This is a genomic window from Agromyces sp. NBRC 114283, from assembly GCF_030268405.1.
In the GTDB taxonomy this organism is placed as follows: domain Bacteria; phylum Actinomycetota; class Actinomycetes; order Actinomycetales; family Microbacteriaceae; genus Agromyces; species Agromyces mediolanus.
In genome coordinates, this window is the sequence record NZ_BSQP01000001.1 from 447785 (window position 1) to 501778 (window position 53994).

A 53994-nucleotide genomic window follows, 5' to 3' on the forward strand; every position below is an offset into this window, starting at 1 on the left:
TCGAGGCATCCGCCATCATCCCGCCGTTCACGGGCCTCGCCTCGATCGTGCTGATCGTGTCGAACGTGCTCGCCTACGCGGGCATGGAGGTCAACGCGGTGCACGTGAACCAGATGAAGGACCCGGGTCGCGGCTACCCGCGCTCGGTGCTGCTCGCCTCGGTGCTGATCCTCGCCGTGTTCATCCTGCCGACGCTCGCGATCTCGGTCGCGGTGCCGCAGAAGGAGCTCGGCCTCACGAACGGGATCATGCTCGCCTTCGGCGAGTACTTCCAGCACTGGGGGATGGGGGAGTGGGCCACCGCGATCGTGTCGGCGCTGATCGCGGCGGGCGCGCTCGCCTCGGTCATCACCTGGGTCGCCGGGCCGTCGAAGGGCGTGCTCGCCGCCGCCGAGACGGGGCTGCTGCCGCCGCTGCTGCAGAAGCGCAACGCGGAGGGCGTGCAGTCCGGCATCCTCATGCTGCAGGGCACGATCGTGACCGTGCTCGCGGCGATCTTCATCATCGTGCCCGACGTGAGCTCGGCGTTCGTCGCGCTCATCGACATGGCCGCGGCGCTCTACCTGATCATGTACATGATGATGTTCGCCTCCGCGATCGTGCTGCGGCGCACGCAGCCGAACGTGAAGCGGGCGTACCGGGTGCCGGCGCTCGACTTCGTCGCCGGGGTGGGCTTCCTCGCCTGCCTCGCGGCGTTCCTGCTGGCGTTCATCCCGCCCGACGGGTTCAGCGCGTTCTCGCCCGCCGCGTACCCGTGGATCGTCGGCGTCGTCATCGTCGTGCTCGGCGTGCCGCCGCTCATCTTCTACGCCGTCAGACGGCCGAGCTGGGACCGCCGCAGCGACGCGGACAAGCAGAAGCACGGCACGCACGAAGAGGACGGCTGAGCGCGCCGCCGCAGATCCCCCGATTCGGCCCGGACCGGGGGATCTGCTAGGCTGGCTCGTTGGCTGGGTACATCCACTGCCCAGTTCGTAGGCGAATCCCTCGTATCTTCCGCGCAAGCGGTGGGCGTCGCCTGCAGACAAGAGACCTTGGGAGGGGCGATCCGCCCCTCGGTATTGGAGGAAACCAATGGCAGCAGTGTGCCAGGTGACCGGCGCCGTTCCCGGCTTCGGTCACAACATCTCGCACTCGCACCGTCGGACGAAGCGCCGCTTCGACCCGAACGTGCAGAAGAAGACGTACTACGTGCCCTCGCTTCGTCGCAGCGTGACGCTGAACGTGTCCGCCAAGGGCATCAAGGTGATCGACGCCCGTGGCATCGACGCCGTCGTCCGTGACATCCAGGCTCGTGGGGTGAAGCTCTAATGGCGAAGCAGCAGGACATCCGTCCCATCATCAAGCTCCGTTCGACGGCCGGCACCGGGTACACCTACGTGACCCGCAAGAACCGTCGCAACAACCCCGACCGTCTCGTGCTCAAGAAGTACGACCCCGTGGTGCGCAAGCACGTCGACTTCCGAGAGGAGCGCTAAGACATGGCGAAGAAGAGCAAGATCGCGCGCAACAAGCAGCGCCAGGAGGTCGTGGACCGCTACGCCGCCAAGCGCGCCGAGCTGAAGAAGGCGCTCGTCGACCCGAACGGCACCGACGAGTCGCGCGAGGCCGCCCGCGTCGGCCTGCAGAAGCTCCCCCGCAACGCCTCGCCGGTTCGCCTGCGCTCGCGTGACGCCATCGACGGCCGCCCCCGTGGTGTGCTCTCGAAGTTCGGCATCTCGCGTGTCCGCTTCCGCGACATGGCGCACAAGGGCGAGCTGCCCGGCATCACCAAGTCGAGCTGGTAAGCCAGCCCGCACCCGCTTCACGACGAGGGGCGTCCCGGTTCTCCGGGGCGCCCCTTCTCGCGTCCGGACTCCCTCGGGGCACGGCGGCGTTCGCCATGGGCGCACGACACGCCGGTGCGAGAATGCTGGAATGACCCGGAAATCCGCGTGATTCCGGGGAATTCTGTTACATTCGAGGCGGCCTGAACGGCCCCGGGGGTGGTTGGACGATCGTTCCCGAGTTCTTCAACAAGTGCTGTTCCGACAGCGAACGTCCGAGGAGGACACTCAATGGCTGACAAGTCGCTGAACAAGACCGAGCTCGTCGCGAAGATCGCTGCCTCGACCGGTCAGAGCCAGGCCACCGTCGACTCCGTGCTCGGCGGTCTCTTCGACGCCCTCGCCGAGTCGGTCGGCTCGGGCACCAAGGTCTCCATCCCGGGCTGGCTCGCCGTCGAGCGCTCGCACCGCGCCGCTCGCACCGGCCGCAACCCGCAGACCGGCGCCACCATCGAGATCCCGGCCGGCTACTCGGTCAAGGTCACCGCGGGCTCGAAGCTCAAGGCTGCCGCCAAGTAAGTCTTCGCGACGCTCGAAGGGCGATCGGCTCCGGCCGGTCGCCCTTCGTCGTTCCGCGACGCCGGTGGCGGACCGGCCGGCGGCCGCGGCGGAGGAGGCCCCCAGGTGCAGCGCCTAGGCTGGTGCGGTGCCCCGTTCCGTTCGTGTGCTCGGCCCTGCCGTGCTCGTCGCCGCTGCGCTCATCGCGGTCCTCGTGGGCCTCGCCTTCGGCGGGGGCGCCGACCCGGTCCTGATCCAGGACCCCGGTCCCATCGTGCGCTGGAGCCTGCCGGTCGCGAAGCTCCTCGTGAACCTCGGCGCCGCGGGCATGATCGGCTCGCTCGTGCTGGCGCTCTGGGCGCTCAGCCCGGAGCGCGAGGAGTTCAACGCGGCCCTCGACGTGGCGGCCGCCTCCGCCGCGGTGATGACCGTCGCGAGCGCCGCGGCCGGCCTCATCACCTTCCTCGACGTGACGGGCGTGCCCTTCGACCTGGGCGAGCGCTTCGGCATGCAGCTCGGGCAGTTCGTGACGAGCATCGGGCTCGGCCAGGCCTGGCTGACGACCACCCTCGTCGCCGCCGCGGTGACCGTGCTCTGCTTCGCCGTGCGCAACCACACCGCCCTCGTCTTCGTCGCCGTGCTCGCGGTGTTCTCGCTCGTGCCGCTCGCCCAGCAGGGGCACGCCGCCGGCGCCTCCGGGCACAACCAGGCGATCACCGCGCTCGGCCTGCACCTCGTGTTCGCCGCGGTCTGGCTGGGCGGGCTGATCACGATCGTGCTGCTGCAGCGCCGGCTCGGCGGGGAGCGGCTCGTCGTCGTACTCGCCCGCTACTCGACGGTCGCACTCATCTGCTTCATCGTCGTGGCGATCTCGGGCTACGCCAGCGCGGCGCTGCGCATCGGCAGCTGGGACGCACTCGGCACGCCCTACGGCATCCTCGTCATCGCGAAGGTGGGCGCCCTCATCGCGCTCGGCTGCTTCGGCGCGCTGCAGCGCACCTGGCTGATCGGGCGGATGCAGCGCAAGCAGCTCGCCGCCGAGGCATCCGCCGGCGGCGCGAAGGCGGATGCCTCGGCGCGCAAGCCCCTCGCGGAGTTCTGGTGGTTCGTGGTCGCCGAGCTCGCCTTCATGGGCCTCGCCTCGGGCGTCGCGGCGGCGCTCGCCCGCACCGCGACGCCGGTCTCCGAGGAGGTCGCCGGGGACCTCGCCCGCACGCCGGCCGAGATCCTCACGGGCGAGCTGCTGCCGCCCTGGCCCGACTGGTACCGCTTCGTCACCGAGTGGAAGCCCGACCTGATCTGGCTGCTCGCCTGCGGCTTCGGCATCTTCTTCTACCTCGCGGGCGTGCGCCGGCTGCGCCGCCGCGGCGACAAGTGGCCGATCTACCGCGCCGTGCTCTGGGTGTCGGGCCTGCTGCTGCTCGCGTACCTCACGAGCGGCGGCGTGAACGCCTACCAGGAGTACCTCTTCTCGGCGCACATGCTCGGCCACATGGGCCTCACGATGGCCGTGCCGGTGCTGCTCGTGCCCGGGGCGCCGGTGACGCTCATCGCGCGCGCGGTGCAGGCGCGCAAGGACGGCTCCCGCGGCGGCCGCGAGTGGGTGCTGCTCGCGGTGCACTCGAAGTTCGCCGGGATCATCGCGAACCCCTTCGTCGCCGCGGCGCTCTTCGTCGGCTCGCTCTGGGTGTTCTACTACTCGCCGCTGTTCCGCTGGTCGATGGTCGACCACATCGGGCACGAGTGGATGATCACGCACTTCCTCATCACGGGGTACCTCTTCGTGCAGTCGCTCGTGGGCATCGACCCGGTGCCGTACCGCTTGCCGTACGCGTTCCGGCTGCTGCTGCTGCTCGGCACGATGGCGTTCCACGCCTTCTTCGGCCTCGCGATCATGATGTCGACGGGGCTCATGCTCGCCGACTGGTACGGCGCGATGGGCTGGGGCACGGACGCGCTCGCAGATCAGCAGCTCGGCGGCGGCATCGCCTGGTCGATCGGCGAGATCCCGACCCTGGCGCTCGCGGTGACGGTCGCGATCCAGTGGGCGCGCAGCGACGAGAAGGAGTCCCGCCGCCGCGACCGGCACGCGGACCGCACGGGGGACGCCGAACTCGAGGCGTACAACGCGCAGCTCGCCGCGATCGCGGAGCACGACAAGGCGCCACGCGACTGAAGCGGGGCGGGCGCGGGCGCGTTCGGACTACTTCAGCTGCACCGCGATCGAGCCGTCGGGCTTGATGCGTGCGTCGAGCGCGACGGTGAAGCCGCGGTCCTCCTCGAGCGTGGAGACCTCGCCGTCGAACAGCGACTGCACCTCGACCGAGATGTGGGCGGTGCCCGCCGTGGCCGGCATCTCGAAGGCGGACTCGCCTGCGGTGAGCGTGACGGTCGGGCTCGCGACCATCGACCACACCGGCGCGCTCAGGATGCGGTCGTCGATGTCGATGCCGAACGGGCAGTCGGTCGGATTCAGGACCTGCTGCTCGACGCAGCCCTGCAGATAGAGGTCGAGCTGCGCCTGCACGCGGTCGACGAACGCCTGCGTCGGCTGGGCGTCGACCGTGACGGCGCCGCGCTTGCCGGGCTCCGCGACGGCGGTGACGTGCGGGGCCTGCAGCAGCTGCGAGTCGTACTCGAACTCGTAGGCGGCGGGGGCGATCGCGAGGTACGGCGTCGTCTGCGTGAAGTTCGCCAGCTCGTCCTCGGGCTTCGTGGCCCGGGTGTCGAGGGTGAGGTCGCCGACCGTGAACTGGGGCGAGTGCGCCGCGGTCACGTCGATGATCGCGAGCGGGCTCTCGGCGAAGGCCCAGCGGTGGAGCACGCCGTAGAGCGGCTCGATCGGCTTCACCTCGAACGTCGTCTCGGCGATGGAGGTGCCGATCCGGTAGCTCGCCGTGACGGAGTGCGTGCCGTCGTCGTGCTGCACGTCCTCGACGATGCGGACGTCGGCCGGACCGGAGTCCACGATGCCGGAGCGCAGCATCGCGGTCGACACATCGGTCGGCAGTCCGAGCTCGGCGAGCGCGTCGGCGTTGAGCGCCACGCCAGGAGTGGTGGCCGCCGTCGCGAGGTCGTCGTCGGCGATGGCCGAGAGGTAGCGCTGCACGAAGTTGGAGGCGCCGTACACGCTCTGGTTCAGCCCGCCGAGGGCGGCGAGGAGGGCGCCGCCGAGCAGCGCCGCCGCGCCGACCCAGCCGATGACGGCGAGCGGCGAGATGCGCCCGCGTGCTGCGTCTCGCTTCCCCACCCGGCCAGTCTATGGGCGGCCCTCCGGCGCAGACTGAGGATGTCCCGAGCCGGAGGCCGCCCGGCGTTAGGGTGGGAGCGCGCCCGGCGGGCGCGTCGCCGCGGCTCGCCGTCCGCGGCATCCGCATCCCAGCAGAGAGCAACGAGCCGAGACTCCCGTGCAGTCAGTCACCCTCACCCGCGAGCAGGCCGCGGTGTTCGAGGCGATCGAGCACACCCGCGAGCACGTGTTCGTCACCGGCCGCGCCGGCACGGGCAAGTCGACGCTGCTCAGCCACCTCAACTGGCACACGAAGAAGCAGATCGTGATCTGCGCGCCGACGGGCGTCGCCGCGCTGAACGTGGGCGGCCAGACCATCCACTCGCTGTTCCGTCTGCCGATCGGGGTCATCGCCGATCACGCGATCGACCAGAACGACCAGGTGCGCAAGATCCTGAACGCCATGGACACGCTCGTCATCGACGAGGTGTCGATGGTGAACGCCGACCTCATGGACGCCATGGACCGCGCCCTGCGGCAGGCCCGGCAGCGCCAGGCCGAGCCCTTCGGCGGCGTGCAGGTGGTGCTGTTCGGCGACCCGTACCAGCTCGCGCCGGTGCCGGGCGACCTCGAGGAGCGGCGCTACTTCGCCGACACCTACCGCTCGATGTGGTTCTTCGACGCCAAGGTGTGGGGCGAGACCTCGCTGCGCATCTTCGAGCTCGGCGAGGTGCACCGGCAGAGCGACGACCGCTTCAAGTACATGCTCAACGCCGTGCGGCACGGCATGGTCACCGCGGAGATCGCGGGCGTGCTGAACGAGACGGGGGCGCGTCGCCCGCTGCCCGAGCAGGGCGCGATCACGCTCGCGACGACGAACGACACCGTCAACCGCATCAATCGGGCGCAGCTGAAGCGACTGCCGGGCGAGCCGCTCGCGAACCCGGCCGAGGTCAACGGCGACTTCGGGGGCCGCACCTTCCCCGCCGACGAGCGGCTCGAGCTGAAGGTCGGGGCGCAGGTAATGTTCCTGCGCAACGACACCGCGATCGGACCGGACGGGCAGCGCTGGGTGAACGGCACCATCGGCACGGTCGTCTCGCTGGACGGCGAGGTGATCGTCGAGATCGACGGCGAGGAGCACGAGGTCGAGCCGGTCACGTGGGAGAAGTACCGGTACCGCTGGGATCCGGCGGCGAAGAAGCTCGAGCGCGAGATCGTGGCGGAGTTCACCCAGTTCCCGCTGCGGCTGGCGTGGGCCGTCACCATCCACAAGTCGCAGGGGGCGAGCTACGACACGGCCATCGTCGACCTGGGGTCGCGGGTGTTCAGCCCTGGGCAGACGTACGTGGCACTGAGCCGGCTGACGTCGCTCGAGGGCCTCTACCTGGCGCGCCCGCTGCGGCCGAGCGACATCATCGTGGACCGCGACGTCGAGCGGTTCATGTCGGGGGCCATGCGGCCGCAGCTCGACGGCGCGTAACCGCGCCAGGCGGTTACGCGCCGCGGGATCGGGGATGTCTCGGGGGACCCCCTGACGGGCGCCGCGCGGATGCCGGGGTAGAATCGCAGCGGACACAGGCTAGGGGGGCTGGTGGCTGAGCAACGGCATTCTTCGCGCGCGCGACGCTCTCGGCGTCGCCGTTTCGCTGTCGCCGTCGCCGTGATCGCCTCCGCCTCGCTGGTGCTGACCGCGTGCACCGGCGGCGGCCCCGACCCGGCGCGCAGCTTCGACGAGCTCGATCGCGCGCTGCCCGACTCCACCGTCGAGCAGCTGCAGGGCGTCCTCGACGAAGCCGTCCGGCAGAGCGGCTCGAGCGGCGGGATCGCCGGCGTCTGGGCTCCGTGGTCCGGCAGCTGGGAGGGCGTAACCGGTACGACCGGTTTCGAGGACCACGCCGCGAAGGTCACGCCGCAGACCAAGTTCCGCCTGACGACGGGCACCACCGAGATCACCTGCACGGTGCTGCTGCGGCTCGCCGACGCCGGCGTCGTCGGGCTCGACGACCACGTCACCGAGTACGTCGACTCCATGCCGGGCATCGAGGGCATCACGCTCCGCCAGCTCTGCCAGCAGACGTCCGGGCTCGGCGACTTCTACCCGGGCCTCCGCAGCCACTTCGCGGCGAACCCGCAGCGCATCTGGAGCGAGACCGAGCTCATCTCGGGCGGCCTCGCCGCCGGGCGCGCCTCCGCGCCGGGCGAGGGCTGGGCGCCGTCCCAGGCCGGCGTCATGCTGCTGTCCCTCGCGCTGCGCAACGCGACCGGCCGGGATTGGGACGCGCTCGCCGAGGACTACGTGTTCGACCCGCTCGGCATGGAGGACACCGCCATCCCGGCTCCCAGCGATGTCGACCATCACGGCATGCTCGGGGCGTACCTCGCGAAGCCGGGCGACGGCGGCCCCGACTGCAGCGCGCACTTCGACGATTCGAAGCAGTCCAGCTCGATGGGCGGCGCGGCCGCCGGTGCGGTCACGACGCTCGCCGACGCCCAGGCGCTCAGCGAGGCGTTCGCCACCGGCTCGCTGCTCGGCGAGCAGCTCGCCCGCGAGCAGTGGACCCTCGTGCCGATGAGCGGCGACGCCCCGGCTTGGCAGGGCTACGGGGTCGGCGGCGCCCAGTACGGCCCCATGCGCGGCACCGCCGGCGAGGGCGCCGGGGCGCTCACCGCGGCGTTCACCGACCCCAAGTCCGGCCTCACCGTGGTCGTGGCGCTGAACAACTCGACCGCGGGCGCGGACTTCGTGCGCGAGGCGGCGTTCGCGCTCGCCTCGATCGCCTCGAAGTCGAAGGCCGCGCCCGACCACGAACTCCCGATGGTCGAACTGCCCTGGTCGCTCGATCAGGCGGTCGCCAAGATGTCGGAGCTGGCGAAGTGCCCGGCCGAGGAGGCCGTCGCGGCCGCGGAGTGAGCGTCGGCCCGCCCCCGAGGCCGGAGCCGGCATCCGTCGCTCGCTCGGAGAGGAGAAGAGACCGATGTGCCGATGGCTCGCATACTCCGGCGACCCCCTGCAGATCTCACGGGTGGTGCTCGACACGAAGCACTCGCTCGTCGCGCAATCGCTGAACTCGCCGCTCGGCGCCGAGACGGTGAACGGCGACGGATTCGGCCTCGGCTGGTACGGGCCGTCCCGCGACCCGGGCGACGCCCCGGCGGTGTTCCACAGCATCGAGCCGGCCTGGCACGACGAGAACCTGCGCGAGCTCGCGCAGGCCGTCGAGAGCCAGCTGTTCTTCGCCCATGTGCGGGCCGCGGCCGGGCCGCCCATCCAGCAGACGAACTGCCATCCGTTCCGCTACGGCCGATGGCTCTTCATGCACAACGGGGCGATCGCGGGGTTCGCCGCGATGAAGCGGGAGCTCCTGCTCGAGGTCGCCCCGGAGTTCTTCCTCGGCATCCGCGGCACCACCGACTCGGAGCTCGTGTTCCACCTCGCGCTCACCCACGGGCTCATGGACGAGCCCATCGAAGCGATGGCCCGCACGCTGCGGCGCATCGAGGAGGCGGGTCGCGCCCACGGCGTGACGGCCGCCGTGCAGGGCACCTTCGCGGTGACGGACGGCGCGACGGTCTGGGCGTTCCGCTACTCGAGCGCGCATCGCAGCCGCACGCTCTTCCACTCCGAGGACATCGACGTGCTCCGCGCGATGTATCCCGACTTCGAGCGGTTGCGCGTCTTCGGCACCCGCGCGCGGCTGATCGTCAGCGAGCCGCTGAACGACCTGCCCGGCGCGTTCATCGAGGTGCCGGAGTCGACCGCGGTCGTGGTGACCCCGGACGGCGCCTACGAGCACCAGCCGTTCCTCACCCCCGCCTGACCACCCATCTACCGAGTTGCCCGACTTTCATGAAAGTCGGGCAACTCGGTGGTTCGGGGTGCGCGGTGCGGCGGGATGCCGCGGGGTCAGAGCCGCAGGTCGGGGTCGTCGCCCAGCGTGCCGTCGCGACCGAACTGCGGGGCGGCGCCCGGCGCCGCGTCGTGCACCTCGCCGCGCCACGCGCCGGTCGGCGTCTCGCGGCGCTCGATGAACTGCTTGAAGTGCTCGAGGTCTCGCTTCACCAGCAGGTCGTCGAGCTGCAGCGCGGCGCCGGCCTTCTCGACGAAGCCCTCGGGCTCCCACTCCATGGTCAGCTCGACGCGGGTGCTGCCGTCCGCCTCCGGGCGGAACGCGACCCGGCCGCGGTGCGCGACCTCGCCCACGCTGCGCCAGGCGACGTGCTCGTCGGGGACCTGATCGGAGATCTCGGCGTCGAACTCGCGGCGCACGCCGCCGAAGCTCACCACCCAGTGCGTCAGCGTGTCGTCGACCTGGGTGATCTCGTCGACGCCGCTCAGGAACTCGGGGAACGACTCGAACTGCGTCCACTGGTCGTAGGCGGTGCGGACCGGCACGTCCACGTCGATGTCGGCGGTGATCGTGGTGCTCATCTCGGCGACTCCTCTCGTCGGTGTTCGGTTCGTCAGCGACGGTACGGAAGCCGGCTGGGGATGCCGAGGGGCTTGCGGATGCCGGAGCGAGCGGGTAGCGCGCGAGGCATCCGATCCGTCCCCTGACACACCGAAACCCCGGGTCGCCCGACCTTCATGGAAGTCGGGCGACCCGGGGTTCTGATGTCAGCTGGACGGGTCGGCGGCTCAGGCGCCGCGACGACCCGCGATCGATCGGATCAGCCAGCTGATCACGGCGATCGCCAGCAGCACGAGTCCCACCCACAGCAGGAAGTTCAGCGACTGCACGAGTCCGCCGGTGATCGCCAGGATGATGGCGATGATGACGATGATGATCAGCAGGATGTTCATTGGAACCCCTTCCTCGGGACGGCGCATCCGACGTGAATGCCCGATGGCAACACCTTCACGCTAGGGGAGTTCGGCAGCGGCGCTCTGGGGGTTGACGCGGGTGCTTCAGCCGTGCAAATACGCGAGAATCCGGGGGAGCCGGCCCGTTTGTCGTGACGGGCGCCGAGTGTCAACCCCCTGCAGCGGCGCCGCCCGCGCTGCCTACCGTTGGTGCGTACACAGAGACGCGACGACGACGAAGATCGCCGAGGAGGAGACCATGGCACGCACCACGACCCTCATCGACCCCACCACGAAGCACCCACGGGGTCCATTTCCGCGGCAGGAGCAATCCGCGCCCGGGGTGACGGCCGACATGACGCCGAAACCGGATCACGGCGAAGAGAGCTATCGCGGCTCCGGCCGCCTGCAGGGCCGTCGCGCGCTCATCACGGGCGGCGACTCCGGCATCGGCCGCGCGACGGCGATCGCCTTCGCCCGCGAGGGCGCCGACGTCGCGATCGGCTACCTCGAGTCGGAGCACGCCGACGCGGAGGAGACCGCCCGCTGGATCGAGGACGCGGGCAGCCAGGCGCTGCTGCTGCCGGGGGATCTGCGTTCGGAGGCGCACTGCGAGCAGATGATCGAGCGCGTGAGCTCGACCTTCGGCGGCATCGACCTGCTCGTGCTGAACGCGGCGCATCAGCGCGACCGCGGCGGCATCGACGAGATCCCGACCGACGACTTCGAGACCGTGATGCGGGTGAACCTGTTCGCCCCGGTCTTCCTCGCGCGGGCCGCCGTGCCGAAGCTGCGCCCCGGTTCGAGCATCATCACCACCGCGTCGATCCAGGGCTTCGACCCCTCGTCGCGGCTCGTCGACTACGCCATGACGAAGGCCGCGCTCGTCGCGTTCACGAAGGCGCTCGCCGAGGAGCTCGGGCCACGGGGCATCCGCGTCAACGCCGTGGCGCCCGGCCCCATCTGGACGCCGCTGATCCCCGCGACCGGATGGCCCGACAAACTGCCGCAGTTCGGCAAGAACACGCCGCTGGGCCGCGCCGGGCAGCCGGCCGAGCTCGCCGGCGCGTACGTCTACCTGGCGTCGGAGGACGCCTCCTACGTCTCGGGCGCGATCCTGCCGGTCACCGGCGGGCGCGGCCTCTGACGGGGCCGGGGATGCCGCGGCTGCGCCGGGTGCAGCCGTACACCTCGCCCGGCTACCAGCGGCGGCGCCGCGGCTCCGGCTTCGAGTACCGGCACGCCGACGGCGGGCTCGCCGGCCGCGCCGAGCGCCGGCGCATCGAGGAGCTCGCCATCCCGCCCGCCTGGACGGAGGTCTGGATCGCGGAGGCCCCGAACGCGCACATCCTCGCGGTCGGGGTCGACGCGGCGGGGCGGCGGCAGTACCGCTACCACCCGGCCTGGCGGGAGCGGCAGGACGCCGAGAAGTTCGAGCGGATGGTGGAGCTCGCGCGCGTGCTGCCGGGCGCCCGCCGCTCGGTGCGGCGGCAGCTCGCGGCGGAGGGGCGCGGGCGGGAGCGCGCGCTCGCCGCGGCGTTCCGCACGCTCGACCTCGGGGCGCTCCGCGTCGGCGGTGAGGAGTACCTGCTCGCCGCCCGCACGCGCGGCCTCACGACGCTGCTCATGCGCAACGCGAGCGTCGAGGGGGAGCTCGTGCGACTGCGGTTCCGGGCGAAGGGCGGGGCGCTGCACCGCATCGAGCTCGCCGACGCGGGCCTCGCCGGCTTCGTCGAATCCGGGGCGGATGCGCGGCCGAGCTCGCGGCTCTTCAGCTGGCGGGCGGAGGCGGCGGCCCGAGCCGCGTTGCGGGCGATTACCGCGAGCGAGGTGAACGACGACATCCGGGAGCGCACGGGCGGCGACTTCACGGCCAAGGACTTTCGCACGCTGCGCGGCACGCTCGCCGCCGCGGAACACCTGGCCGCCGAGGGGCCCCTCGCCACGAAGCGGGCGAGGGACGCGGCCGTCCGGGGCGCGTACGTCGCGGCATCCGAGGTGCTGCACAACACCCCCACGATCGCGAAGTCGAGCTACGTCGACCCGCGCGTCGTGCGCGCCTACGAGTCCGGTTTCGTGCTCGAGACGAGCCGACGGCCCGAGGCGGCGCTCGTCGCCCTCCTCGAGGAGGAGCGCGTCGACGAGGCGGGCTGAGGCGCGACTCGCCCGCGGGTCCTGTCAACCCCGTGCGGGAACCGTGGCGGCTCGCCGACCATAGGGCCATGACCTCGATCTGGGATGCTTCCACCCTGCCGCAGCTGGATACCGCGCACGGCCCGCCGCCCGAGGAGTGCGATGTCGTCGTGGTCGGCGCCGGCGTCGTCGGACTGAGCGCCGCCGTGCGGCTCGCCCGGGCCGGCCGTCGGGTCGCGGTCGTCGCCGACGGCGAGCCCGGCGGCGGCACCACGGGGCGTTCGACCGGCAAGCTGACCCTGCTGCAGGGCACCCGGCTCAGCCAAGTGCGGCACGGCGCCTTGCTGGAGGTCGCCGGCGCCTACCTCCAGGCCGGGCGAGTCGGCCTCGACTGGCTGGCGGCGCTCGGCCTGCCGGAGGGCGAGGCGTGGCGGACCGCACCCGCGTACACGGCTGCGACCACCGAGGACGGCGCGGCGAAGGTGCAGGCCGAGTTCGAGACGGCGAGCGCACTCGGTCTGCCCGTGCAGCGCGCGGATGCCTCGGAGTCGCCCTTCCCGGCCGAGCTCGTCGTGCGGCTCGACGGGCAGCTCATGGCCGACCCCATGGTGCTCGTGGCGCGGCTCGTCGAGGAGGCGGTCGCCGCCGGCGCGATCTTCGTCACGGGGTGCCGAGCGACCCGCGTGGAGGTGGACGGTGATCTGGTGCACCTGACCACGGAGCGCGGGTCGCTGCGGGCCGGCCACGCCATCATCGCGACCGGCAGCCCCATCGTCGACCGCGGCGGCGACTTCGCCCGCCTCAAGGCCTCGCGCTCGAGGGTGGCCGTGTTCCGGGTGCCGAGCGGAACCCTGCGCGGCATGCACCTGACGGTCGACGCCGAGCCGCGTTCCCTGCGCCCCGTCACGCGCGACGGGGTCGACTACCTGCTCGCGGCGGGCTCGGCCTCGGTGGTCGGCCGGGCGCACTCGACCGCCGCGCTCGCCGAGGAGCTGCAGGCCGCCGTGCTCGAACGCTTTCCCGAGGCCGAGCCGATGGCGGCGTGGGCCGCGCAGGACTACGAATCGCTCGACGGTGCGCCATACGCAGGCCCGGTCGGCAGCTCTGGACGCATCCATGTCGCGACCGGGTTCGGCAAGTGGGGGCTCACGGTCGGCGCCGCCGCGGCGCTCGCGGTGGCCGAGGGCATCCTGGATCACCGCCCGGACTGGGCGGACCGGCTCTTCGACCGGCGTCCGACGCTCGGCGACGCGGCCACGGCGATCAGCTGGAACGCGCAGGTCGCCGGTCGGCTCGTGAGCGGGCTCGCGTCGAGCGCGGTGATCGGCGATCGCGAGTTGGAGGAGGGGGAGGGCCGGGTGGAGGTCGACGGCGTGCATCCGGTCGCGGTGAGCCGGGTCGACGGCACCGAGCGGAAGGTCTCGGCGATCTGCACCCACCTCGGCGGCGTGCTCGCCTGGAACGACGCGGAGTGCAGCTGGGACTGCCCCCTGCACGGGTCGCGGTTCGCCGCCGACGGCCGCCGTCTCGAGGGGCCGGCCGAGCGCGACCTCGAACCCCGCGACCGGCCGTGACGCGGCATCCCGCGCGCGCCTTCCACATCGTCCGGGAGCTGTCAATCCCTTGGCCGTCCGCGCGCGCTGATGCGACCGTGGAGTGGTCGGCGCCGAACGGGCGCCGAAGGGCGAACCGACATCGAGGGGAGACCGACCATGGGACTCGGAGACAAGGCCAAGCACGCCGCTGAGGAACTCGCCGGCAAGGCGAAGCAGGGCATCGGCAAGGTGACCGGCAACGAGGAGCTCGAGGCCGAGGGCCGCGCCGAAGAGGCGAAGGCCGACCTCAAGCAGGCCGGGGACAAGGCCAAGGATGCCGGCAACGACGTGAAGGACGCCTTCACGGGTCGGGACTGATCGCAACGCGCGAGGCCCGGGTGAACCGCAGGTCGCCCGGGCCTCCGGCGTCTATCGGACCGTTCAGCACGTACGCACGCACGATCAGCATGCATTCAGGGGAGGAGACGACATGCCGAAGCAGACACTCGAGAGCCCGCAGGACCTCCTGCACTTCCAGCTCCGCACGGCGATGACGATGGAGAACGACTCGCTCGCGGCGCTGCAGGAGCTCGCGGGGGCGGTGAAGAGCGCGGAGATCCGCAAGCTCTTCAAGCACCACCAGGACGAGACGAAGGAGCAGATCGCGAACCTGCAGGAGGCGTTCCGCCTGCTCGAGTTCAAGGAGTCCACGGCTCCCTCGCCGAGCACGAAGGGCATCAGCAAGCAGGCGGCGTCGCTGCTCGAGCGCAGCGCCCCGAAGCTCCGCGACCAGGTGGCGCTCGCGAGCGCCCTCGGCAACGAGCACTACGAGATCTCGGCCTATGAGGGTCTGATCATCCCCGTCGCCGCGATGGGCGCGACGGACGTCGAGCAGCTGCTGCGGGCGAACCTCGAGCAGGAGCAGCACACCAGCGAGGAGCTGCGAAAGACCCTGCAGACGCTCGTCGGCTGAGCCCGACGACCGCAGCACGACGTGCCCGACTTCCACGGAAGTCGGGCACGTCGTGTGCGGGGCGGGGCAGCTAGGCGGATGCGGCGAACAGGGTCTCCCCGATGAAGCCGCCCTCCTCGACGCCGGGCGGGATCGCGAACACCGCCGAGCCGATCGGCGTCGTCCACTCGTTGAGCAGATCGAGCTCGTCGAGCCGACGCTGCAGGGGGACGAACTGCCGGTCCACATCGGCCTGGAACGACGCGAACAGCAGCCCGGAGTCCGAGATCGCCCCGCCCGCCGGCGCCGCGTCGTAGTTGTACGCCCGCCGGTGGATCCGCTCGCGCGGGTCGTCGGAGCGCGCTCGCCGCAGGTGCGAGAACTCCGGGATGACCGGGAAGCCGATCGCCGTCTTCGCCTCGAAATCGGGTTCGTCGTGCTCCTCGGTCCCGGTGAGCGGCGCGCCGTTCCCGAGATACCGGCCCACCGACTGCTCGCGACCGCCCCGATCGAGGCGGTCCCAGCGGTCGAGATCCATCCGGATGCGCCGCAGCACGAAGCCGGAGCCGTGCTGCAGCCAGCCGCCGTCCGCGCCGACCCAGACGAGCTCGTCGAAGTCGGCGTCGCCCGGCCGCGGGTTCACGGTGCCGTCGACCTGGCCGAAGAGGTTCCGCATGGTCGTGCCGTCGGGCACCGATCCCGCCGCCCGCCGGAATCCGGACTGCACCCAGCGCACGCCGGCCGCGCTCCGGGCGTCCTTCAGCAGCATCCGCAGCGCGTGCGCGACGGTGAACGGGTCGTCCGCGGCGATCTGCAGCAGCAGATCCCCGTCGGACCAGGCGGGCTCCAGGCGATCGATGCCGAACGCCGGCAGCGGCCGCAGCCACGCCGGCGCCGCGGCCGGGGCGACGCGGCGCACGAGCTCCGGACCGAAGCCGAACGTCACCGTGAGCCGCGCGGGCACCTCCGCGAGCTCGGGTTCGGAGTCGGCGAGCGCGGGCCGGCCCTGGGTGAGCCGGGCCGCGTCGTCGCTCAGCACCGAGAGCAGCCGGCGGATGCCGTCGCGGTCGGTCTGCGGCGCCAGCTCGAGCGCGACGAAGGTGACGTGCGCCTGCGGGGTCGTCGCGATGCCGGCCTGGTGGCGGCCGTGGAACGGTACCGTCGCGGTGCCGAACGCCGGGGCGGCGGCGGGGTCGGCGTCGCCCGCCGCGGCCCCGCCGCGCTCGGCGCCGGAGCGGATGAGGGCATCCGCCCCCACCGTGGCCGCCGCGCCGAGGCCGGCGACGGCCCCTCCGAGGAGGAGCCGCCGCCGGGTCAGCCCCCCGCGGCGCGCGTCGGACTCGGAGCGCATCAGTGCCCCGAGCCGTGCCCGGCGTCGCCCATGTCCATGCCGTCCATGTCGCCGCCCTCGTAGTTCTCGTTCGCGCCCGCGTAATCCTTCGCCGGGGCGACGAAGGTGGCGCTCGAGCCGTCGGCGAAGGTCAAGGTGAACTCGTACTCCTCGCCCGCGAGGATCGGGCCGGCGAGCTCCATCAGCATGAGGTGGGAGCCGCCGGGTGCGAGGCTCAGCGAGCCGCCGGCGGGGATGACGAAGCCGCCGTCCTTCTCGCGCATGACCATCTCGCCGGTCTCGTTCTCGACGGTCTCGTGCAGTTCGACGCGGCCGGCCAGCTCGGTCTCGGCGGAGACGACGGTGATCGGCTCCGGCCCGGCGTTCTCGAGCTCGCCGAACGCGGCCGACATGGCCTCGTCGCCGGCCTTCACCCAGGCGTCGGTCACGGTGAGGTGCGACGCCTCGGTCGCCGCGGGGCCGGTGCTCGCCGCCGGAGCGGCGGCGCCGGCGCAGGCGCTCAGGAGGAGCGCGGCCGCGGCGGCGAGGGCGAGGCCGGCGGTGCGGCGGGTGCGTGCGGTGGTCGTCGGTGCGGTGTTCATTCGTGGTCGTCCTTCGTTCGTTCGTCGAGTCGGTTCGTCGCTCCGGCGCGTTTCCGGCGGGCGAGGTGCACCGCGAGCCAGATCAGCAGCGCGGCGCTCGCGCCGCCGGCGGTGAGGAGCAGGGTTCGGATGGTGGGATCGAGGCCCGGGTCGGACGCGGATGCCTCGGCGGATTCGCTGAGCGCGGGTGCGGAGGTCGGCGTGGGCGCCGCGGCGTCCGGATCGGCCGGGGGCGCGTCGCCGGGCCCGCTCCCGGCCGGGGCATCCCCGACCGTGAACGGGACGAGCCCGGTGATCGGGTGCCCGTCGGACGAGACGACGCGCCAGCGCACCTCATATCGTCCGTCGGGCATCCCGCCGCGGAGTTCGGCGCGCACCGTGTCGCCCTCGAGCGACACGGCCGAGGCCGTCCAGTCGGCGCCGTCGGCGTCGGACACGACGATCGCCGCACCGAGCGGCAGCACCTCGTCGGAGAAGCGCAGCGAGACGTCGCTCGGTGCTGCGGCGAGCGCCTCGCCCGTGGCGGGCGTGCTGCCGAGGAGCTCGTCGTGCGCCGTGGCGGGCAGGGCCTGCGCGAGGCTGAGGGACGCCGCCAGCGCCGCGCCCGCGAGGGACGCGACGAGGAAGCGGCGCCCACGGTGGGTGGGCATGGAATTCCTCCAGGGTCGCCGCCGCGCGGGCGCGCGAGGGCGCCGCGCGACGCGGTCGGGTACGGCTCGTGCCGTGCCGACGGGCGCGCGGGCGTCGACCGGCGCGCGAGGCGGCCGGTCGCTCCGGGAGCGTCGGTTACGGCGTGAGGGGCCGCGGCGGACCGCGGACCGGGGCGACCGGATCGGCCGTGCGCCGGCGCGGCACGGCCAGTGTGAAGACGCCGGCGACGAGCGGCGGCACCGGTCGCGGCGACAGCTCGGCGGAGACGCGCGGCAGGACGGCCGCCCAGACGCGGTCGCGGACGGCGACGATCGCCTGGAGCACCCGCTCGCCCTGGTACAGCGCTGCGATCGTGAGCGCCGCGGCGATGGCGTGGGCGGCCCACATGTCGGGCTGCGCGTGGGCGAGGTGCACGCTCGGCTCGGCGAGGGAGACCGCCCCGCCGTGGCCGGCGTGCGCGGCGCCGGCCGCCTCGGCGGTCGAGCGGGTGAGCGGGCCGGGCGTGCCGAGCACGAACAGGCTGTGGAAGAGGGTCTGGCTGATCGCGACCGAGAGGCTCAGCCGGACGAGCGAGAGCCGCCGCCCCGCGAGCAGGACGCAGACGAGCAGCGAGAGCGCGAACGGCACCGCGACGCCGGCGAAGCCGGGCAGCGCGCCGCCGCCGAGCAGGTGGCCGAAGAGGGCGACGAAGGTGGCGACGGACGCGGCGAGCAGTCCCCGGAGGGTGCGACCGCGCCTCGCTTCATGCACGGGACCATCCTCGCAGACGCGGTCGCCGCGCTGAGCCCGGTGGATGAGTCAGCTGTCGCTGTATAGTCATCGAATGCTGACCATTGCGACCCGTCTCGACGTGCTCAACCGGCTCGGCCGGGCGATGGCCGACCCGACTCGCTCGCGCATCCTGCTCTCCCTGTTGGACGCTCCGAGCTATCCGGCCGAGCTCGCCCGCGAGCTCGAGCTGACGCGCACGAACGTCTCGAACCACCTGGCGTGCCTGCGCGGCTGCGGCCTCGTCGTGGCCGCAGCCGAGGGCCGGCGCACCCGCTACGAGATCGCCGACCCGCACCTCGCCCGGGCCATCGGCGAGCTCGTCGAGACCGTGCTCGCCGTCGACGACGGTGCCCCCTGCCTCGACGAGCACTGCGACGTGCCGCTCTGCTGCGGGCCCGGCGCCGCATGAGCGAGGAGTGCTGCGGCGGCGTCGGCGAGTTCGCGCCTTCCGGCAGCGCCGACGACGCCGCACACGTCGCCCACGCGGAGGCGCCGCGGCCGCCGTGGTGGCGCGACCCGGCGCTGCTCCCCTCGGCGATCTCGGGTCTCGCCCTCGTCGTGGGCGCCGCGCTGGACTGGGCCGGCCTCGGCATCCCGGGCCTCGCCCTGCAGTGGCTCGCGCTGCTCGCCGGCGCCTGGACGTTCGTCCCTGGCGCGATCCGGCGGTTGCTCCGCGGCCGACTCGGCGTCGGGCTGCTGATGACGATCGCGGCGACCGGGGCCGTGCTGCTCGGCCACGTCGGCGAGGCCGCCGCGCTCGCCTTCCTCTTCTCCCTCGCCGAGACGCTCGAGGACCGCGCGATGGACCGCGCCAAAGAGGGCCTGCGCGCCCTGCTCGCCCTCGTGCCCGAGCGCGTACGGGTGCTCCGATCGGGCGGCGAGCTGCTGATCCCGGCGGCGCAGCTGCACGCCGGCGACCTCCTGCTCGTGGGCGCCGGCGAGCGCATCGGCACCGACGGCGTCGTCGTCGAGGGCCGTTCGGCGGTGGACGCCTCCGCCGTGACCGGCGAGTCGATCCCCGTCGCGGTCGGACCGGGCGACCCAGTGCCCGCCGGCGCGGTCAACGGCACCGGCACGCTCCGCATCGAGGCCACCGCCGACGGCCGCGACAACTCGCTCACGCAGATCGTCGCCCTCGTCGAGCAGGCGCACGCGCGCAAGGGGGAGCGAGCGCGGCTCGCGGACCGCATCGCGCGCCCGCTCGTGCCCGTCGTGCTCGTGGTGGCCGCGCTCGTCGCCCTGTTCGGCTTCGTCGTCGGAGACCCCGGCACGTGGGTCGAACGCGCGCTCGTGGTGCTCGTCGCGGCATCCCCGTGCGCGCTCGCGATCGCGGTGCCCGTCACCGTCATCAGTGCGATCGGCTCGGCCTCGAAGCTCGGCGTCGTCGTGAAGTCCGGGGAGGCCTTCGAGCGGCTCGGCACGATCCGCCGCGTCGCCATCGACAAGACGGGCACGCTCACCCGCAACGAGCCGCGGGTCGTCGACGTGCGGCTCGCCCGAGGTCGGGATCGCGACCGCGTGCTCGCCCTCGCGGGTGCGCTCGAGGCGGGCAGCGCGCACCCGTTCGCCGCGGCCGTCACCGCTGCGGCGCCGCGGTCGGCCGGCCGCGGCGAGTTCGGCGAACTTCGCGCGAGCGAGGTCGTCGAGGACGCGGGGCACGGCATCGCCGGCCGCGTCGACGGCGTGCGCGTGCGCGTCGGCAGCGTCCGCTGGCTCCCGCCGGCCGAGCTGCAGGCGGATGCCGAGGCGATGGCCGCGGCCGGCATGACGGTCGTCGTGGTCGAACTGGACGGCGAGGTCGCGGGCCTCCTCGGCGTGCGCGACGAGCTCCGCCCTGAAGCCGCCGAGACGATCCGGATGCTCGCCGCGCAGGGCATCGACGCGGTCATGCTCACCGGCGACGATGGACGGACGGCGCGTGCGCTGGCCGCACGGGCGGGCATCGCCGAGGTGTACGCCGAGCAACTGCCCGCCGACAAGGCCGCCGCGGTGCAGGCGATGCTCGCCGAGCGGCCCACCGCCATGGTCGGCGACGGCATCAACGACGCGCCCGCCCTCGCGACGGCGACGGTCGGCATCGCGATGGGGGCGCACGGCTCGGCGGCCGCGGTGGAGTCCGCCGACATCGCGTTCACCGGGCACGATCTGCGACTGCTTCCCCTCGCCTTCGCGCACGCGAGGCGGGGCCGGCGCATCATGACGTGGAACATCGGGCTCGCGCTCGCGATCATCGTCGTGCTGTTCCCGCTCGCGCTGCTCGGCGTGCTCGGACTCGCGGGCGTCGTGCTCGTGCACGAGGTCGCGGAGGTCGTCGTGATCCTGAACGGGGTCCGCGCTGCTCGCCGACCCCCCGCGTTCGCCCGCGCCTGAGGGGCCCCGTCCGGGCCGGTTTGCTATCTTGGCCGAAACCCCGACCCCAGGGAGCCCCGGTGCCGACGCCCTCGACCGCGCTCGTGCCGCTGCGCGCGGCACTGCTCGCGATGCTGCTCGTCGTCGGGACCTGCGCGGCGCTGCTGTTCGGGCACGCCCTCGAGGCGGGCCACGGCGGGCCTGCGGCCCAGCGCGCGAGCCTCAGTGCTGCAGCGGTCGACGGGGTCGTTGCGGTCGAGGCATCCGCGGTGTCAGCGTCGTCCGCAGTATCCGCTGCCCCGTCGGCCCCCGACGACGGCGGCGAGGGGCTGCTGGCGCTCTGCCTCGGTGTCGGTTGCGCGATCGTGCTGCTGCTCGCCGGCGTGCGCCTGCGCGCGGCACCGCTACGGCTCGCCAGGAGGCTCGTCGGTGCCCGGCGGCACCCGCGGCCCCGCCCGCTCGACGCCCCGGCCCCGGCGGTGGCCCTCGACGCGCTCGGGATCAGCCGGACCTGAGCCGCGCCCGCGCCTCCACGACCGGCGAGTCGATTCCGCTCGCCGTCCGGGCTTCCACCCACCTCGCTTCCGCACCGTCGCGCGGCGTGCAGCCGCGCTCTCTCCGAAGGACCCCATGTCATCGCACACCCCCGCACCCGCCCGCCGCAGCCGCCGGGTGCTCTGGATCAACCTCGCCCTCATCGGCGCCTTCCTCGTGGTCGTCGGCCTCGCCTTCGCCTTCCTCCGCCCGGGCGGCGCACCGCCCGCCCCCGGCGCCGCCGACTCGGAGACCCCGGGCGCGAGCGCGCCGCCCACGCTCCGCGACGACAGCCACGTGCTCGGCGAGCCCGGGTCGAGCGGGGTGACGGTGGTCGAGTTCCTCGACTTCGAGTGCGAGGCGTGCGGGGCGTTCTACCCGCTCGTCGAGTCGCTCCGCGAGCAGTACGCGGGCGAGGTGACCTTCGTCGCCCGGTACTTCCCGCTCGACGGCCACCGCAACTCGAAGACGGCGGCGGTCGCGGTCGAGGCCGCGGCGCAGCAGGGCGCGTTCGAGGCGATGTACGCGAAGCTCTTCGAGACTCAGGCGGCGTGGGGTGAGCAGGCCGACTCGAAGGCCTCGCTGTTCCGCGAGTACGCGGCGGAGCTCGGTCTCGACCTCGCGGCGTACGACGCCGCGGTCGCCGACCCGGCGACGCTCGAGCGTGTGCAGTCGGACCAGGCCGACGGCTACGCGCTGGGCGTGCAGGGCACGCCCACCTTCTTCATCGACGACCGGATGGTCCAGCTGCAGAGCTACGACGATCTCGGCCTCGCCATCGACGCCGCGCTCGAGCAGCGCGATGGAGACAAGGGTGTGGGCTGAATTCACACCCAATTAAGCTCAAGGATTGAATTCCGCCTGCGTGTGCTCGGACGGTGAGGCCGGGGTTGACCCGGGCGATGCTGGAGTGGCTCCGTCGCCAGGGGGGCCGCCTCGGAATGCGATCGAGCTGAGCAGCGAGGTCACGGCGGCGAGGGCGCCGACCGAGGCGAGCTGCACCGGGTCGACCTGCAGGATGCCGGTCACCCCGGCCCCGAACGTGCCGATCGCGGCCTGCGCGAAGGTCGCGATCGCGCGGTCGGCGGCGTCGATCCAGAACTGCCGATCGGCGTACTTCGAGGTCACGGTCGGCTCCAGGGGGCTCGGCGGCGGGGGTGCGGGGGCGGGGTACGGTCGCCCGGGTCTGCGCCGGGGTCAGCGGTCGGGCCCGAGCTCAGCTCGTCGCGGAGCTCGTCGTGCAGTTCACCGTGCAACTCCTCGTGCAGTTCGTCATGCAGCCGCTCGTGGTCGTCCTCGACCTGGCGGCGCAGCCGGCGCACCGAGGCATCCGTCCGCTCCATGAATCCCGGCAGGGTGCCGAGCGCCTCGACCAGGGCTACCACCCGACGCAGCCACGGCCAGAGCCGCACGAGCAGCCGGATCACGAGCACGAGCGCGGCGACGCCCAGGGCGAGCTGAAGCAGATCGATGCCCTCGAGCCAGTCGGCGACGGCGGCGAGCCAGTCGGGGGAGATGGGGTCGGTCATGGGGTCCTCCGTTCTTCGGGCTAGGGGGTGAGGCGGGCGGGATGGGGTGCGGCTCAGCGTCGGCGCGCGTGGCGGGGTGCGCGGTCGTGGCAGCCGCGCGGGCAGTTCAGCTCGTAGCCGCAGCGGCCGAGCATCGCCTTCGTGCCGCGGCGGCACTTCGCGCAGCACGGGGTCGGCTCGGCGGTCGCGTCGAGGTAGGCGATGATGCGCTCGAACTCGAGGTCGCGCATGGCGGTGATGGTCTTGTCGGGGATGCGGTTCATCCGTGGCTCCGTTCCGTTCGATCATGCGTTGCATGGATGCAATGCAGTTGCGTGTGATCAATATGCGGGATGGCTTGCGCGAATGCAAGCCGATTGCGGCGCGTCGTCATCCGCCGTACGCTGGAGTCCGTGGATGAGCGGATTCGGTGGAGCAGCTACCTCGACGCGACGAGCGACGGTGTGCGGAACAGTGAGATCGCACGCCGTGCCGGCGTCGACCCGGCCACGGTCGGGCGGTGGCGCAGCGGCTCGACGGATCCCAACCCCAGGCAGGTCGTGGCGTATGCGCGCGCCTTCGGGCGGCCGCCCGTCGAGGCCCTCATCGCCGCCGGGTACCTGACCGCCGAGGAGGCCGAGGTGCCGGTCGCCGTCGCGCCCGCCGATCCGCTCGCCGCCGTCTCGACGGGCCGCCTGCTCCGCGAGGCGCTGCGCCGGGTCGAGGCGGATGCCGCCGCCGGTGTCGGCGGCGACGCCGAAGATGACTACGAGTTCACGCCGGAGGCGCCGTCGCCCGACGACTACCGCCTCGCGGCACGAACGGGAACTCGCAAGTAGCACGACCGCATCGGGGGATCGGGTGAGGGCATTGGTTCGGGTGGCGGCCGCGCTCGGCGTACGCCTGCACGCCACCCATCTCGACGAGCACACGCTCGGCCTCTACTCGCCCGACGAGCAGCGCATCTACTTCGACATCCGGCTCACGCCGAACGAGCGGCGGGTGACGATCGCGCACGAGCTCGGTCACGCCTACTACGGGCACGACCACTCCAACCCGAAGCACGAGCGGCAGGCCGAGGTGTTCGCCGCGGAGCTGCTGATCGACCCCGAGGAGTACGCCGAGCTCGAGCGCGTCGACCCCGACCCGCACCGCCTCGCCGACGACCTCGGCGTGACCGTCGAGCTCATCCGCACCTACGAACGGCACTGCCTCGAACGGGTGCGCGGGGTCACCTACGCCCGTCCGCGGATGGGCGCCGGGCAATGGGAGTACCGCGGCGTGCGAGCGGACGCGGAGTCGGCGAACGGCTGAGCGACGGGTGGCGTCGCGCGGGCCCGATCGCTGGGGCTCAGGGGCGAGGCTCGAAGCGCCGCGGTGCGTGCGTGCGTGCGACGAGGTCCCGCAGGGCCTCGAGCGAACCGTCGACGAATCCGGCGGTGCGCGCCTGCACGAGGAGGTTGCCGAGCGCGGTCGCCTCGACCGGACCGGCCAGCACAGGCACCCCGGCGCGGTCGGCCGTTCGCTGGCAGAGCAGGGCGTTCTGCGCCCCGCCGCCGACGAGATGGATCGTCCGCAGCTCGATGCCGCCGAGCTCGGCGGCCGTCGCCGCGGCATCCGCGAACGCCTGGGCGAGCGACTCGACGATCGCGCGTGCGATCTCCGCACGGGTGCTGGGAGCAGCAAGCCCGTGCTCGGCGCACCACGCGCCGATCCGCGCCGGCATGTCGCCGGGCGGCAGGAAGCGCGGATCGTCGACGTCGAAGACCGGCACCGAGTCCGCGGGCACCTCGGCGGCGGCGGCGAGCAGCGCGGGCAGCTCGACCGCGTGCCCCTCGCGCTCCCAGCCCCGCACCGTCTCGCTCAGGATCCACAGGCCCATCACGTTGTGCAGCAGGCGCACGCGCCCGTCAACGCCGCCCTCGTTCGTGAAGTTCGCGGCGAGCGCCTCGGGGGTGCGCACCGGCTGCGCCACCTCGACCCCGACGAGCCCCCAGGTGCCGCAGGAGATGTAGGCCGAGGCATCCGCCCGCATCGGCACGGCGACGACGGCCGACGCCGTGTCGTGCGAGCCGACGGCGACGACATCGGCCGTGCCGCCGAGCGATGCGGCGACCGCGGGCAGCAGGGCGCCGACGCGCTCGCCGGGGGCGACCAGCGGCGGCAGCAGCTCGCGCAGCCCGGCCGGCAGCCCGACTCCGGCGATGAGGGCGTCGTCCCAGGCCTGCGCCGGCCAGTCGAGGAGGCCCGTCGTCGAGGCGTTGGTGAGCTCGGCTCTGGCCTCGCCGGTGAGCCAGAGGCCCAGCAGATCGGGCACGAGTAGCGCCCGATCGGCGAGCGCGAGCACCTCGGCGGGCTCGGCCGCGAGCTGGTAGAGCGTGTTGAACGGCAGGAACTGCAGGCCGTTCCTGGCGAACAGCTCGGCGTGCCGCATCCGCTCGTGCACCGCCGCGACGCCCCGCGCGGTGCGCTCGTCGCGGTAGTGGAACGGGATGCCGAGCAGGCGGCCCTGCCGCAGCAGCCCGTAGTCGACCGCCCAGGAGTCGATGCCGATGCTCGCGATCCCGGGCTCCAGGCGGAACGCGTCCCGAAGGCCCGCGAGCACCTCGCCGTAGAGGCCGAGCAGATCCCAGTGCAGCCCGTCGCCGGCGAACACCGGGGTGTTCGGGAAGCGCGCCACCGTCGTCGCCTCGAGCGTGTCGGGGCCGACGCGGCCGAGCACGACCCGCCCGCTCGTGGCGCCGAGATCGACCGCCGCGACCGTGCCTGCCGGCCGCGACGTGCCCCCGCGGGCGCCGGTCATCGCAGGAAGGCGGCGGCGACGCCCGAGTCGACGGGGATGTGCAGGCCGGTGGTGCGGCTGAGCTCGGGGCCGGTGAGCACGTACACGGCGTCCGCGACGTTCTCGGGCACGACCTCGCGCTTGAGGATCGTGCGGTTCGCGTAGAACTGGCCGAGGTCCTCCTCGTCGACGCCGTAGGTCGCGGCGCGGTTCGCGCCCCAGCCGGAGGCGAAGATGCCCGAGCCACGGACGACGCCGTCGGGGTTGATGCCGTTGACGCGCACGCCGTGCTCGCCGAGCTCGACCGCGAGGAGGCGCACCTGGTGCGCCTGGTCGGCCTTCGTCGCCGAGTAGGCCACGTTGTTCGGCCCGGCGAACACCGAGTTCTTCGAGGAGATGTAGACGAGGTCGCCGCCGAGCTTCTGGGCGATGAGCACGCGGGCGGCCGCCTTGGACACGAGGAAGGAGCCCTTGGCCATGACGTCGTGCTGGAGGTCCCAGTCGGCCTCGGTGGTCTCGAGCAGCGGCTTGGAGAGCGAGAGCCCCGCGTTGTTCACGACGAGGTCGACGCCGCCGAAGGCGAGCACGGCGGTGTCGATCGCGGCCCGGACGGCGTCGGCGTCGGCGACGTTCGCGGCGACGCCGATCGCGACGTCGGTGCCGCCGAGCTCCGCGGCCGCGGCGCGCGCCTTCTCGAGGTCGAGGTCGGCGACGACGACGCAGGCGCCCTCCGCGGCGAGGCGGGTGGCGATGGCCTTGCCGATGCCGCTGGCCGCGCCGGTCACGAACGCGATCCGCCCCTGGTGCGACTTCGGCTTCGGCATCCGCTGCAGCTTCGCCTCCTCGAGCGCCCAGTACTCGATGCGGAACTTCTCCGCGTCCGAGATCGGGGCGTAGCTCGACACCGACTCCGCGCCGCGCATCACGTTGATCGCGTTCACGTAGAACTCGCCCGCGACCCGGGCGGTCTGCTTGTTCGCCCCGTAGGAGAACATGCCCACGCCGGGCACGAGCACGATGAGCGGGTCGGCGCCGCGCATCGCCGGGCTGTCGGCCGTCGCGTGCGCCTCGTAGTACGCGCGGTAGTCGGCGCGGTACGCCTCGTGCAGCTCCGCGAGGCGGGCCAACTGCTCCTCGAGGCTCGCCGTGGCGGGGAGGTCGAGGATGAGCGGCTTCACCTTGGTGCGCAGGAAGTGGTCGGGGCAGCTCGTGCCGAGCGCCGCGAGCGCGGGCGCCTGCTCGGAGGCGAGGAAGTCGAGCACCGCCTCGGAGTCGGTGTAGTGCCCGATCATCGGCTTCTCGCTCGACGCGATCCCGCGGATGGCGGGGGCGAGCGCCGCGGCGCGCGCGTGCCGCTCCTCGTCGGGCAGCGCCTCGAAGCCGGGGCGCACGCCGCCGAAGGGCTGCGGATCGCCGTGCTCGGCGAGGTACGCGGCGGCGGTGTCGATGATCCACCGCGAGTTCGCCTCGGCCTCCTCGGAGGTGTCGCCCCACGCGGTGATGCCGTGCCCGCCGAGGATCGTGCCGATCGCCTGGGGGTGCTCGGCCTTGATCGCGGCGATATCGAGGCCGAGCTGGAACCCGGGGCGCCGCCACGGCACCCACACGACGCGGTCGCCGAAGATCCGCCCGGTCAGCTCGGGGCCGTCGGCGGCCGTCGCGATCGCGATCCCCGAGTCCGGGTGCAGGTGGTCGACGTGCGCGGCATCCACGAGCCCGTGCATCGCCGTGTCGATCGACGGCGCCGCACCGCCCGTGCCGTGCAGGCAGTAGTCGAACGCGGCGACCATCTCGTCCTCGTGCTCGACGCCGCGGTACACGCCCTGGAGCGCGCGCATCCGGTCGAGGCGCAGCACGGCGAGGCCCTCCGGCTTCAGGGTGCCGAGGTCGCCGCCCGAGCCCTTCACCCACAGCAGCTCGACCGGCTCGCCCGTGACCGGGTCGGCCGCGACGCCCTTGGCGGAGGTGTTGCCGCCGGCGTAGTTCGTGTTCCGCGGGTCCGCGCCGAGTCGGTTGCTGCGCGCGATCAGCTCCGCGACGGCCGGGTTCGTCATCTCGTTCGGCTTCGTCTCGTTCGGCTTCGTCATCTCAGGCCCCCCATCCGGCCTGCACGCCGCCGACGCGTTCCTCGGCGATCCGCTGCTGGTAGCCGGAGGCGAGATAGGCGGCCATCGGGTCGGCGGCGAGCCCGCGCTCCTCGCGCCAGGCGGCGAGCTGCGGGCGCACATCGGTGTAGAAGGCATCCATCACCACCGCGTTCGCGGCGAGCACGTCGTTCGCCTCCTGCGCGGCGGTGAGCGCCTCGCGGTCGATGAGCAGCGCGCGGGCCGTCATCTCCTGCACGTTCAGCACGGAGCGGATCTGGCCGGGGATCTTGTCCTCGATGTTGTGGCACTGGTCGAGCATGAACGCCACCTCGGGGTTGTTCAGGCCGCCGCCGCGGATGACCTCGGCGAGGATGCGGAACAGCTGGAACGGGTCGGCGGCGCCCACGATCAGGTCGTCGTCGGCGTAGAAGCGGCTGTTGAAGTCGAAGGAGCCGAGCTTGCCGAGGCGCAGCAGTTGCATCACGATGAACTCGATGTTCGTGCCCGGCGCGTGGTGGCCGGTGTCGAGGCAGACCATGGCCTTCTCGCCGAGGGCGCTCACCTGCGCGTAGCTCGTGCCCCAGTCCGGCACGTCGGTGTGGTAGAACGCCGGCTCGAAGAACTTGTACTCGAGCACGAGGCGCTGCTCGTCGCCGAGGCGCGCGTAGATCTGCTGCAGGGAGTCCTGGAGCCGGTCCTGGCGGTCGCGCATGTCGTTCTGCCCGGGGTAGTTCGAGCCCTCGGCGAGCCAGATCTTCAGGTCGCGCGAGCCGGTCTCGTCCATGATGTCGATGCACTCGAGGTGGTGGTCGATCGCCTTGCGGCGGATGCGCGCGTCGTGGTGGGCGAGGGCGCCGAACTTGTAGTCCTCGTCCTGGAAGGTGTTCGAGTTCACGGTGCCGAGCGTCACGCCGAGGTCCTCGGCGTGACGGCGGAGGGCGTCGTAGGAGTCGACCCGGTCCCACGGGATGTGCAGCGCGACGACGGGGGCGAGCCGCGTGTACGCGTGCACCTGCGCGGCGTCGGCGATCTTCTCGAAGGGGTCGCGCGGGGTGCCGGGCGTCGCGAACACGCGGAAGCGGGTGCCGGAGTTGCCGAACGCCCAGCTGGGCAGTTCGACCGACTGCTGGGCGAGGGCGGAGAGGTGCTCGGTGGAGAGGGCGGTCATGATGCGGGGCTTTCGTGGTCGGTGGCGGCGGAGGCCGTCAGCTGGTCGTGCAGGTTGAAGACTTCGACGAGGGGCGTCGCGGCCTGGTCGGCACGGCCCTCGAGACCGACGAAGAACTCGGCCATGGATGCCTCCCAGCGGGCGGCGACGGGGGAGTCGGCCAGGTACGCGCGGGCCGCCTCGTCGTCGTCGGTCTCGTAGTAGCCGAAGAGGGTGCAGCGCTCGCGGTCGAGGAAGATCGAGTAGTTGCGGCGGCCGGCCGCCGCGATCTCGCGCAGCAGCTCCGGCCACACCGGGGTGTGCCGCTCGACGTAGGCGTCGAGCAGTTCGGGGCGCACCTGGAGGGTGAACGCGACGCGGGGCATGGCACTCCTTCGTGGGCTCGCGGGGGGTCGAACGGCCCGGTCGACACCGAAATGAATCGATCCAGCCGTGAATCGTTTCAAACTGTAATGTGGTCCCCAAGGATCCGTCAAGCGATCCGCCATCACCGACCATCAGGGCGAGGGGCCACCTATGTCAGTGAGCGTGAAGGACGTCGCGGCCGCCGCCGCGGTGTCGGTCGGCACGGTGTCCAACGTGCTGAACCGCCCGGACAAGGTGGCGCCCGCCACCGTGGCGCGGGTGCAGGCCGCGATCGACCGGCTCGGCTTCGTCCGCAACGACGCGGCCCGGCAGCTGCGCGCCGGGCGCAGTCGCAGCATCGGCCTCGTCGTGCTCGACAGCGCCAACCCGTTCTTCGCCGAGGTCGCCCGCGGGGCGGAGGAGCGCGCCGCCCGCGAGGGCATGGCCGTGCTGCTCGGCAACAGCGATCAGACGCCGAGTCGCGAACGCGCCTACCTCGAGCTCTTCCGCGAGCAGCGGGTCAACGGCGTGCTGCTCACGCCGACCGACCTCGAGGCGAGCGCCGTGCGCCGGCTCGCGGACAGCGGCATCCCGCTCGTGATCGTCGACGGCGAGCTGCCGGGCGGCGGGGTGCCGTCGGTCGCGGTCGACGATGTGCAGGGCGGCATGCTGGCCGTCGCGCACCTGCTGGAGCGGGGGCGTCGGCGCATCGCCTACATCGGCGGGCCGCGCTCGATCCGCCAGGTGGCCGACCGGCTCGAGGGCGCCCGGCGCGCGCTCGCCGGCGTGCCGGAGGCGACGCTCGAGGTGATCGAGCTCGACGCGCTGACCGTGCTGCACGGCCGGGATGCGGGCGAGGAGATCGCCCGGCGGGATGCGGCCGATCGCCCCGACGCCGTGTTCTGCGCGAACGACCTGCTCGCGGTCGGCGTGCTGCAGGGCACCGCGATCCTCGGCGAGGTGCGCGTGCCCGAGGATCTCGCCCTCATCGGCTACGACGACATCGACTTCGCGCAGTCCGCGGTGGTCCCGCTGTCCTCGGTGCGCCAGCCGGCGCGTGCGATCGGGGCGGCGGCGGTCGAGCTGCTGCTCGAGGCGCTCGACTCCGAGGGCGCGGCCATCCGGCACGTCCGCTTCCAGCCCGAACTCGTCGTGCGGGCGTCGACCGGCCCGTGATCCAGGGCCGCCCCGCCAGTCCGGGGGTCGTGTCCGATCCGTGACTTGACCGACGGGCGACGGATGCCTACAGTTGCCCTGAATCGAAAGTGAATCGATTCACACCGATCCACTGAACCACTGATCCCCCAACACCCTCAACGAGGAGGAACCCCGTGCCGAGCACTGACGCACCCGTGGTCCTCGAGCTCTCGGAGGTCGTCAAGTCGTTCGGCGCCGTCGTGGCGCTGCGCTCCGCCAGCCTGCGGCTGCAGGCCGGCTCGATCCACGCCCTCATCGGCGAGAACGGCGCCGGCAAGTCCACGCTCGTGAAGATCGTCGCCGGCCTCTACCGCCGCGACGCCGGCGAGTTCCGGCTCGACGGCGAAGACGTCGACTTCACCTCCACCGCCCAGTCGAAGGCCGCGGGCGTCGCGGTCATCTACCAGGAGCCGACGCTCTTCCCGGACCTCTCGGTCACCGAGAACATCTTCATGGGCCGCCAGCTCACCGGCCGCTTCGGCCGGATCGACCGGAAGGCGATGCGGCACGAGGTGGAGCGGCTCTTCACCCGGCTCGGCGTCGTCATCGACCCCGATCGCCCGGCCGAGGGCCTGTCGATCGCCGACCAGCAGGTCATCGAGATCGCCAAAGCCGTCTCGCTCGACGCGAAGGTCCTGATCATGGACGAGCCCACCGCGGCGCTGTCCGGCGTCGAGGCCGAGCGCCTGTTCGCGATCGCCCGCAGCCTGCGCGACGAGGGCCGCGGACTCATCTTCATCTCGCACCGCTTCGACGAGGTCTTCGCGCTCTGCGACACCGTCACCGTCATGCGCGACGGCTCGTACATCGCCACGACCCCGATCGCCGAGACCACGCCGGGCGAACTCGTGCGCCAGATGGTCGGCCGCGAGGTCACCGAGCTGTTCCCCAAGCAGGAGACGGTCGTCGGCGAACCGCTGCTCGAGGTCGAGGGGCTCACCTCGCCCGGCGTCTTCCACGACATCAGCTTCACCGTGCGCGCCGGCGAGATCGTCGGGCTCGCGGGCCTCGTCGGCGCCGGCCGCAGCGAGGTCGCCCGCGCTGTTTTCGGCGTCGACCAGTACCGCGAGGGCAGCGTCACGCTCAAGGGCCGCCGCATCCGCCGCGGACGGCCCACCGAGGCCATGCGGGCCGGACTCGCCCTCGTGCCCGAGGATCGCCGCAAGCAGGGGCTCGTCATCGACTCCGGCGTCGGCCGCAACATCACGATGGCGATCCGCCGCGAGCTCTCCCGCTTCGGCCTCATCACCACCGGCCTCGAGAACCGCGCCGCCCGCGTCTGGGCGAGCCGGCTCGAGGTGAAGTCCTACGCCCTCGACACCGTCGCGGCGACCCTCTCCGGCGGGAACCAGCAGAAGGTCGTGCTCGCCAAGTGGCTCGCGACGAAGCCCGACGTGCTCATCGTCGATGAGCCCACGCGCGGCATCGACGTCGGCACGAAGTCCGAGGTGCACCGCCTGCTCTCGGAGCTCGCCGGCGAGGGCATGGGCATCCTCATGATCTCCTCCGAGCTGCCAGAGGTGCTCGGAATGGCCGACCGCGTGCTCGTGATGCGCGAGGGGCGCATCACGGCCGAGATCGACCGCGCAGACGCCACCAGCGAGAACGTGATGTTCGCCGCCACCCACGCATCGGAGCAGCACTCGTGACCTCCTCTCCCCCCACCACGGTGATCCCCGTCTCCGGGATCACGAAGCACATCGGCGCCCTCGGCAAAGCGCGCGAGTTCGGCATCCTGATCGCCCTCGTCCTCGTGGTGATCGCCGCGACGACGATGAACCCGAGCTTCCTCTTCTCGACGGACGGCTGGCGCGACCTGCTGCTCACTCCGTCGATCCTGGTGCTCGTCGCCGCCGGGCAGGCGATCGTCATCATCACCCGCAACGTCGACCTCTCGGTCGGCTCGGTGATGGGGCTGTCGGCCTACCTCACCGGCCGGCTCTTCATCGACGTGCCCGACCTGCCGATCCCCGTCGTCGTACTCCTGGCGGTGCTGTTCGGCGCCTTCCTCGGGCTCGTGAACGGCTCGCTCGTCGCCTTCGCCCGCGTGCCCGCGATGGTGATCACGCTCGGCACGCTCTACGCCTACCGCGGCATCAACGTGATGTGGGCCGGCTCGACCCGGGTCAACGCCTCGGACATGCCGAAGGAGTTCCTCGCGATCGGCACGGGGCAGTTCCTCACCATCCCGATCCTCGCCATCGTCGCGTTCGTCATCCTCGCCGCCGCGGCCTGGTACATGCGCAACACGCGCGGCGGCCGCGAGTACTACGCGATCGGCTCCGACCCGGCTGCGGCCGAGCTCTACGGCCTCAAGGTCACCCGCCGGGTGCTCACCGCCTTCACCCTGTCGGGCGCGCTCGCGGGCCTCGCCGGCGTCTTCTACGTCGCCCGCTACGGCACGGTCAGCTCGCAGGCCGGCGCCGGCTGGGAGCTCGACGCCGTGGGCGCGGCCGTCATCGGCGGCGTCGCGATCACGGGCGGCATCGGCACCGTGTGGGGCGCCGCGATCGGCGCCGTGCTGCTGATGACCATCAACCGGGCGCTGCCGATCCTCGGCATCCCCGACTTCTGGCAGCGCGCCGTCGTCGGCGTGCTCATCATCGGCGCCATCGTGCTCGACCGCTGGCTCGCCGTGCGGCAGAGACAGCGGCTCATCGAAGCGAGGGACGAGTCATGACCACCACGACCACCCCGGCGACCCCGCCCGCCACGACGAACCGGGTGAGCCGCGACTACGAGAAGCCGCTCTGGCGTCGGGTGCTGCTCACCCGCGAGATGGCGATCGTGGCGCTCCTCGTGCTCGTCGTCGCCTACGCGATGCTCACGGTGCGCGGCTTCGCGCAGCCGATCACGCTCAACTACCTGCTGCTCGACATCGCGCCGATCCTGCTGATCGCGCTGCCGATGACGCTCGTGATGATCACGGGCGAGATCGACCTGTCGGTCGGCAGCATGGTCGGCCTCGCGAGCGTCGTCACCGGCGCCGGGGTGCACGCCGGCCTGCCCTTCGAGCTCGCCGCCGTGCTCGCGCTGCTCGTCGGCGCCATCGGCGGCGCGTTCAACGGCTTCCTCGTGACCGTGGTCGGCCTGCCCTCGCTCGCGGTGACGATCGGCACGCTCGCGCTCTTCCGCGGTCTCGCGGTCGGCCTGCTCGGCACCACCGCCGTCACTGACTTCCCCGAGGGCTGGACGGCCCTCGCGAAGGCGAAGATCGCCGGCACGACGATCCCGTACATCATGATCCCGTTCCTGATCCTGCTCGTGATCTTCGTCGTGGTGCTGCACTTCACGCCCTTCGGTCGCGGCATCTACGCGATCGGGCAGTCGAAGGATGCCGCGCGCTTCTCGGGCGTGCACCTGGAGCGCACGAAGTTCCTGCTCTTCATGGCGGCCGGGCTCGTCGCGGCGTTCGCGGGCGTCTTCTACACCCTGCGCTTCGGCAGCGCCCGCGGCGACAACGCGACCGGGCTCGAGCTGCAGGTGATCGCCGCGGTCGTGCTCGGCGGGGTCTCCGTCTTCGGCGGCCGCGGCCAGCTCTACGGGGTCGTCGCCGCCGTGCTCCTGATCGGCGTGCTCTCGAGCGCCCTCCGCCTCGCGAACGTCACCTCCGACGTCATCAACGTCATCACCGGCACGCTGCTGGTGGTCTCGGTCGTCAGTGCGAGCCTGCTCGCCTGGCTGCAGAAGGTCCGGCGACGACGCTCGGGCCCGGTCTCCTCCGTCGCAGCACCCACAGCATCTTGACGACGCTGCGCGTCCCCCGGCCGACGGCATCCGTCTCGGTCGCCAGCACGAAAGGAATGGAAGAACAATGAAGTTTGCACACAAGCGTGCGACCGCCGTGGCTGCGGCCGCGGTGGCGGCTGCGCTCGCACTCTCCGGCTGCGCCGACACCGGCTCCTCGGGCGGAGGCGCGAGCGAGGGCGGCGGCAGCGACAACCTCTCGATCACCTTCCTGCCGAAGAGCCTCGGCAACCCCTACTTCGACACCTCGAGCAAGGGCGGCAAGGCGGCCGTCGAGGAGCTCGGCGGCACCTTCGCCGAGGTCGGCCCGGCGGAGTCCGGCCCCGACGCCCAGGTGAGCTACATCAACACCGCCACGCAGCAGGGCGTCGGCTCGCTCGTCGTCTCGGCGAACGACCCGAAGGCGATCTGCGACGCGCTCAACGAGGCCCGCGACGCCGGCGTCAAGGTCGTCACCTTCGACTCCGACACGAACCCCGACTGCCGCGACCTCTTCGTGAACCAGGCGACCGCCGACGGCATCGCCAAGGTGCAGGTCGACCTCATCGCCGAGCAGATCGGCGACGCGGGCGAGATCGCCATCGTTTCGTCGACCGCGAACGCGACGAACCAGAACACCTGGATCGACAAGATGAAGGAACTGCTCGCGGCCGACCACCCGAACATCCAGCTCGTGGACGTCGTCTACGGCGACGACGACGAGCAGATCTCGTTCGACAAGACGGCGGCCGTGCTGCAGTCGCACCCGAACCTGAAGGGCATCGTCTCGCCGACGACCATCGGCATCTCGGCGGCCGCGCGCTACCTCTCGACCTCGGACTACAAGGGCAAGGTCGCGCTGACCGGCCTCGGCACGCCGAACCAGATGCGCGAGTACATCGAGGACGGCACCGTCACCGCCTTCGCGCTGTGGAACCCGGAGGACCTCGGCTACCTGTCGGCCTACGCCGCGGCGGCGCTCATCAACGGCGACATCACCGGCAAGGAGGGCGACACCTTCACGGCCGGCAAGCTCGGCGAGTACACCGTGGGCGCGGACGCGACCGTGCTGCTCGGCGACCCGTACGTGTTCGACAAGGACAACATCGACGACTTCGACTTCTGAGTCGTCGGCGGGTCTCGTTCGACACCCACCCAGAAGCGCCCCGGCCGGGATCGGCCGGGGCGCTTCGTCGCTGAGGTGATGACCGAGTTGCCCGACTTTCATGAAAGTCGGGCAACTCGGGGTGGTGGTGACGTGGTGAAGTGGTGGCCGGCTCAGCCCGCTTCCGCGAGGCCCGCGACCCAGTCCACGAGGTGGGCGAGCAGCGGCTCGGCGTGCTCGGTGTCGAGGCGGCGGGGGTCGGCGCCGAAGACGCCGTGCAGCGGGTGGTCGGCGCGGTGCCGGTCCTGGCCGTAGGGGTCCTCGCCGTCAGGGGCCGGATGCGTCGTGGGGTCGGGCAGTGCGTCGACGTGCACGAGCTCGGGCGAGAGGGCGTGCAGCACGAGGGATTCGAAGCGGCCGGCATGGTCCGGCGCGACCGGCGGGGTCGGCGCCTGGCCGAGCGTGCGGGCGACGGCGCGCAGCGGGGCATCCGTGCCGTTCCAGCGATCCGCCACCCGCTCGACCAGCTCGCGCTGCTCCTCCGCGAAGTGACCACTCAGGATGACGACGCGGCGCACGCCCAGCTCCGAGAGCCGGGCCAGGCTCTCGCCGAGGAGCGCCTCGATCGCCTCGGGGGTGTCGCTCATGATCGTCCACGGGTAGCGCGAGTGCTCACCGCCGACCGCCTGGTAGTACGGGGGCAGCACGACGCCGCCGTGCTGCCCGGCGGCCCGCAGGCAGATGCCGTACGCGGTGAGGGCGTCGAGGCCGATCGGCAGATGCGGGCCGTGGAACTCGAGCGAGCCGAGCGGCAGGTACGCGACCGAGGCGAGCGACAGGCGCGCCTCGATCTGCTCCGGGCTCAGCCGCTCGATCGCGGGTGAGACGTCGGTGGCTGCGGTCGTGTCGCTCATACGTAGAAGTTCCTCTCCCATCCGAAGCCGGCGAGCTGCTCGCGCAGCCCCTCGGCGAGCCCGCGCCCGTCGGCGAACGACAGGTTGCGGGCGATGCGTCGCTGCGAGGTCATGCCGACGATCGCGGTCGAGACCTCGGGGCGGTCGAGCACGAAGCGCACGGCGGCCTCGTCGAGCCCGTCGTAGTGCGGCGCCGTGACCGCCTTGATCGCCTCGACCCGCTCCAGCGTCTCGCTGAAGCGCTCGCCGCGGAACATCGTCTTCAGCACCGAGTCATCCGCCCACTGCGCGTACGTCTCCGGCGTCCACGCTCCGCTCAGCGAGCCGGAATCCAGGGCGACGCGCACGATGATCGCCGTGCCGGACGCGGCGGCGGCGGGCAGCAGCGCCTCCTCGGGCCGTTGCTCGAAGAGGTTGTAGATGACCTGGATCGAGTCGACCAGCCCCGACTCGGCGAGGGCGACGCCCTCGTCGGCCCGGTAGTCGCGCAGCGAGACGCCGATGCGGTCGATCTTGCCCTCCGCGCGCAGCTCGTGCAGGGTCTCCAGCCAGCCGAGCTCCTGCATCCCGCGAGGCATCCAGCAGTGCAGCTGATACAGGTCGATCCGCTCGACGCCCAGGCGGCGCAGCGACTGCTCGGCCTGCGCGCGCAGGTACTCCGGCCGGTAGGCGGCCGCGATGTCGGGGTCGTCGACCGAGGGGTGCGGCCACTCGGGCGGCTGCACCTTCGTGGCGACGTAGACGCGCTCGCCGCCCCACTCCCGCAGCGATCGGCCGACGACCTCCTCGCTGTGGCCGGAGCCGTACATCTCGGCGGTATCGACGAAGTTGATGCCGCGCTCGTAGGCGTCGAGGAGCGCGCGGACCGAGGCGTCGTCGTCGACCGGCCCCCACTGCCCGCCGAGCTGCCAGGCGCCGAACGACACCTCGCTGATCTCCCACCCGGTGCGACCGAACGGTCGTCGATGAACGGTCATGTGCTGGTGCGCTCCTTCACGCTCGGGGCGCGCTGCTTGCGCGCGGCGGCGCGCGGGGTGCACACCGCGCCGCGCATCCGGCGCGGCCCTTCGAATCTACGAAGCGCGGATGGCCGGGCGGAGGACACCGGAACGCGGAAACATGGACTGGACGAGCAGTGCTCGCCGCCGCCTCAGGGTCGCACGGTGTCGCGCGCGAACTGGGTCGGGGAGACCCCGTACGCGCGGCGGAACGCGCGCGAGAAGTACAGCGGATCGGGGTAGCCGACGAGCTGCGCCACCTCGCTCACCCGCATGCCGGTCGTGCGCAGCAGGCTGCCGGCCTCGCGCAGGCGCACGTGCCGGATCCACGCCTGCATGGACTCGCCGGTATGCCGGGTGAACAGGCGTTGCGCGGTCGTCTCGCTGCACCTGGCCGCCTCGGCGACCCGGGCGACGGTCAGCGGCTCGGCGATGTGGTGGCGGATGAACGTCATCATCAGCTCGAGCGAGCCGGGCACGGCGGTCTGCTGCGCGTGGCTGTCGGCCCAGGCGGCGTTCTCGAAGAGGATGAGCCGCCCGAGCGCCCGGAAGTACTCCTCGTCGAAGGCGCCCTCTCCGAGTCGTTCGATGGCGATCGTGCCGAACTCGGTGATGCGCCGGGCGGCGGCGTTCCGCATCGTCGACAAGCCGGGGCGGAATGCCGCCGCATCGCCGTGCCTGGCCGGATCGTCGAGCAGCGGGTCGCCCGGCAGGTGCGCGACCCGGGGCACGACGGGCGCCGAACGGTCATAGCGGGGCACGACGTGCAGGGTGCCGATGTGGAACGGCCCGCGGCGGTTCGCGCGGTACTCGACCCGGTGGTGCCACGGCAGCCGCACGACGTGCTGCGCGTCGACGGTCCAGCTCTGCCCGCCGGCGCGGATCTCGCCGCCGCCGCTCACGATCCAGATGAACGAGACGCTCATCACGTGCGGGTTCACGATCTGCTCGCCCGAGGTGAAGCGGTACCAGTTCGCGCCGACGACGACGGGGTCGTCGTCGGGGTGCAGCAGCGTCACATCGACCATGGTAGGTCGCATGAGCGTCAGGCGGCGGCCTCCAGGCGGACCGAGACGGTGCCCGCCTCGTACACGGCGACGGGGTGTGCGAAGGGCTGCGGGGTGAGCTGCTCCGCGTCGACGAGCGCGACGCCGGGGAACGACTCCAGCAGGGCCGCGATGGCCTCGCGGATCTCGACGCGGGCGACCTGCTGGCCGATGCATCCGTGGATGCCGTAGCCGAAGCCCAGGTGGCCGAACGCGTCCCGGGTGACGTCGAACTCCTCTGGGCGCTCGCCCCAGTGCCCGGGGTCGCGGTTCGCCGCGACGGGCGAGACCGACACCGAGGTGCCGGCGGGGATGCGCGTGCCCTCGATCTCGACGTCCTCGAGCGCGGTGCGGGCGAAGAGCGTCACGAACATGGCGCCGGCGCGCATGAACTCCTCGACCGCCGGACGCAGCTGCTCGGGGTCCGCGCGCAGGATCGCCAGCTGCTCGGGGTTCGTCAGCAGTGCGACGGAGGCCGTCGCGATCAGATACGCGACGGAGTCTCGCCCCGCGCCCATCAGCAGGCGCAGCAGCGCCTCGACCTCGACCCGGTCGAGCTCGGGGTTCTGCAGCAGGTCGGTGATGACGTCCTCGCCCGGCGAGTCTGCGCGCTCCTCGAGGAGGGCGCGGATGAAGTCGTACTTCTGCTGCGCCGTCGACTCCTCGACGAAGAGCGCGACGAAGCGCTCGTAGTGGTGCTCCGGGATGCCGATGACGTGGCAGTGCGTGCGGGCCGAGATCGGCATGGCGTAGTCGCGCCAGAGGTCGACGACCGGGCCGCGCTCGCGCAGCGCCTCGATCTGCTCGGCGACCATGGCGCGGATCCACGGCTCGCGGGCCCGGGCCTGACGCACCGAGAAGCGGGCGGTCACGGCGCGCCGGAGCTTCGCGTGCTCCTCACCGTCGAGGTTCAGCAGGTTGAGCTCGTCGGAGGCCTGCCCCGAGGCATCCAGCTCGCCCGGCGCCTCCAGCGGCACGGCGGCGCTCTCGGCCTTGCCCTCCTCGCCGTGCGCGGGCGGGCCGACCGGCATCCGCGAGGGCCGCATGCTGAACCGCGGATCCTGCAGCACGGCGACCGCCGCCTCGTAGCGGGTGGCGACGAGGCCCTCGTGGCCGTCCTGGAAGTCGAGCGGCATGAACGCGCCGGCCTCGCGCCAGGCGGCGAGCTGCGGGGACGGCGTGAGCGGGGTGCCGTCGCCGGGGAGGGAGCGGGAGTGGAACGGGCATTCGGCGGGGATCGTCATCGATCTGGCTTCCTTCAGGAGTGGGCGACGAGGGGACGGGCGGAGGTGACGACGGCCGCGCGGGCCGTGCGGAAGTCGCGGGGCGGGGCGTTCCAGCCGACGACGCCGCGGAGCGCTCCGGCGTCGTCGTGGCTGCCGTAGACGGTGCCCGCGGACTCGGCGGCCGTGGGCAGTTCGGTGAGCGGCCGCTCGGGGTCGAACCAGCCGTAGGCGTGGATGCGGGTGCCGTGGATCTCCGACCAGAACAGCGGCACCGGCTGCGCGCCCTCGGCGCCGTGCGCGAGGCGCCCGGCGACGGCGATGGCCTGCTCGATGGCGTTGCTCTGGTGCTCGACGCGGCGGTGCCGCCCGGTGATCGGGTCGAACCAGGCGGCGACGTCGCCCACCGCGGAGACGCCGGGGGCGGCGATGCCGAGGCGGTCGCAGGCGATACCGTCGGCGAGCTCGAGCGTCGAGGAGGCGAGCCAGTCGGTGCGCGGGGTGCCGCCGATCATGGTGACGACGAGGTCGACGGTGCGCGTGGTGCCGTCGGCGAACTCAAGCGCGGTGGCGTCGGGTGCGGCCGTCGTGCCGGCGGGACGGGCGGCGACGAGCTCGGTGCGGAGGGCGAGCTCGACGCCGTGCGCCTCGTGCAGTCGCACGAGCTCCTCGCTCAGGAGGGTGCCGACCCCGCCGAAGCCGAGCGCGCCGGAGCGGCCGACGAGCAGCACCTCCGCGTCGCGCTTGCGCGCGGCGCTCGCGATCTCGGAGCCGAGGATGCCGGAGCCGATCACCGCGATGCGCCGGGCCTCATCCATCCGCTCGCGCAGTCGCAGCGCGTCGTCCATGGTGCGGAGCGTGGATGCCTCGGTCAGCACGGGATGCCGCCGGGGCTCCGTGCCCGTCGCGATGACGAGTTCGTCGAAGGCGATCGGGCCGTCGCCGGTGTGCAGGGTGCGCGCGCCGACGTCGAGTCCGGTCGCCCGCCGACCGGTGAGCACGCGGATGCCGAGCTCGTCGAGCTCCGCCGCCGTGCGGATGGCGGCCTGATCCGGCTGCCATTCGCCGGCGAGGATCTGCTTCGACAGCGGCGGCCGGGTGTACGGCAGGTGCGGCTCGTCGCCGAGCAGGGTGATCTCGCCGTCGAAGCCCTCGTCGCGCAACGACTCGGCGACGGTGAGCCCGCCGATCGACCCGCCGACGATGACGACGCGTGCGGAGGCGCTCATGTCGTGAGCGCGATGGCGCGGGCCGGGCAGAGCCGCACGGCGCGGGTCGCCGCCGCGAGGTCGGCGCCCTGGGGATCGGGCTCGAGCAGCAGGACGATGCCGTTGTCGTCCTGGTCGAACACGTCGGGGGCGACGAGGGCGCACTGCCCGGCGCCGACGCAGGCGTCGGTCTGGACCAGGATGCTCATCGGTACTCCTCTGTACTAGGTGCGATGGAGTCAATCCAAGCCGTGGCAACCACGGAATCCCATGCCCCGCGCACCCAGAACATGGACTGGACGATCAGGCGCCCGCACTCGAGGCGCCCCCTCCCGCTCGAAGGCGGGAGGGGGTGCCGTGGCGGGGAGCTACTGCTGGACGGGCTCCTTCGAGAGGTAGGCGGTCTTCCAGGCCTGCCAGGTGCCCCAGTCGAGGTTGACCGCGGTCCCGTGCTGCCCGGCGAGGCCGTTCGCGACGTTCACGTCGGAGATCTGCAGCCAGGCCGCGGTGCCGCGGCCGTCGCCGGCGAGGGCCCAAGTGTGCGAGCCGTCGGTGTTCTGGATGTGGAAGAGCGAAGACATGCCGTTGTTGTTCCTTACGTGAGGGGTGGTGGTCGGGATCCCGCTCAGGCGTGCGTTGATGTAGATCCATGGATCGGTGGTGACGCTGAGGTCTCCGTTGTTCCAAGTGCCGTCGTGGGTGTAGGTGATGGTCAGGTGCAGGTGGTTGCCCTGTGAGGCGGTGCCCTCGTTGCCGACGTTGCCGATGATCTGGCCGCGTGCGACGGATGCACCGACCGCGAGCGGCGACTGCCGGATCATGTGGCTGTAGCCCGAGAACACGCCGTCGGCGTGCGCGATGACGAGGACCCAGCCGAGCGCGTCGTTCCAGACGTTGTGCCTGACGGTGCCGTCCGCCACAGCCGGGATGGGCGTATCGGCGGCCTGCGGGTAGTCGAGTCCGCGGTGCGCTTGGCTGCGACCGCCGGCCCATGACCCCCAGCCGTCGGCGAGGTCCGGATTGGAGAACGGATGCTGGTACTGAACCATGTTCCTCCTTTCGTTCCGTAGCTTCCGGGCCGCCGGTCGGCGACCCGACATTCGAATGCGTGTTCGAAACTACGGATCGATGAAGGGGAATGAGAACCCGACACGCCGGCCCGATATCCGGGTGCGCGGAGACTCCGAGCGGAATATTCGAAGACATCGGGCTATCCGGAGCTGTCTGCGGCCCACATCCGGTCAGCGGTGCCGTCGCCGCCCAGAGTAGTGCTCGACGCTGCAGCAGATCCGCGCGTACACGGAGGTTGCGTTCGCGGCGGTCTGGTCGACGGCATCCCAGGGATGGGAAGCTGACGCGCCGCCGGGATGAGCGGCGCGGCAGGGGGGATCAGCGTCGCCACGGTCGACCGCTCCGCTGGCTGATACGTTCTGCGGTATGCACCAGGTCGGGGGATTCGTGATTGCGGGTGTCGTTGCACTACTGCTCGGGGGGTGTGCCGCACAGGTCTCGCCTACTCAGCCGCCGACCTCGTCGGCGGGGGCTCCGTCGGCCGCCCCGGCTTCCACGGCCCCGGTGACCGAGACGCCTCTCGCCGAGAGTCCCGAGAGCAACGGGTTGGATGCGCGCACCGCCTACGAACTGTGCATCTCGATGGTCGGCGAAGGGGTGGAGTCCCAGGGCTACGGCCCCTTCCTCGCGGTCAGCTTCGATCAAGCGGAGGTAGTCCGGCGGGAAGATGGCTATTTCTGGGTCTGGGCCGACTACAAGAACGGGGCCGGAGCGGAACAGCGTGACGACGGCGCCGCGCACTGCATCGTCGGAGGCTCGGTGGCGTCGCCCGAGTGGGTCACGATGTCGCAGGCGTCGCGGAGCTATCGGCACCAGTTCGATTCGGAAGAGCCGCTCAGCAACTACAGGGGCTAGTCGAGCGCCTTGACATACGCACCCGCCGCCGCGTCTCCGCATGCATCGACACTGAAAGGTCGCCCTCGGCGAGCGGAACCTATCGATGGCCGCGGCATGTGCGCCCGTTCGGAGTGCTCGCCGGCATGAACAGCGAATCGCCTTCGGGGAGGCTGAATTCTCGATCAGAGCCGAAGACGGGAATCGAACCCGCGCTGTCTGCTTGGGAAGCAGAAGTTCTACCATTGAACTACTTCGGCGTGCGACATCCTGCGACGTCACGGAGACCATCGTAGCAACTAGGCTGGGCGCGTGCTGCTCTCCGATCGCGACATCCGTGCCGAACTCGAACGCGAGCGCATCGGCATCGAGCCGTCCGACCCGGCGATGCTCCAGCCGTCGAGCGTCGACGTGCGCCTCGACCGGTATTTCCGGCTGTTCGACAACCATAAGTACCCCTTCATCGATCCCGCCGAGGACCAGCCCGAGCTCACCCGCCTCATCGAGGTGAAGCCCGACGAGCCGTTCATCCTGCACCCGGGCGAGTTCGTGCTCGGCTCCACCTACGAGCAGGTCACGCTGCCCGACGACATCGCTGCCCGGCTCGAGGGCAAGAGCTCGCTCGGCCGCCTCGGCCTGCTGACCCACTCCACGGCGGGCTTCATCGACCCGGGCTTCACCGGCCACGTGACCCTCGAACTCTCGAACGTCGCGACGCTGCCGATCAAGCTCTGGCCGGGCATGAAGATCGGACAGCTCTGCTTCTTCCGGCTCACCTCGCCCGCCGAGCGGCCGTACGGCTCCGCCGACTACGCGAGCCGCTACCAGGGGCAGCGCGGGCCGACCGCCTCGCGCTCGTTCCAGAACTTCCACCACACCGACGTCGGCGCGAGCGAGGCGGGCGCGCGCGGCAACTAACGGCACCCGAGCGGCGGCCGCCGCGGTGCCGATCGAAACCCGCCGAACGGCGGGGATCCAGTCGCGGATCCGCCGCGCTCGGCGGGTGCCGGCGGCGTCCACGAGCGGGGAGCATGGCGGCACGCGCCACGATGGAGTGGCCCCGGACGATGGAGTACCGATGACCGACATCCTTTCCCGACCGCCGTTCGATCCCGAGCTCGAAGCGGCGCTCACCGTGCTCGGCGACCAGCTGCCCTCGACGATCACTCCCGAGTTCATCCCCGTCATGCGGCAGGGGCAGTCCGGCCCGGTCGTCTTCGACCAGCTCGCGCCGCTCCTCGCCCAGTACGAGCTCGAGACCCGTGAAGTGATCATCCCCGGGCACGGCGGCGACGAGATCGCCGTGTCGATCGTGTCCCGCCGCGGCCGCACCGGCACCGGCCCGGGCATCTTCCACACCCACGGCGGCGGCATGATCGTCGGCGACCGCTGGGTGGGCGTCGCGAGCTTCGTCGAGTGGATCGCCCGCTACGACGCCGTGCTCGTGACCGTCGAGTACCGGCTCGCCCCCGAATTCCCCGACCCGTACCCCGTCGAGGACTGCTACGCCGGCCTCGTCTGGACTGCCGAGCACGCGGCCGAGCTCGGCATCGACCCCGACCGCATCCTCATCGCCGGCGCGAGCGCGGGCGGCGGGCTCGCGGCCGGCACCGCGCTGCTCGCGCGCGACCGCAGCGGCCCGGTGCTGCTCGGCCAGCTGCTCATCTGCCCGATGCTCGACGACCGCGACGTCACGGTGTCGACGAAGCAGATCGACGGCGTCGGCGTGTGGGACCGCGGCTCGAACGTCACCGGCTGGTCCGCGCTGCTCGGCGAGCGGCGCGGGACGGCGGATGTCTCGATCTACGCCTCGCCCGCGCGCGCCACCGACCTCTCCGGCCTGCCCCCGGCGTACATCGACTGCGGCAGCGCCGAGGTGTTCCGCGACGAGGATGTCGCGTACGCGACGAAGCTGTGGGAGGCGGGCGTCCAGGCGGAGCTGCACGTGTGGGCGGGCGGCTTCCACGGCTTCGATCTGCTCGCCCCGCAGGCCGCCGTGTCGCAGGCCTCCACGGCCGCGCGCGACAACTGGGTCTCCCGCCTGCTCGGCGACTGATCCCTGAACGCTTCCGTCGCCGCGGCCGGCACCGCCTGCCTTCCGCCGCGGCGGCGGAGCACCACCCGCACCGGGATATCGTGGTCGCCAGAGCTTGGAGCGCACCATGCAGGAACTCGTCGGGCGGCTCACCGCCCTCGACCCGGAGGCGAGTGAGACCCTCAAGGTCGTCACCTACTTCGACGCGCTCGTCGCCGCGGGCGTCGGCGCCGAGGCGCTGCTGCGCGGGGCTGCGGCGCTGAGCGGGGCGCCGGTCGGCTTCCTCGGCTCGGCGCGCCGGCTCCGCGTGGGACAGGACGGCGGGCGGCTGCCGAGCCCCGTCGCGCCGCCCGCTGCCGCTCGCCTTCGCACGGTCGGCGAGGGCTCCGTGTGCTGGCTCGAGCGCAGCGGAGACGCCCACGCGAACGACGCGATGGTGCTCGAGCGGCTCGCCATCGCCCTCGGCATCTCGGAGGCCCGCCGCGCGGCCGGCGGCTCGGGCCTCGCCGGCGCGGTCGAGATCGCGGTGAACCCGCATGCCACCGCCGAGGAGCGCGGGGCCGCGCTCGCCCGGCTCCAGCTCGACGCCGAGCCGCGGGTGCGCGCGATCGCCGCACCGCACGATGCGAAGGCGCCGACGGATGCCCCGAGCGCCGTCGTCGCGACCCGCCACGGGCTCGTGCGCGCCGTGCTGCGGCGGGCGGCGGAGGACGGACCGGCGGGCACGGAGCCGACGCAGCTCGGCCTCGGTCTCGCGCTGGTGCCCGAGCGCCTCCCGGAGTCGTGGGCCTCGGCGCTCGTCGCGCTCCGGCTCGCCGACGACGCGCGTCCGCTCGTCGACGCCGAAGAGCTCGGCGGGCTGCTGCTGCTCGCCGAGGCGGCCGATGCCCGGCCCGAGCCGCACCCGGACGCCGTCGCGCTCGCCGCCCTCGACCCCAGGGCGCTCGCCCTGCTCGACGCGCTGGCCGAGACCGGGAGCGTGCGCGGGGCGGCGGCGCGCTGCGGCATCCACCACTCCACGGTGCAGGAGCGGCTGCTCGTGCTCGGCCGTCGGCTCGGCTACGACCCGCGCTCGCCGCAGGGGCGCACGCGCTACGCGGTCGCCCGCGTGCTCGTCACGCTGTCGGTCGTGCCGAGCCCGCGCTGACGGGCGCGAGCGCGTCGACGCCCGCGAGACCGCGGAGCGCGAAGGCGGTCACGGCGTCGAGCGTCGCGTCGTGGCCGAGTACCCGAGAGTGGCCGGAGCCGGTGACGACGACCGCGCGGGCGCGCTCGTCGTGCGCGGCGCGCAGGCGCTCGCTCTCGCTCACCGGCACCTCGCGGTCGGCGGCGTCGTGCACGAGCAGCAGCGGCACCGGCGCGGGGATCGGGTGCGCCACGCGGTCGAAGCGACGCCACACCTCCACGGGGTCGAGGCCCGGCGCGACGCGGTGGATGAACGCCGTGGCGAGCTCGGCGGCGGCTCGATCGCCCAGCCGGAGGGCCCCGGCGAAGACGTTCGTGGTGACCGCCGCGTCGCCGACGCTCGCGATGGCGACGACCCCGCCCGCGCTCGTGCGCTCGGCGACGGCGGTCATCGCGGCCAGGCCGCCGAGCGAGTGCCCGACGATCGCGCTGAAGCGCCCGTGCCGCTGCTGCAGGGCCTCGATCGCGGCGATCCAGTCGCGGATGTCGGCGCGGCGCCCGGGGGAGTCGCCGTGCGCGGGCGCGTCGAAGGCGATGACCCGGAAGCCCTCCGAACGGAGTTCGCGCACGAGCGGGGCGAACTGGCTCGCGCGGCCGCGCCAGCCGTGCACGAGCAGCACGGTCTGCGCGCCCGAGCCCCACTCGTAGCTCACGAGTTCGTGGCCTGCGGCGGTGAACGCGCTGCGCCTGGCGCTGTCGTGGATCGCCCGCTCGCGCGGCGCGACCGGGCGGCGCGGGCGCGTCGAGGTGAAGAGGGGGAGCACGGCGCGCGCGGCGAGGCGCGGACTGCGCGGGGCGGCGGCGCGGGCGATGGCAATGCGGGCGGCGACGGACGCGGGGAGCTTCGGCATGACGGCCTCCGGATGGCAGGCAATGAATACGAACGATCGTACGGGTTACTTTACGCACGATCGTGCGTAAAATCGAGTTGAGGAGGCGAGCATGCAGCAGCAGACGGCGATCGACGGGCGTCGCGCCCGCGGGGATGCCTCGCGCCGGACGGTGCTGGCGCAGGCCGTCGACCTCGCCTCGGTCGAGGGACTCGACCAGCTCTCCATCGCCCGCATCGCCGAGGCCGCCGGCGTCGGCAAGTCGAGCGTCGCGACCCTCTTCGGCAGCAAGGAGCGGCTCCAGCTCGCGACGGTCGAGACCGCGAGCGCACGCTTCGCCGCCACGGTCATCGCCCCCGCGCGGGTGCATCCCCGGGGCGTCCGCCGGCTCGTCGCCCTGCTCGACCGGGTCGTCGCCTACTCGCAGGACCGGGTCTTCCCGGGCGGCTGCTTCTTCTCGGCCGCCGCCGCCGACTTCCACGCCAAGCCGGGCCAGGTGCGCGACGCCGTCGCTGCGCAGCTCGACGACTGGCTCGGCTACCTCGCGCTCACCGCGCGGTTCGCCGCCGAGCGCGGGGAGCTGCCGGGCCTCGACCCCGCCGGAGACGAGCCCGAGCAGCTCGCCTTCGAGATTCAGGGCACCTTCGAGCTGATGAACCTCCTCGCCGTCATCCGCGACGACGAGCTGCCCTACCTGCGCGCCCGCCGCGCCTACCGGGCCCGACTGCTCGCCCTCGGGGTGCCCGCCGAGCTCGCGGAGCGCGTGCTGGAGCCTGGCGCCGCCCTGCGCTGAGCGGGCGCCCGCTCGCTCCCCGGCTGGTCGTGGCCGCCGACGTCGCGCAAACGGCGCTCCGGTGCCGGGCGAAAGTGTGAACTGCGCGACTCCACGATGCGAAGTCGCGCACACGGCTCCTGGCGGGGCCGCGGAAGCGCCGTTCGCGCGACTTCGTGAGGCGGCGGGCGGCGGGCGGACGCGACGAAGCGCCGGCCCTGTTCGGGACCGGCGCTCCGGGGTGGATGCCTCGGCGGGGCCGAGGCGCGGTTCAGCGGTGCAGGTGCACGTGGACCTCGAGCTGCTCGCGGCGCGGACCACGACCGTGTCCGCGACCGCCGTGGCGCTCGTCGTGTCCGTGGCGCTCGCCGTGCCCGCCGTGCGACTCGTGACCGCAGGGCTCGTGGCTCGAGCCGGGCCGGCGGCGACCGCCGCGCGCTTCGGGGTGCCACTCGGGCCCGCCGTCGCGCTCGTGGCCGAAGCCTCGGCCGTGCCGCTCGCCGCGGGGACCGCGGAAGCCGTGCTCGTGCGGGAAGCCCCCGCGCTCACCGTGGAAGCGGCGGCCGCCGCGACGGCCTCGGGGCATCGGCTGCGACTCGTCCCAGCCGAGCTCGCGGGCGATCGCCTCGAGCGTGCGGAGCGTGGTCGCGAAGTCCTCATCGGACACCGCGCCGGCGACCCGCTCGCGGAATCCGTCGACGCGGGACTGCAGGCGCTCGCGCGCCGCGCGTCCCTCCTCGGTGAGCTCGCCGCGTTCGAGCCAGCCGTGCTCGGCGAGCCGGTGGGCGAGCTTCGGCCGCTCGGAGAGGCGGGCGGCGAGCCGCTCGTCCTCCGCGGCGCCGGCGTACAGGTTCAGTGCGCGCCAGTCGCGGCGGCTGAGGCCTTCGTCGGCGAAGAGCTCCGCCATCTCCTCGGAGAGGCGGCGGTCGACGAGCTTGAGCCAGAAGCCGAACGGGCGGGTGCCCGCCTTGGCCTCGGTCGGCTCGGGGGTGGGGTGGTCTTCGTGGGTGGTCATGGTGTTCCTCTCTCGGTGGCCCGCCTCGGCGGGTCCCGGCGCGCGGTGCGCGGTGTTCGGATATTGCATGCCTTATGACATATATATGTACTATGACATGTATGTCTGATCGTGGTCAAGGGGCTCCCAGCGAACGCTCGGGTTCGGGCGATCCGGTGTCCCGCATCGAAGCGGCGCTCGGGATGCTTCGCGGCGGCCCGCGCGGCTTCGGTCCGCGCGGTGGCGGCCCGCAAGGCGGCGGCCCCCACGGCGGCGACGAGGGCGGCGGGCGCCACCACGGCCGCGGCCCCCACAGCGGCGGGCACCACGGTCGGGGCCCCCACGGCGCCGGGCACCACGGCGATGCCGCGCCCGGCGACCCCGAGCGCGGTGGCTGGCGCGGCCCCGGCGGTCGAGGCGGGCAGGCGGCGCTGCGCGTGCTCCACCTCTTGGACGAGCACGGCCCGGCCTCGGTCGGCGAGCTCGCCGAGCGCATCGGTGTCGATCAGCCCCGGGCGAGCCGTCTGGTCGCCGCCGCGGTCGCCGCGGGTCACGTGCGACGCGAGCCCGATCCGAACGACGCGCGCCGGGCCATCCTCGTCATCACCGACAGCGGTCGCCAGGCGCTGCGATCCCTCCTCGGCCGCCGTCGCGGCGCGGTCGAGCGCGCGCTCGAGGGCTTCAGCGACGACGAGCGCGCTCAGTTCGCCGAGCTGTTCGCCCGCTTCGCCGAGGGCTGGCGCCGGGGCTGAGCGCTGCGCTCAGCCCCGCGCGTTGCGCGTCGACTTCACCGGGATGAGCAGTGCGAGCCCGATCGCGATCACCAGGACGATGCCGAGGATGCCGAAGTACGCCTGGTTGCCGCTGAGCGTCACGAAGATCGCGAAGGCGGTGGGGGCGAGGAAGCTCACCGCGCGACCCGTCGTCGCGTAGAGGCCGAACACCTCGCCCTCACGCCCGGCCGGGATGAGCCGCGCCAGGAAGGTGCGGCTGGCCGACTGGGCCGGGCCGACGAAGAGGCAGAGCGCGAGGCCCGCCGTCCAGAACACGAGCTGGCCGCCGTCGTGCAGGAAGAACACGACCAGCCCGCTCACGACGAGTCCGACGAGCGCGACGACGATCACCGGCTTCGCGCCGAGCTTGTCGTCGAGCGCGCCGACCGCGATGGTCGAGATGCCGGCGACGACGTTCGCGGCGATGGCGAAGACGATGACCTCGCCCGCGGAGAAGCCGAAGACCGAGGCCGCGAGCACGCCGCCGAAGGTGAACACGCCGGCGAGCCCGTCGCGGAACACCGCGCTCGAGAGTAGGAACCACACCGTGTTGCGGTCCTCCTTCCAGAGCTTCGCGATGTCCCGGCCGAGTCGCCGGTAGGAGGCGAAGAAGCCCACGCGCTCGCGCCGCACCGCGGGTCCCCGGTACTCGGGCACGGCGAACAGCACCGGCAGGGCGAACAGGCCGAACCAGAGGGCCGAGACGAGCATCGAGACGCGCACCGCGAGGCCGTCGTCGCCCGTCACGCCGAACCAGCCGACCTCGGGCTGGATGAAGCCGAAGTAGACGATGAGCAGCAGCACGATGCCGCCGACATAGCCCATGCCCCAGCCGAAGCCCGAGACCTTGCCGATGGAGCGCGGCGTCGAGACCTGCACGAGCATCGCGTTGTAGTTCACGCCGGCGAACTCGAAGAAGACGTTGCCCGCCGCGACGAGGAAGAGGCCGAGCAGCAGGTACTCCGGCGTCGGCAGCACGAAGAACATCGCGAGCGTGCAGGCGACGACGAGGTACGTGTTGACCGCGAGCCAGAGCTTGCGCCGTCCGCTCGTGTCGGAGCGCTGTCCAGTGATCGGCGCGAGCAGCGCGATCAGCAGTCCGGCGATGCCGAGCGCCCACCCCAGCTGCGCCTCGACCGTGCCGCTCGGGCCGAACGAGTCGCTCGTGAGGTACACCGTGAAGACGAAGGTGGTGACGACGGCGTTGAACGCCGCCGAGCCCCAGTCCCAGAGGCCCCACGCGAGGATGCGCCCGCGTCTGGCTCCGGCCTCGGTGACCGCTTCCACCTGCTCCGTGCCGACGCCGATGGTCGCCGCGGCGCCCTCCGCGGTCGTCATCGGTGCGGGCGGGAAGTTGCGAGGGCGCCGGTCGGCGGCGTCGCCGCCGCTGGGCTCGCCGCCCTGCGGTGCGGTGGGGTCGGTCATGGCGGCAGTCTCCCGAGATCCGGTGAACGGGTGGTGACGGCGCACGTCCGGGGATCGGCGTCGATCGTCTGCACTGTATCGCGCTGCGCGCGCGATGCACGTGGTTTCACGGATGCCGGTCGGCCGTTGCGGCGTGAGGCTGGGCGTGGCGCCGTCTGCCTCGGCGCGAATCGATGGAGGAGTGAACATGAAGAAGACTGCACGGGCCACCCTGGCCGCGAGTGCCGGCGGTGCGCTGCTCGCAGCGACCCTCGTGGCGCTGCCGGCCACGACGGCGGTGGCGAGCGAGACGGAGTGCGACGCCCCGACCGCCGGTGCCCCGGTGCGGAACACCTGGGCCAGTCCGAGTGGTCACTACCGGGGCACGCGGATGGTCTACCGCGACCAGGTCATCGGACACGCGACGGACGTCTACGAGACCTTCGGCGACGGCTACCGGCAGATCGAGGTCTGGGAGCGCAACGGGTACCACCCGGCGGCCGACCAGCGAACCGAGTGCTTCCGTCAGCCGGCCGCACCGGTGGAGACGCCGCCGGAGCCGGTGATCACGGAGCGAGCCGGCGGCTGGGAGGTCGACATCCGCTTCGAGGGCTTCCACCGCACGGTCTCGGCGCCGAAGAGCTGGGGCGGTACGCGGGGCGGCGGCAAGGTTCGCATCGGCGAGATCGAGTCGTACTGAGCCGATCGCATCGGGCTGGGCGGCCGGCGGGCCCGGCCGCCCAGCCCGCTACCAGTGCAGCACGCCCACCAGCTCGCCGAACAGCTCCTCCGCGTCGCACTCGAGCCGTCGCCGGGTGAACCACTCGCAGAGGTTGACGCAGTCGCGGTGCAGCAGCTCGAGCCCCGCGGGGTTCGCGATGACGTCGACGACCTGGGGCAGGTCGATGACGACGACGCGGCCGTGGTGCACGAGTACGTTGTACGGCGAGAGGTCGCCGTGCGCGAGCCCGGCGCCGGCGAGCACGTGCATGAACTCGACCAGCTGATGGAACAGCTCCCGCAGCTCGGCCGGCTCCGCCCGCACCTGGGCGAGCCGCGGCGCCGCGACCCGGTCGTCGCCGATGAACTCCATCAGCACCTCGGTCTCCTGCACCTGCACGGGGTACGGCACGGCCGCGCCGAGCCGGGTGAGCTCGCTGAGCGCCTGGAACTCGGTGCTCGCCCACTGCACCCGCGCGACCTCGCGGCCGAAGGTGGAGCGCTTGTCGATGGCGCGCTGGTCGCGGCTGCGGCGGGTGCCGCGGCCGTCGGTGTAGATCGATGAGCGGTGGAAGTCGCTGCGCTCGATGCCGCGGTACCGCTTCGCGGCGAGCACGACGTGCTCGCCGACGGTGCCAGGCACGGCGCCCGGTACGGCCCGTTCGAGCAGGAACAGGTCGGCCTCCTTACCGCTCTTCACGACGCCGAGCTCGGTGTCGATCGCGCCGGCCGAGGTCACGAGCCAGTCGGGTCGCGGCTCGGGGCCGCGTTCGGTGGGAATGGTGGCCGGCCAGGTCGACCAGCGCTGGCCGTCGCCGGGTTCGGCGGCGGAGAAGAAGAGACCGGATGCCGCGTCGAGCGGTGCGCCGGCGGAGTCGTCGAGAGACGAGAGGAAGTTCACGATGGTGGCTTTCGGATCGTGAGGCCACCGGATGCCGCGACGGGCTTAGAAGGCGGCGACCTCGAGGAGGGTGTCTGCTGAACGCGCGACGAAGGCGTCGGTCATCACTCGCTCCTCTCTCTCGATCCTGCGGGCCGTCGATGCGGCCGGACTCGGCCGCTCAGGCGACCGAACACGCAGCTTACGCCCGCTCGCCCGCCATGTCCATGCCCCGTTCCGGACGGAACGGGGGTCATTTGGGTACTGAACCCCGCGAAATCGTTGCCGCACCGCCGTTTTCCCCGCTACGCTCTCGGGTGCGCTCCGCGGGAGCGCGTGATCCCTACCCCAGAGAGGCACCCCTCATGAGCAACACTCCCGCTCAGCCGCCGGCCGACTACCCCGGCAAGACCCTCGGCATCGTCGGTCTCGTGCTCGCCATCATCACGCCGCTGATCGGTCTGATCATCAGCGCGGTGGCGCAGTCGCAGTCGAAGAAGGCGGGCTACCCGAACGGCCTCGCCAAGGCGGGCGTCATCGTCGGTGCGATCCTCACCGCGCTCGGCGTCATCTTCTTCATCATCTACATCGTCATCATCGTGGCGGCCGTCAACTCCGGCAGCGTCTCGACGTACTGATCGAGCGTCGCAACGGGGGCTCGCCGGTTTCGGCGGGCCCCCGTTGCGCGTCCGGCTACACCGCGTGGACGCAGCCGCTCTGCCCGGCGACCGCGACGCATTCCGCCTCGACGGCCTCCGCGTCGGTGCCGCCGCGGGCCGGTGCTGCGGCGGTCTCGTGCGGCCAGAGCAGCATCGCGGCGACGGTGCCGCCCATCGCGAGCGCACCGAGTCCGACCCAGGCGACGGTGAGACTCGAGGCGCCGATCCACCCGGCGATCGGATAGGTGATCAGCCAGGCCAGGTGGGAGAGCGAGAACTGGGCGGCGAACGCGGCCGGCAGCCCCTCCCTGGCGATCGATCTCCGGATGACCCGACCGGTCGGGGTCACGATGAGCGCCATCCCCGCGCCGATGGCCACCCAGACCGATGCGGTGAGCGGCACGGACTCCGTCGCCGTCGCGGCCATCGCCACGGCGGCCGCGAGCCCCGCCACCAGCGCGGCCGCACCGCTCAGCATCACCGCCCGATCGGACACGCGGTCGAGGACGCGCGGGAGCGCGAGCGCGACGAGGAGCGTACCTCCGCCGGAGGCCGCGAGCATCCAGGCGACATCGGCCTCACCTCCGCCGAGCCGGTCCCTGACGTAGTTGACGGTGTTGACCACGACGATGGACCCGGCCGCCGCGACGACGAGGTTCAGGGCCAGGATGCCGCGCAGCCGCGGCGTCCGGGCGAACGAGACGAGGCCGGAGCTGAGCCGGTCCCACGCCCCGACTCGGCCGCTCGGCGTCGCGTTCGGGATCCTCGTCGCGAGGACGAGCGCCGCCGAGACCGCGAAGCCGAGCGCCGTGCCCGCGAACAGCCAGTCGAAGCTCATGACGAGCAGCGCGAGCGCGGCGAGCACCGGGCTCAGCAGACTCTCCATCGTGTACGCCACCTGCGAGGCGGACAGCGCGCGGGTGTACTGCGATTCGTCCGTGACGATGTCCGGGATGACCGCCTGGAAGGTCGGCGTGAACGCGGCCGACGCCGCCTGGAGCACGCCGATCAGTACGTAGATCTGCCAGATCTCGGTGATGAACGGCAGGGCGACGACGACGCCCGCGCGGATGACGTCGAGGAGGGTGAGGAACAGGCGGCGGGGCAGCCGGTCCGCCCATGCCGCCGCGATCGGTGCGATGACGACGTACATCACCATCTTGATCGTCAACGCGGTGGCCAGCACGGTGCCGGCGGCGGGCCCTGCGAGCTCGTAGGCCAGCAGCCCGAGCGCAACGGTCGCCAAGCCGGTGCCGAACAGGGCGATGACCTGCGCGCCGAACAGGCGGCGGTACTCGCGGATCGCGAACAGTCCC

Annotated in this window: 58 protein-coding genes, 1 tRNA gene and 1 pseudogene (2 of these 60 only partly in view); 33 read left to right on the plus strand and 27 right to left on the minus strand. The window is 72.4% G+C overall.

Features of this window, described 5'->3' with window-relative positions; translation table 11 throughout:
* From gadC to QSJ60_RS02140, 6 genes are all read left to right on the plus strand, one after another.
* On the plus strand, positions 1-887 hold the 3' portion of the coding sequence (gene gadC / locus QSJ60_RS02115; RefSeq protein WP_285462334.1) for a glutamate/gamma-aminobutyrate antiporter GadC. Its footprint begins 595 nt before the window's first position; the window shows 887 of its 1482 coding nt (coding positions 596-1482); its start codon lies off the left edge, out of view; its stop codon occupies positions 885-887.
* Between the two features lie 187 nt (positions 888-1074).
* Positions 1075-1311, plus strand: coding sequence for a 50S ribosomal protein L28 (gene rpmB / locus QSJ60_RS02120; protein ID WP_189084037.1), 237 nt, complete (start codon positions 1075-1077; stop codon positions 1309-1311).
* Positions 1311-1478, plus strand: a complete 168-nt coding sequence (gene rpmG / locus QSJ60_RS02125) for a 50S ribosomal protein L33 (RefSeq protein WP_021760158.1) — start codon at positions 1311-1313, stop codon at positions 1476-1478. Before rpmB ends, rpmG begins: the two co-directional genes overlap by 1 nt.
* Positions 1479-1481: 3 nt before the next feature.
* The gene (rpsN, locus tag QSJ60_RS02130; RefSeq protein WP_189084038.1) at positions 1482-1787 is read left to right on the plus strand and encodes a 30S ribosomal protein S14; all 306 of its coding nucleotides are present in this window, start codon (positions 1482-1484) and stop codon (positions 1785-1787) included.
* A 270-nt stretch (positions 1788-2057) separates the two neighbouring features.
* Positions 2058-2345 (plus strand): HU family DNA-binding protein, encoded by a 288-nt coding sequence (locus tag QSJ60_RS02135; RefSeq protein ID WP_189084039.1) that lies wholly within the window; start codon positions 2058-2060, stop codon positions 2343-2345.
* Between the two features lie 127 nt (positions 2346-2472).
* Entirely contained in the window at positions 2473-4500 is a 2028-nt protein-coding gene (locus tag QSJ60_RS02140) for a bifunctional copper resistance protein CopD/cytochrome c oxidase assembly protein (protein ID WP_285462335.1), read from the plus strand.
* 27 nt (positions 4501-4527) lie between these two features.
* Here the strand turns inward: QSJ60_RS02140 and QSJ60_RS02145 are convergent, their stop codons facing one another.
* On the minus strand, positions 4528-5574 hold the full coding sequence (locus QSJ60_RS02145) for a hypothetical protein (protein ID WP_189084040.1): 1047 nt from the start codon (positions 5572-5574) through the stop codon (positions 4528-4530).
* A gap of 157 nt (positions 5575-5731) precedes the next feature.
* Here QSJ60_RS02145 and QSJ60_RS02150 point away from each other — a divergent pair, with 157 nt between their 5' ends.
* The 3 genes from QSJ60_RS02150 (at position 5732) to QSJ60_RS02160 (ending at position 9374) form a co-directional block, all read left to right on the plus strand.
* A complete protein-coding gene (locus QSJ60_RS02150) occupies positions 5732-7036 on the plus strand; it encodes an ATP-dependent DNA helicase (protein WP_285462336.1) in 1305 nt (434 codons plus the stop codon).
* 180 nt (positions 7037-7216) lie between these two features.
* Positions 7217-8467, plus strand: coding sequence for a serine hydrolase domain-containing protein (locus QSJ60_RS02155; RefSeq protein WP_285462337.1), 1251 nt, complete (start codon positions 7217-7219; stop codon positions 8465-8467).
* A 64-nt stretch (positions 8468-8531) separates the two neighbouring features.
* Positions 8532-9374 (plus strand): class II glutamine amidotransferase, encoded by an 843-nt coding sequence (locus tag QSJ60_RS02160; RefSeq protein ID WP_285462338.1) that lies wholly within the window; start codon positions 8532-8534, stop codon positions 9372-9374.
* A gap of 86 nt (positions 9375-9460) precedes the next feature.
* Here QSJ60_RS02160 and QSJ60_RS02165 read toward each other — a convergent pair whose 3' ends face one another.
* On the minus strand, positions 9461-9985 hold the full coding sequence (locus QSJ60_RS02165; protein ID WP_230765246.1) for an SRPBCC family protein: 525 nt from the start codon (positions 9983-9985) through the stop codon (positions 9461-9463).
* A gap of 207 nt (positions 9986-10192) precedes the next feature.
* Positions 10193-10357: a hypothetical protein gene (locus QSJ60_RS02170; protein WP_189084045.1), complete on the minus strand. Its 165-nt coding sequence runs from the start codon at positions 10355-10357 to the stop codon at positions 10193-10195.
* Between the two features lie 259 nt (positions 10358-10616).
* On the opposite strand from QSJ60_RS02170, the gene QSJ60_RS02175 reads away from it, so the two are divergent.
* The 5 genes from QSJ60_RS02175 to QSJ60_RS02195 all read left to right on the plus strand — a co-directional run bounded on the left by QSJ60_RS02175 (position 10617) and on the right by QSJ60_RS02195 (position 14998).
* Entirely contained in the window at positions 10617-11504 is an 888-nt protein-coding gene (locus QSJ60_RS02175; RefSeq protein WP_189084046.1) for an SDR family oxidoreductase, read from the plus strand.
* An 11-nt stretch (positions 11505-11515) separates the two neighbouring features.
* On the plus strand, positions 11516-12511 hold the full coding sequence (locus QSJ60_RS02180; RefSeq protein ID WP_285462339.1) for a DNA topoisomerase IB: 996 nt from the start codon (positions 11516-11518) through the stop codon (positions 12509-12511).
* 68 nt (positions 12512-12579) lie between these two features.
* Positions 12580-14064, plus strand: a complete 1485-nt coding sequence (locus QSJ60_RS02185) for an FAD-dependent oxidoreductase (RefSeq protein WP_285462340.1) — start codon at positions 12580-12582, stop codon at positions 14062-14064.
* 138 nt (positions 14065-14202) lie between these two features.
* Positions 14203-14403, plus strand: a complete 201-nt coding sequence (locus tag QSJ60_RS02190) for a CsbD family protein (protein WP_230765252.1) — start codon at positions 14203-14205, stop codon at positions 14401-14403.
* Between the two features lie 112 nt (positions 14404-14515).
* Positions 14516-14998: a YciE/YciF ferroxidase family protein gene (locus QSJ60_RS02195; RefSeq protein ID WP_189084050.1), complete on the plus strand. Its 483-nt coding sequence runs from the start codon at positions 14516-14518 to the stop codon at positions 14996-14998.
* A 70-nt stretch (positions 14999-15068) separates the two neighbouring features.
* On the opposite strand, the gene QSJ60_RS02200 is transcribed toward QSJ60_RS02195, so the two are convergent.
* From QSJ60_RS02200 to QSJ60_RS02215, 4 genes are all read right to left on the minus strand, one after another.
* Complete coding sequence (locus QSJ60_RS02200) at positions 15069-16328, minus strand: Dyp-type peroxidase (protein ID WP_285462342.1); 1260 nt, start codon at positions 16326-16328, stop codon at positions 15069-15071.
* Positions 16328-16909, minus strand: a complete 582-nt coding sequence (locus QSJ60_RS02205) for a copper chaperone PCu(A)C (protein WP_285462343.1) — start codon at positions 16907-16909, stop codon at positions 16328-16330. Before QSJ60_RS02205 ends, QSJ60_RS02200 begins: the two co-directional genes overlap by 1 nt.
* Positions 16906-17559 (minus strand): copper resistance CopC family protein, encoded by a 654-nt coding sequence (locus QSJ60_RS02210; RefSeq protein ID WP_285462344.1) that lies wholly within the window; start codon positions 17557-17559, stop codon positions 16906-16908. The genes QSJ60_RS02205 and QSJ60_RS02210 overlap by 4 nt, the downstream gene beginning before the upstream one ends.
* A 136-nt stretch (positions 17560-17695) precedes the next feature.
* On the minus strand, positions 17696-18310 hold the full coding sequence (locus tag QSJ60_RS02215) for a hypothetical protein (RefSeq protein ID WP_230765262.1): 615 nt from the start codon (positions 18308-18310) through the stop codon (positions 17696-17698).
* A gap of 73 nt (positions 18311-18383) precedes the next feature.
* On the opposite strand from QSJ60_RS02215, the gene cmtR reads away from it, so the two are divergent.
* From cmtR to QSJ60_RS02235, 4 genes are all read left to right on the plus strand, one after another.
* Positions 18384-18740 carry a Cd(II)/Pb(II)-sensing metalloregulatory transcriptional regulator CmtR gene (cmtR, locus tag QSJ60_RS02220; RefSeq protein WP_285462345.1) on the plus strand — a complete coding sequence of 119 codons (357 nt, stop codon included), beginning with the start codon at positions 18384-18386 and terminating at the stop codon, positions 18738-18740.
* The gene (locus QSJ60_RS02225; protein ID WP_285462347.1) at positions 18737-20701 is read left to right on the plus strand and encodes a heavy metal translocating P-type ATPase; all 1965 of its coding nucleotides are present in this window, start codon (positions 18737-18739) and stop codon (positions 20699-20701) included. The genes cmtR and QSJ60_RS02225 overlap by 4 nt, the downstream gene beginning before the upstream one ends.
* Positions 20702-20760: 59 nt before the next feature.
* Positions 20761-21195, plus strand: a complete 435-nt coding sequence (locus QSJ60_RS02230) for a hypothetical protein (RefSeq protein WP_285462348.1) — start codon at positions 20761-20763, stop codon at positions 21193-21195.
* A gap of 115 nt (positions 21196-21310) precedes the next feature.
* On the plus strand, positions 21311-22039 hold the full coding sequence (locus QSJ60_RS02235) for a DsbA family protein (protein WP_285462349.1): 729 nt from the start codon (positions 21311-21313) through the stop codon (positions 22037-22039).
* Positions 22040-22057: 18 nt separating this feature from the next.
* On the opposite strand, the gene QSJ60_RS02240 is transcribed toward QSJ60_RS02235, so the two are convergent.
* Genes QSJ60_RS02240 through QSJ60_RS02250 form a run of 3 tightly spaced genes read right to left on the minus strand, consistent with a single transcriptional unit; the run spans position 22058 to position 23006 of the window.
* Positions 22058-22342 (minus strand): holin, encoded by a 285-nt coding sequence (locus tag QSJ60_RS02240; RefSeq protein ID WP_285462350.1) that lies wholly within the window; start codon positions 22340-22342, stop codon positions 22058-22060.
* Entirely contained in the window at positions 22339-22743 is a 405-nt protein-coding gene (locus tag QSJ60_RS02245; RefSeq protein ID WP_285462351.1) for a hypothetical protein, read from the minus strand. The genes QSJ60_RS02240 and QSJ60_RS02245 overlap by 4 nt, the downstream gene beginning before the upstream one ends.
* 53 nt (positions 22744-22796) lie before the next feature.
* Complete coding sequence (locus tag QSJ60_RS02250) at positions 22797-23006, minus strand: hypothetical protein (protein WP_189084061.1); 210 nt, start codon at positions 23004-23006, stop codon at positions 22797-22799.
* Between the two features lie 129 nt (positions 23007-23135).
* Between QSJ60_RS02250 and QSJ60_RS02255 the strand changes: the two genes are divergently transcribed.
* On the plus strand, positions 23136-23561 hold the full coding sequence (locus QSJ60_RS02255; protein WP_352230679.1) for a helix-turn-helix domain-containing protein: 426 nt from the start codon (positions 23136-23138) through the stop codon (positions 23559-23561).
* Between the two features lie 22 nt (positions 23562-23583).
* A complete protein-coding gene (locus tag QSJ60_RS02260; RefSeq protein WP_230765279.1) occupies positions 23584-24036 on the plus strand; it encodes an ImmA/IrrE family metallo-endopeptidase in 453 nt (150 codons plus the stop codon).
* Between the two features lie 37 nt (positions 24037-24073).
* Here QSJ60_RS02260 and QSJ60_RS02265 read toward each other — a convergent pair whose 3' ends face one another.
* From QSJ60_RS02265 to QSJ60_RS02280, 4 genes are read right to left on the minus strand one after another with little or no spacing between them, the layout of a single operon-like run.
* Positions 24074-25525, minus strand: a complete 1452-nt coding sequence (locus QSJ60_RS02265) for a rhamnulokinase (protein ID WP_285462353.1) — start codon at positions 25523-25525, stop codon at positions 24074-24076.
* The gene (locus QSJ60_RS02270) at positions 25522-27558 is read right to left on the minus strand and encodes a bifunctional aldolase/short-chain dehydrogenase (protein WP_285465236.1); all 2037 of its coding nucleotides are present in this window, start codon (positions 27556-27558) and stop codon (positions 25522-25524) included. The genes QSJ60_RS02265 and QSJ60_RS02270 overlap by 4 nt, the downstream gene beginning before the upstream one ends.
* A gap of 34 nt (positions 27559-27592) precedes the next feature.
* A complete protein-coding gene (gene rhaI, locus QSJ60_RS02275; RefSeq protein ID WP_230765284.1) occupies positions 27593-28759 on the minus strand; it encodes an L-rhamnose isomerase in 1167 nt (388 codons plus the stop codon).
* On the minus strand, positions 28756-29124 hold the full coding sequence (locus tag QSJ60_RS02280) for an L-rhamnose mutarotase (RefSeq protein WP_189084067.1): 369 nt from the start codon (positions 29122-29124) through the stop codon (positions 28756-28758). Before QSJ60_RS02280 ends, rhaI begins: the two co-directional genes overlap by 4 nt.
* Before the next feature lie 151 nt (positions 29125-29275).
* Here QSJ60_RS02280 and QSJ60_RS02285 point away from each other — a divergent pair, with 151 nt between their 5' ends.
* The 5 genes from QSJ60_RS02285 to rhaS all read left to right on the plus strand — a co-directional run bounded on the left by QSJ60_RS02285 (position 29276) and on the right by rhaS (position 35153).
* Positions 29276-30280, plus strand: a complete 1005-nt coding sequence (locus QSJ60_RS02285) for a LacI family DNA-binding transcriptional regulator (RefSeq protein WP_230765288.1) — start codon at positions 29276-29278, stop codon at positions 30278-30280.
* 155 nt (positions 30281-30435) lie between these two features.
* A complete protein-coding gene (locus QSJ60_RS02290; RefSeq protein WP_285462354.1) occupies positions 30436-31950 on the plus strand; it encodes a sugar ABC transporter ATP-binding protein in 1515 nt (504 codons plus the stop codon).
* A 50-nt stretch (positions 31951-32000) separates the two neighbouring features.
* Positions 32001-32981 carry an ABC transporter permease gene (locus QSJ60_RS02295; RefSeq protein ID WP_285465237.1) on the plus strand — a complete coding sequence of 327 codons (981 nt, stop codon included), beginning with the start codon at positions 32001-32003 and terminating at the stop codon, positions 32979-32981.
* Positions 32978-34048 carry an ABC transporter permease gene (locus tag QSJ60_RS02300; RefSeq protein WP_189084070.1) on the plus strand — a complete coding sequence of 357 codons (1071 nt, stop codon included), beginning with the start codon at positions 32978-32980 and terminating at the stop codon, positions 34046-34048. Before QSJ60_RS02295 ends, QSJ60_RS02300 begins: the two co-directional genes overlap by 4 nt.
* A gap of 67 nt (positions 34049-34115) precedes the next feature.
* Positions 34116-35153: a rhamnose ABC transporter substrate-binding protein gene (gene rhaS / locus QSJ60_RS02305; RefSeq protein WP_285462355.1), complete on the plus strand. Its 1038-nt coding sequence runs from the start codon at positions 34116-34118 to the stop codon at positions 35151-35153.
* A 152-nt stretch (positions 35154-35305) separates the two neighbouring features.
* On the opposite strand, the gene QSJ60_RS02310 is transcribed toward rhaS, so the two are convergent.
* The 7 genes and pseudogenes from QSJ60_RS02310 to QSJ60_RS02340 all read right to left on the minus strand — a co-directional run bounded on the left by QSJ60_RS02310 (position 35306) and on the right by QSJ60_RS02340 (position 41570).
* Positions 35306-36046 (minus strand): creatininase family protein, encoded by a 741-nt coding sequence (locus QSJ60_RS02310; RefSeq protein ID WP_285462356.1) that lies wholly within the window; start codon positions 36044-36046, stop codon positions 35306-35308.
* A complete protein-coding gene (locus QSJ60_RS02315) occupies positions 36043-37023 on the minus strand; it encodes an aldo/keto reductase (RefSeq protein WP_230765297.1) in 981 nt (326 codons plus the stop codon). Before QSJ60_RS02315 ends, QSJ60_RS02310 begins: the two co-directional genes overlap by 4 nt.
* Before the next feature lie 173 nt (positions 37024-37196).
* Positions 37197-38063: a helix-turn-helix transcriptional regulator gene (locus QSJ60_RS02320; RefSeq protein ID WP_189084074.1), complete on the minus strand. Its 867-nt coding sequence runs from the start codon at positions 38061-38063 to the stop codon at positions 37197-37199.
* A gap of 26 nt (positions 38064-38089) precedes the next feature.
* Positions 38090-39334, minus strand: a complete 1245-nt coding sequence (locus QSJ60_RS02325; protein ID WP_285462357.1) for a cytochrome P450 — start codon at positions 39332-39334, stop codon at positions 38090-38092.
* A gap of 14 nt (positions 39335-39348) precedes the next feature.
* Entirely contained in the window at positions 39349-40542 is a 1194-nt protein-coding gene (locus tag QSJ60_RS02330) for an NAD(P)/FAD-dependent oxidoreductase (RefSeq protein ID WP_285462358.1), read from the minus strand.
* A pseudogene (locus tag QSJ60_RS02335) lies at positions 40539-40733 on the minus strand (ferredoxin); the annotation flags it as partial. The gene QSJ60_RS02330 and the pseudogene QSJ60_RS02335, both read right to left, overlap by 4 nt.
* A gap of 156 nt (positions 40734-40889) precedes the next feature.
* Positions 40890-41570 (minus strand): M23 family metallopeptidase, encoded by a 681-nt coding sequence (locus QSJ60_RS02340; RefSeq protein WP_230765304.1) that lies wholly within the window; start codon positions 41568-41570, stop codon positions 40890-40892.
* Positions 41571-42096: 526 nt separating this feature from the next.
* On the opposite strand from QSJ60_RS02340, the gene QSJ60_RS02345 reads away from it, so the two are divergent.
* Positions 42097-42447, plus strand: a complete 351-nt coding sequence (locus QSJ60_RS02345; protein ID WP_230765306.1) for a hypothetical protein — start codon at positions 42097-42099, stop codon at positions 42445-42447.
* A gap of 168 nt (positions 42448-42615) precedes the next feature.
* Here QSJ60_RS02345 and QSJ60_RS02350 read toward each other — a convergent pair.
* A tRNA-Gly gene (locus tag QSJ60_RS02350) sits at positions 42616-42686 on the minus strand.
* Between the two features lie 52 nt (positions 42687-42738).
* Here QSJ60_RS02350 and dcd point away from each other — a divergent pair.
* The 3 genes from dcd to QSJ60_RS02365 all read left to right on the plus strand — a co-directional run bounded on the left by dcd (position 42739) and on the right by QSJ60_RS02365 (position 45608).
* Positions 42739-43344: a dCTP deaminase gene (gene dcd / locus QSJ60_RS02355; RefSeq protein ID WP_189084080.1), complete on the plus strand. Its 606-nt coding sequence runs from the start codon at positions 42739-42741 to the stop codon at positions 43342-43344.
* A gap of 160 nt (positions 43345-43504) precedes the next feature.
* On the plus strand, positions 43505-44482 hold the full coding sequence (locus tag QSJ60_RS02360; RefSeq protein ID WP_285462360.1) for an alpha/beta hydrolase: 978 nt from the start codon (positions 43505-43507) through the stop codon (positions 44480-44482).
* Between the two features lie 106 nt (positions 44483-44588).
* Entirely contained in the window at positions 44589-45608 is a 1020-nt protein-coding gene (locus tag QSJ60_RS02365; protein WP_285462361.1) for a helix-turn-helix domain-containing protein, read from the plus strand.
* Here the strand turns inward: QSJ60_RS02365 and QSJ60_RS02370 are convergent.
* The gene (locus tag QSJ60_RS02370; protein WP_285462362.1) at positions 45577-46497 is read right to left on the minus strand and encodes an alpha/beta hydrolase; all 921 of its coding nucleotides are present in this window, start codon (positions 46495-46497) and stop codon (positions 45577-45579) included. The two genes, QSJ60_RS02365 and QSJ60_RS02370, sit on opposite strands and share 32 nt — an antisense overlap.
* A 91-nt stretch (positions 46498-46588) precedes the next feature.
* On the opposite strand from QSJ60_RS02370, the gene QSJ60_RS02375 reads away from it, so the two are divergent.
* Positions 46589-47269, plus strand: coding sequence for a TetR/AcrR family transcriptional regulator (locus QSJ60_RS02375; RefSeq protein WP_285462363.1), 681 nt, complete (start codon positions 46589-46591; stop codon positions 47267-47269).
* A 250-nt stretch (positions 47270-47519) separates the two neighbouring features.
* Here QSJ60_RS02375 and QSJ60_RS02380 read toward each other — a convergent pair whose 3' ends face one another.
* Positions 47520-48263 (minus strand): MarR family winged helix-turn-helix transcriptional regulator, encoded by a 744-nt coding sequence (locus QSJ60_RS02380; protein WP_285462364.1) that lies wholly within the window; start codon positions 48261-48263, stop codon positions 47520-47522.
* Positions 48264-48418: 155 nt separating this feature from the next.
* Here QSJ60_RS02380 and QSJ60_RS02385 point away from each other — a divergent pair, with 155 nt between their 5' ends.
* The gene (locus QSJ60_RS02385) at positions 48419-48994 is read left to right on the plus strand and encodes a MarR family winged helix-turn-helix transcriptional regulator (RefSeq protein WP_285462365.1); all 576 of its coding nucleotides are present in this window, start codon (positions 48419-48421) and stop codon (positions 48992-48994) included.
* Between the two features lie 9 nt (positions 48995-49003).
* On the opposite strand, the gene QSJ60_RS02390 is transcribed toward QSJ60_RS02385, so the two are convergent.
* Complete coding sequence (locus tag QSJ60_RS02390; RefSeq protein WP_372458680.1) at positions 49004-50353, minus strand: MFS transporter; 1350 nt, start codon at positions 50351-50353, stop codon at positions 49004-49006.
* Positions 50354-50627: 274 nt separating this feature from the next.
* Between QSJ60_RS02390 and QSJ60_RS02395 the strand changes: the two genes are divergently transcribed.
* Positions 50628-51119, plus strand: coding sequence for a hypothetical protein (locus QSJ60_RS02395; RefSeq protein ID WP_285462366.1), 492 nt, complete (start codon positions 50628-50630; stop codon positions 51117-51119).
* Positions 51120-51167: 48 nt separating this feature from the next.
* On the opposite strand, the gene QSJ60_RS02400 is transcribed toward QSJ60_RS02395, so the two are convergent.
* Positions 51168-52040, minus strand: coding sequence for a serine protein kinase RIO (locus QSJ60_RS02400; RefSeq protein WP_285462367.1), 873 nt, complete (start codon positions 52038-52040; stop codon positions 51168-51170).
* 344 nt (positions 52041-52384) lie between these two features.
* Between QSJ60_RS02400 and QSJ60_RS02405 the strand changes: the two genes are divergently transcribed.
* Entirely contained in the window at positions 52385-52657 is a 273-nt protein-coding gene (locus tag QSJ60_RS02405) for a DUF4190 domain-containing protein (RefSeq protein WP_230765330.1), read from the plus strand.
* Between the two features lie 55 nt (positions 52658-52712).
* Here the strand turns inward: QSJ60_RS02405 and QSJ60_RS02410 are convergent, their stop codons facing one another.
* Positions 52713-53994, minus strand: the 3' portion of a protein-coding gene (locus QSJ60_RS02410; protein ID WP_285462368.1) for an MFS transporter. Its footprint extends 2 nt past the window's final position; only the last 1282 of its 1284 coding nucleotides appear in the window; only part of the start codon is in view: it crosses the right edge, with 1 base visible at position 53994; its stop codon occupies positions 52713-52715.

Coding starts and splice junctions, on each gene's coding strand:
- rpmB (WP_189084037.1), top strand. CDS start 1,075: ATGGCAGCAGTGTGCCAGGTGACCGGCGCCGTTCCCGGCTTCGGTCAC.
- rpmG (WP_021760158.1), top strand. CDS start 1,311: ATGGCGAAGCAGCAGGACATCCGTCCCATCATCAAGCTCCGTTCGACG.
- rpsN (WP_189084038.1), top strand. CDS start 1,482: ATGGCGAAGAAGAGCAAGATCGCGCGCAACAAGCAGCGCCAGGAGGTC.
- QSJ60_RS02135 (WP_189084039.1), top strand. CDS start 2,058: ATGGCTGACAAGTCGCTGAACAAGACCGAGCTCGTCGCGAAGATCGCT.
- QSJ60_RS02160 (WP_285462338.1), top strand. CDS start 8,532: ATGTGCCGATGGCTCGCATACTCCGGCGACCCCCTGCAGATCTCACGG.
- QSJ60_RS02165 (WP_230765246.1), bottom strand. CDS start 9,985: ATGAGCACCACGATCACCGCCGACATCGACGTGGACGTGCCGGTCCGC.
- QSJ60_RS02170 (WP_189084045.1), bottom strand. CDS start 10,357: ATGAACATCCTGCTGATCATCATCGTCATCATCGCCATCATCCTGGCG.
- QSJ60_RS02175 (WP_189084046.1), top strand. CDS start 10,617: ATGGCACGCACCACGACCCTCATCGACCCCACCACGAAGCACCCACGG.
- QSJ60_RS02180 (WP_285462339.1), top strand. CDS start 11,516: ATGCCGCGGCTGCGCCGGGTGCAGCCGTACACCTCGCCCGGCTACCAG.
- QSJ60_RS02185 (WP_285462340.1), top strand. CDS start 12,580: ATGACCTCGATCTGGGATGCTTCCACCCTGCCGCAGCTGGATACCGCG.
- QSJ60_RS02190 (WP_230765252.1), top strand. CDS start 14,203: ATGGGACTCGGAGACAAGGCCAAGCACGCCGCTGAGGAACTCGCCGGC.
- QSJ60_RS02195 (WP_189084050.1), top strand. CDS start 14,516: ATGCCGAAGCAGACACTCGAGAGCCCGCAGGACCTCCTGCACTTCCAG.
- QSJ60_RS02200 (WP_285462342.1), bottom strand. CDS start 16,328: ATGCGCTCCGAGTCCGACGCGCGCCGCGGGGGGCTGACCCGGCGGCGG.
- QSJ60_RS02205 (WP_285462343.1), bottom strand. CDS start 16,909: ATGAACACCGCACCGACGACCACCGCACGCACCCGCCGCACCGCCGGC.
- QSJ60_RS02210 (WP_285462344.1), bottom strand. CDS start 17,559: ATGCCCACCCACCGTGGGCGCCGCTTCCTCGTCGCGTCCCTCGCGGGC.
- cmtR (WP_285462345.1), top strand. CDS start 18,384: ATGCTGACCATTGCGACCCGTCTCGACGTGCTCAACCGGCTCGGCCGG.
- QSJ60_RS02225 (WP_285462347.1), top strand. CDS start 18,737: ATGAGCGAGGAGTGCTGCGGCGGCGTCGGCGAGTTCGCGCCTTCCGGC.
- QSJ60_RS02235 (WP_285462349.1), top strand. CDS start 21,311: ATGTCATCGCACACCCCCGCACCCGCCCGCCGCAGCCGCCGGGTGCTC.
- QSJ60_RS02245 (WP_285462351.1), bottom strand. CDS start 22,743: ATGACCGACCCCATCTCCCCCGACTGGCTCGCCGCCGTCGCCGACTGG.
- QSJ60_RS02250 (WP_189084061.1), bottom strand. CDS start 23,006: ATGAACCGCATCCCCGACAAGACCATCACCGCCATGCGCGACCTCGAG.
- QSJ60_RS02265 (WP_285462353.1), bottom strand. CDS start 25,525: ATGACCGGCGCCCGCGGGGGCACGTCGCGGCCGGCAGGCACGGTCGCG.
- QSJ60_RS02270 (WP_285465236.1), bottom strand. CDS start 27,558: ATGACGAACCCGGCCGTCGCGGAGCTGATCGCGCGCAGCAACCGACTC.
- rhaI (WP_230765284.1), bottom strand. CDS start 28,759: ATGACCGCCCTCTCCACCGAGCACCTCTCCGCCCTCGCCCAGCAGTCG.
- QSJ60_RS02280 (WP_189084067.1), bottom strand. CDS start 29,124: ATGCCCCGCGTCGCGTTCACCCTCCAGGTGCGCCCCGAACTGCTCGAC.
- QSJ60_RS02285 (WP_230765288.1), top strand. CDS start 29,276: ATGTCAGTGAGCGTGAAGGACGTCGCGGCCGCCGCCGCGGTGTCGGTC.
- QSJ60_RS02300 (WP_189084070.1), top strand. CDS start 32,978: ATGACCACCACGACCACCCCGGCGACCCCGCCCGCCACGACGAACCGG.
- rhaS (WP_285462355.1), top strand. CDS start 34,116: ATGAAGTTTGCACACAAGCGTGCGACCGCCGTGGCTGCGGCCGCGGTG.
- QSJ60_RS02310 (WP_285462356.1), bottom strand. CDS start 36,046: ATGAGCGACACGACCGCAGCCACCGACGTCTCACCCGCGATCGAGCGG.
- QSJ60_RS02315 (WP_230765297.1), bottom strand. CDS start 37,023: ATGACCGTTCATCGACGACCGTTCGGTCGCACCGGGTGGGAGATCAGC.
- QSJ60_RS02325 (WP_285462357.1), bottom strand. CDS start 39,334: ATGACGATCCCCGCCGAATGCCCGTTCCACTCCCGCTCCCTCCCCGGC.
- QSJ60_RS02330 (WP_285462358.1), bottom strand. CDS start 40,542: ATGAGCGCCTCCGCACGCGTCGTCATCGTCGGCGGGTCGATCGGCGGG.
- QSJ60_RS02340 (WP_230765304.1), bottom strand. CDS start 41,570: ATGGTTCAGTACCAGCATCCGTTCTCCAATCCGGACCTCGCCGACGGC.
- QSJ60_RS02360 (WP_285462360.1), top strand. CDS start 43,505: ATGACCGACATCCTTTCCCGACCGCCGTTCGATCCCGAGCTCGAAGCG.
- QSJ60_RS02365 (WP_285462361.1), top strand. CDS start 44,589: ATGCAGGAACTCGTCGGGCGGCTCACCGCCCTCGACCCGGAGGCGAGT.
- QSJ60_RS02370 (WP_285462362.1), bottom strand. CDS start 46,497: ATGCCGAAGCTCCCCGCGTCCGTCGCCGCCCGCATTGCCATCGCCCGC.
- QSJ60_RS02375 (WP_285462363.1), top strand. CDS start 46,589: ATGCAGCAGCAGACGGCGATCGACGGGCGTCGCGCCCGCGGGGATGCC.
- QSJ60_RS02380 (WP_285462364.1), bottom strand. CDS start 48,263: ATGACCACCCACGAAGACCACCCCACCCCCGAGCCGACCGAGGCCAAG.
- QSJ60_RS02390 (WP_372458680.1), bottom strand. CDS start 50,353: ATGACGACCGCGGAGGGCGCCGCGGCGACCATCGGCGTCGGCACGGAG.
- QSJ60_RS02395 (WP_285462366.1), top strand. CDS start 50,628: ATGAAGAAGACTGCACGGGCCACCCTGGCCGCGAGTGCCGGCGGTGCG.
- QSJ60_RS02405 (WP_230765330.1), top strand. CDS start 52,385: ATGAGCAACACTCCCGCTCAGCCGCCGGCCGACTACCCCGGCAAGACC.